At 53.3% G+C, this 46,935-nt stretch carries 37 protein-coding genes, 2 pseudogenes and 1 riboswitch; of the genes and pseudogenes, 25 read left to right on the top strand and 14 right to left on the bottom strand.

The window, feature by feature from the left end; translation table 11 throughout:
- Positions 1 to 217: 217 nt before the first annotated feature.
- Genes ACXJJX_RS05065 through ACXJJX_RS05045 form a run of 5 tightly spaced genes read right to left on the bottom strand, consistent with a single transcriptional unit; the run spans position 218 to position 4,585 of the window.
- On the bottom strand, positions 218 to 985 hold the full coding sequence (locus ACXJJX_RS05065; protein ID WP_456432806.1) for an ABC transporter ATP-binding protein: 768 nt from the start codon (positions 983 to 985) through the stop codon (positions 218 to 220).
- Positions 982 to 2,049 carry a FecCD family ABC transporter permease gene (locus tag ACXJJX_RS05060; RefSeq protein ID WP_456432804.1) on the bottom strand — a complete coding sequence of 356 codons (1,068 nt, stop codon included), beginning with the start codon at positions 2,047 to 2,049 and terminating at the stop codon, positions 982 to 984. Before ACXJJX_RS05060 ends, ACXJJX_RS05065 begins: the two co-directional genes overlap by 4 nt.
- Positions 2,028 to 2,936, bottom strand: coding sequence for an ABC transporter substrate-binding protein (locus ACXJJX_RS05055; protein ID WP_456432802.1), 909 nt, complete (start codon positions 2,934 to 2,936; stop codon positions 2,028 to 2,030). The genes ACXJJX_RS05060 and ACXJJX_RS05055 overlap by 22 nt, the downstream gene beginning before the upstream one ends.
- The gene (gene cobI, locus ACXJJX_RS05050) at positions 2,933 to 3,643 is read right to left on the bottom strand and encodes a precorrin-2 C(20)-methyltransferase (protein ID WP_456432800.1); all 711 of its coding nucleotides are present in this window, start codon (positions 3,641 to 3,643) and stop codon (positions 2,933 to 2,935) included. Before cobI ends, ACXJJX_RS05055 begins: the two co-directional genes overlap by 4 nt.
- A gap of 9 nt (positions 3,644 to 3,652) precedes the next feature.
- Complete coding sequence (locus ACXJJX_RS05045) at positions 3,653 to 4,585, bottom strand: sirohydrochlorin cobaltochelatase (protein WP_456432798.1); 933 nt, start codon at positions 4,583 to 4,585, stop codon at positions 3,653 to 3,655.
- 103 nt (positions 4,586 to 4,688) lie between these two features.
- Positions 4,689 to 4,883: riboswitch (cobalamin riboswitch) on the bottom strand.
- 132 nt (positions 4,884 to 5,015) lie between these two features.
- Between ACXJJX_RS05045 and ACXJJX_RS05040 the strand changes: the two genes are divergently transcribed.
- The 3 genes from ACXJJX_RS05040 to ACXJJX_RS05030 all read left to right on the top strand — a co-directional run bounded on the left by ACXJJX_RS05040 (position 5,016) and on the right by ACXJJX_RS05030 (position 7,287).
- Entirely contained in the window at positions 5,016 to 6,053 is a 1,038-nt protein-coding gene (locus ACXJJX_RS05040) for a TPM domain-containing protein (protein WP_456432796.1), read from the top strand.
- 90 nt (positions 6,054 to 6,143) lie between these two features.
- Positions 6,144 to 6,572: an RrF2 family transcriptional regulator gene (locus tag ACXJJX_RS05035; RefSeq protein ID WP_456432794.1), complete on the top strand. Its 429-nt coding sequence runs from the start codon at positions 6,144 to 6,146 to the stop codon at positions 6,570 to 6,572.
- Between the two features lie 28 nt (positions 6,573 to 6,600).
- A complete protein-coding gene (locus tag ACXJJX_RS05030; protein WP_456432792.1) occupies positions 6,601 to 7,287 on the top strand; it encodes a ferredoxin-like domain-containing protein in 687 nt (228 codons plus the stop codon).
- 80 nt (positions 7,288 to 7,367) lie between these two features.
- Here the strand turns inward: ACXJJX_RS05030 and ACXJJX_RS05025 are convergent, their stop codons facing one another.
- The 5 genes from ACXJJX_RS05025 to ACXJJX_RS05005 all read right to left on the bottom strand — a co-directional run bounded on the left by ACXJJX_RS05025 (position 7,368) and on the right by ACXJJX_RS05005 (position 11,946).
- The gene (locus tag ACXJJX_RS05025) at positions 7,368 to 7,628 is read right to left on the bottom strand and encodes a hypothetical protein (protein WP_456432790.1); all 261 of its coding nucleotides are present in this window, start codon (positions 7,626 to 7,628) and stop codon (positions 7,368 to 7,370) included.
- A gap of 172 nt (positions 7,629 to 7,800) precedes the next feature.
- Positions 7,801 to 8,259 (bottom strand): hypothetical protein, encoded by a 459-nt coding sequence (locus ACXJJX_RS05020; RefSeq protein ID WP_456432788.1) that lies wholly within the window; start codon positions 8,257 to 8,259, stop codon positions 7,801 to 7,803.
- A gap of 44 nt (positions 8,260 to 8,303) precedes the next feature.
- A complete protein-coding gene (locus tag ACXJJX_RS05015; protein ID WP_456432786.1) occupies positions 8,304 to 9,095 on the bottom strand; it encodes a DUF4198 domain-containing protein in 792 nt (263 codons plus the stop codon).
- Positions 9,096 to 9,146: 51 nt separating this feature from the next.
- The gene (locus tag ACXJJX_RS05010) at positions 9,147 to 10,976 is read right to left on the bottom strand and encodes a TonB-dependent receptor plug domain-containing protein (protein WP_456432784.1); all 1,830 of its coding nucleotides are present in this window, start codon (positions 10,974 to 10,976) and stop codon (positions 9,147 to 9,149) included.
- 124 nt (positions 10,977 to 11,100) lie between these two features.
- Entirely contained in the window at positions 11,101 to 11,946 is an 846-nt protein-coding gene (locus ACXJJX_RS05005; RefSeq protein WP_456432782.1) for a class I SAM-dependent methyltransferase, read from the bottom strand.
- 149 nt (positions 11,947 to 12,095) lie between these two features.
- Between ACXJJX_RS05005 and ACXJJX_RS05000 the strand changes: the two genes are divergently transcribed.
- The 5 genes from ACXJJX_RS05000 to sfsA all read left to right on the top strand — a co-directional run bounded on the left by ACXJJX_RS05000 (position 12,096) and on the right by sfsA (position 18,405).
- Positions 12,096 to 15,638: a 4Fe-4S dicluster domain-containing protein gene (locus tag ACXJJX_RS05000; protein WP_456432780.1), complete on the top strand. Its 3,543-nt coding sequence runs from the start codon at positions 12,096 to 12,098 to the stop codon at positions 15,636 to 15,638.
- Positions 15,635 to 16,633: a transglutaminase-like domain-containing protein gene (locus tag ACXJJX_RS04995; RefSeq protein ID WP_456432778.1), complete on the top strand. Its 999-nt coding sequence runs from the start codon at positions 15,635 to 15,637 to the stop codon at positions 16,631 to 16,633. Before ACXJJX_RS05000 ends, ACXJJX_RS04995 begins: the two co-directional genes overlap by 4 nt.
- 41 nt (positions 16,634 to 16,674) lie before the next feature.
- The gene (locus ACXJJX_RS04990; protein ID WP_456432776.1) at positions 16,675 to 17,217 is read left to right on the top strand and encodes a PepSY-associated TM helix domain-containing protein; all 543 of its coding nucleotides are present in this window, start codon (positions 16,675 to 16,677) and stop codon (positions 17,215 to 17,217) included.
- 77 nt (positions 17,218 to 17,294) lie between these two features.
- On the top strand, positions 17,295 to 17,642 hold the full coding sequence (locus ACXJJX_RS04985) for an IscA/HesB family protein (protein WP_456432774.1): 348 nt from the start codon (positions 17,295 to 17,297) through the stop codon (positions 17,640 to 17,642).
- A 22-nt stretch (positions 17,643 to 17,664) separates the two neighbouring features.
- Positions 17,665 to 18,405 (top strand): DNA/RNA nuclease SfsA, encoded by a 741-nt coding sequence (sfsA, locus tag ACXJJX_RS04980; protein WP_456432772.1) that lies wholly within the window; start codon positions 17,665 to 17,667, stop codon positions 18,403 to 18,405.
- Positions 18,406 to 18,410: 5 nt separating this feature from the next.
- On the opposite strand, the gene ACXJJX_RS04975 is transcribed toward sfsA, so the two are convergent.
- The 3 genes from ACXJJX_RS04975 to ACXJJX_RS04965 all read right to left on the bottom strand — a co-directional run bounded on the left by ACXJJX_RS04975 (position 18,411) and on the right by ACXJJX_RS04965 (position 21,109).
- Complete coding sequence (locus ACXJJX_RS04975; protein WP_456432770.1) at positions 18,411 to 19,160, bottom strand: DUF169 domain-containing protein; 750 nt, start codon at positions 19,158 to 19,160, stop codon at positions 18,411 to 18,413.
- A 265-nt stretch (positions 19,161 to 19,425) separates the two neighbouring features.
- Positions 19,426 to 20,595, bottom strand: a complete 1,170-nt coding sequence (locus ACXJJX_RS04970; protein ID WP_456432768.1) for an ABC transporter substrate-binding protein — start codon at positions 20,593 to 20,595, stop codon at positions 19,426 to 19,428.
- Positions 20,596 to 20,719: 124 nt separating this feature from the next.
- Positions 20,720 to 21,109, bottom strand: a complete 390-nt coding sequence (locus ACXJJX_RS04965) for a cytochrome c3 family protein (protein ID WP_456432766.1) — start codon at positions 21,107 to 21,109, stop codon at positions 20,720 to 20,722.
- Positions 21,110 to 21,349: 240 nt separating this feature from the next.
- On the opposite strand from ACXJJX_RS04965, the gene ACXJJX_RS04960 reads away from it, so the two are divergent.
- The 16 genes and pseudogenes from ACXJJX_RS04960 (at position 21,350) to ACXJJX_RS04885 (ending at position 44,861) form a co-directional block, all read left to right on the top strand.
- A complete protein-coding gene (locus ACXJJX_RS04960; RefSeq protein ID WP_456432765.1) occupies positions 21,350 to 23,113 on the top strand; it encodes a formate--tetrahydrofolate ligase in 1,764 nt (587 codons plus the stop codon).
- Positions 23,114 to 23,296: 183 nt separating this feature from the next.
- Entirely contained in the window at positions 23,297 to 24,199 is a 903-nt protein-coding gene (folD, locus tag ACXJJX_RS04955) for a bifunctional methylenetetrahydrofolate dehydrogenase/methenyltetrahydrofolate cyclohydrolase FolD (protein WP_456432763.1), read from the top strand.
- Between the two features lie 66 nt (positions 24,200 to 24,265).
- A complete protein-coding gene (gene cooS, locus ACXJJX_RS04950) occupies positions 24,266 to 26,257 on the top strand; it encodes an anaerobic carbon-monoxide dehydrogenase catalytic subunit (protein WP_456432762.1) in 1,992 nt (663 codons plus the stop codon).
- A gap of 78 nt (positions 26,258 to 26,335) precedes the next feature.
- Positions 26,336 to 29,398: an FAD-dependent oxidoreductase gene (locus ACXJJX_RS04945; RefSeq protein WP_456432761.1), complete on the top strand. Its 3,063-nt coding sequence runs from the start codon at positions 26,336 to 26,338 to the stop codon at positions 29,396 to 29,398.
- A 21-nt stretch (positions 29,399 to 29,419) separates the two neighbouring features.
- The gene (locus ACXJJX_RS04940) at positions 29,420 to 30,184 is read left to right on the top strand and encodes a hydrogenase iron-sulfur subunit (RefSeq protein WP_456432760.1); all 765 of its coding nucleotides are present in this window, start codon (positions 29,420 to 29,422) and stop codon (positions 30,182 to 30,184) included.
- An 86-nt stretch (positions 30,185 to 30,270) separates the two neighbouring features.
- Positions 30,271 to 30,747, top strand: a pseudogene (locus tag ACXJJX_RS04935) (4Fe-4S dicluster domain-containing protein); the annotation flags it as partial.
- 11 nt (positions 30,748 to 30,758) lie between these two features.
- Complete coding sequence (locus ACXJJX_RS04930; protein WP_456432759.1) at positions 30,759 to 31,190, top strand: hydrogenase iron-sulfur subunit; 432 nt, start codon at positions 30,759 to 30,761, stop codon at positions 31,188 to 31,190.
- A 49-nt stretch (positions 31,191 to 31,239) separates the two neighbouring features.
- A complete protein-coding gene (locus tag ACXJJX_RS04925) occupies positions 31,240 to 31,914 on the top strand; it encodes a methylenetetrahydrofolate reductase C-terminal domain-containing protein (RefSeq protein ID WP_456432758.1) in 675 nt (224 codons plus the stop codon).
- A gap of 24 nt (positions 31,915 to 31,938) precedes the next feature.
- A complete protein-coding gene (locus ACXJJX_RS04920; protein WP_456432757.1) occupies positions 31,939 to 34,578 on the top strand; it encodes an acetyl-CoA decarbonylase/synthase complex subunit delta in 2,640 nt (879 codons plus the stop codon).
- 41 nt (positions 34,579 to 34,619) lie between these two features.
- Positions 34,620 to 36,824: an acetyl-CoA decarbonylase/synthase complex subunit alpha/beta gene (acsB, locus tag ACXJJX_RS04915; RefSeq protein ID WP_456432756.1), complete on the top strand. Its 2,205-nt coding sequence runs from the start codon at positions 34,620 to 34,622 to the stop codon at positions 36,822 to 36,824.
- A 37-nt stretch (positions 36,825 to 36,861) separates the two neighbouring features.
- Entirely contained in the window at positions 36,862 to 38,211 is a 1,350-nt protein-coding gene (acsC, locus tag ACXJJX_RS04910) for an acetyl-CoA decarbonylase/synthase complex subunit gamma (protein WP_456432755.1), read from the top strand.
- A gap of 19 nt (positions 38,212 to 38,230) precedes the next feature.
- On the top strand, positions 38,231 to 39,121 hold the full coding sequence (locus ACXJJX_RS04905) for a dihydropteroate synthase (RefSeq protein WP_456432754.1): 891 nt from the start codon (positions 38,231 to 38,233) through the stop codon (positions 39,119 to 39,121).
- A gap of 98 nt (positions 39,122 to 39,219) precedes the next feature.
- Positions 39,220 to 40,680: pseudogene (locus tag ACXJJX_RS04900) on the top strand (FAD-dependent oxidoreductase); the annotation flags it as partial.
- A 162-nt stretch (positions 40,681 to 40,842) separates the two neighbouring features.
- On the top strand, positions 40,843 to 43,314 hold the full coding sequence (gene fdhF, locus ACXJJX_RS04895) for a formate dehydrogenase subunit alpha (RefSeq protein ID WP_456432808.1): 2,472 nt from the start codon (positions 40,843 to 40,845) through the stop codon (positions 43,312 to 43,314).
- A gap of 162 nt (positions 43,315 to 43,476) precedes the next feature.
- Positions 43,477 to 44,262: a sulfide-dependent adenosine diphosphate thiazole synthase gene (locus tag ACXJJX_RS04890; protein ID WP_456432753.1), complete on the top strand. Its 786-nt coding sequence runs from the start codon at positions 43,477 to 43,479 to the stop codon at positions 44,260 to 44,262.
- Positions 44,259 to 44,861 (top strand): RNA ligase partner protein, encoded by a 603-nt coding sequence (locus ACXJJX_RS04885; protein WP_456432752.1) that lies wholly within the window; start codon positions 44,259 to 44,261, stop codon positions 44,859 to 44,861. The genes ACXJJX_RS04890 and ACXJJX_RS04885 overlap by 4 nt, the downstream gene beginning before the upstream one ends.
- On the opposite strand, the gene ACXJJX_RS04880 is transcribed toward ACXJJX_RS04885, so the two are convergent.
- The gene (locus tag ACXJJX_RS04880; RefSeq protein WP_456432751.1) at positions 44,838 to 45,989 is read right to left on the bottom strand and encodes an RNA ligase; all 1,152 of its coding nucleotides are present in this window, start codon (positions 45,987 to 45,989) and stop codon (positions 44,838 to 44,840) included. The two genes, ACXJJX_RS04885 and ACXJJX_RS04880, sit on opposite strands and share 24 nt — an antisense overlap.
- 308 nt (positions 45,990 to 46,297) lie before the next feature.
- Here ACXJJX_RS04880 and ACXJJX_RS04875 point away from each other — a divergent pair.
- Positions 46,298 to 46,935 (top strand): flagellar assembly protein A (locus tag ACXJJX_RS04875; RefSeq protein ID WP_456432750.1); only part of this gene is annotated, 638 nt, incomplete at its 3' end.

Here is a 46,935-nt window from a genome sequence, read left to right as displayed (position 1 = left end):
CCAGGTGAGGCCGGTGGCCTGATCGAGGACGAGGCCTTCCTTGGTAATAAAGCGTGGTTTGGGCCATGGGGCTCCGGAGCGGACCTCGCCGTCTTGGCCGGATCCGTGACAGGGTATCTGGCGGCCCATTTCGTCGTAGCAGTGGATCTGTCCAGTCTGTAGGAAAACCATGACTCTTAACAAGAGAGCTTAGATGACTGCTCCCAGAAATCAATCCCTAACTGGGAAGAGGGATAATCAGAGGCCGCTTTGATCCAGGAAGACAGAGGACTTTAAAGTCTATTTCAAAGGTAAGCTTGAGGGTTTTGGCATTCAGAACTTCCTCTGGGGGGCCCTGGGCAATGATCTTTCCTCTTTTCAGAAGAACGACCTGATCACTGTAGACAGAGGCGGCATTTAAATCATGGAGAGCGCAGACGATAGTCTTCCCCTCTTCCCGGATGCGTCGGAGATGGGTAAAAAGGGCCTGGGTCTGGGAAGGATCGAGATGGGCGGCTGGTTCATCAAGAAGGATGATCTCGGCCTCTTGGGCCAGGGCCCGGGCCACGAAGACCCGCTGTCTTTCTCCCCCAGAGACTGCGGTAATGGGGCGGGAAGCTAGGTGAAGGACATTGGTTGTGGCCAGGGCCTGAAGGGCGACCTCCAGATCTTTCTGATAGCTACTTTTGTGTGGATAGCGGCCGAAGATGACCATCTCCAGACAAGAGAAAGGGTAGAGGACCTCTTGACCTTGGCGGACAAGGGCAATATGGCGGGCCCGCTGTCTGGGAGAAAACTCGGAGATGTCCCGCCCGCTGAGCCGGATCCTTCCGTTCAGGGGTGGTAGAAGACCAGCGGCAGACTGAATAATGGTTGTCTTTCCGGCCCCATTGGGGCCGATGAGGCTTGTCCACTGCCCAGGGGCAAAAGAGAGGTCAAGGTCCTCAATCACCTTTTCTCCCCGGTAGCCTAAGGTCGCTTTTTCAAATGTCAGGGTCGCCCTCATGACCAGGACTCAAGTTCCTTGCGTCTTCGATAAAGTAGCCAAGCAAAAAATGGCCCTCCAAGCAGAGAGGTGATCACTCCCACAGGGAGTTCTTCCCCGGTAGGAAGGATAATCCTAGCTAAGACGTCGGCCAGAATCATCAATCCGGCCCCCAGGACAAGGCAGATAACCAGAAGGCTGCGGTGGCTCGGCCCTATAGCCAAACGAACGAGGTGGGGGACGACCAGGCCTACAAAACCGATGACCCCGGAGACGGCCACGGTGGCCGCAGCCGCCAGACAGCAGACAAGGAGCAACCAAAAACGAACCACCTTTACGTGGACACCGAGGTGTTCGGCCTCTGTGTCTCCCAGACTCAAAAGATCAAGCTCTCGATGCCAAAAGAATGATAGAAAAAGGGCCGGTAACACATAGGGGATGAGGAAGAGAAGGTGGCCTTCTCCCCGGCCGGAAAAGCTCCCCAAGAGCCAGAAGACGATGGAAGACAGGGTCTCATCAGCCAGGCTTTTAAGAAGGCTGATGAGGGCCGAGAGAAAGGAGGAGACAACCATCCCGGCGAGGATAAGGACTGCAGGTCTGAAGGTGCCCATCTCTCCCCGGGCCAGACCCATAACTAAGACCAGGGTCAGGGAGGCCCCAGCCATGGCCGACAGGGGCACGAAGGTCAGCCCTAGGAAGGTGGGGAGCGAAAGACCAGCGTAAAGGGTCAAGGTGGCTCCAAAGGCTGCCCCCGTGGAGATACCCAGGGTAAATGGTTCGGCAAGGGGGTTTCGCAAAAGGGCTTGGAAAACGGCCCCGCTGACAGCCAGGGTAGCCCCTACCAGACCAGAAAGCCCCAAACGGACAAGCCTTATCTCCAGAATATCCCGAAGAAGAGGATCTGAAGAGGGGTGAAAAAAGAGGCTTGAGAGGAGCTCTGCTGGGGGGGCTGGATATCGTCCCCAGAATAATGAGGCCAAGACTGCGGCCAGTAAAAAGAGATTGGCCGCCAAAAAAAATATCAGAAAATGAAACCTTTTTTGCTTGAGTTCCTCTAAGGGGATCATGGAGTTGGAGAGAAGCATTCTGGATGGAGGATCCGAGCGAGTTCCTCCAGGGCCTCTACGATCCTTGGCCCGGGGCGGGAGAAGATAAATTCATCAACTCTATAGACTCGCCCCTCCCTTACCGCCCGTAGGCGGGAAAAATAGGGCCTTTTTTCTATCTGGCCAGGATTACGATTCATTGGGCCCTTTTGAACTATATAGATATCGGGATCAAGGGCCAGGATGAGTTCGATATCTGTTCGGAGAAACTTCTTAGGGGCTTTGATAACGTTTTCTCCTCCGGCTCGGCGAATGAGGTCACTGACAATGTGTTTGCCTCCGGCAGCCAGAAGAGTAGGGTAGGAGACCTCAAAGAAGACCCGCGGTCGGCTTTTGGTTTTGGAGACCCGGGTCTCTAAGGCCTCGATTCTTCCCTTCATCTCAGAGATGAGCTTTAAGGCCTCTTTGTGGCGACCAAGAAGTTGGCCGACCCTCTCAATTGTGTTCAAGACACCGGGGATATCACGGGGATTAAAGACGGCCACGGCAATGCCTCTTCTCTCCAGGGCAGCCACTGCCCGCTGTCCTCCCCTGGCTATAGAGGCCTGGAGGACGAGGTCTGGTTTTAAGGCCAGGATGAGCTCTATGTTAGGGTTTAGGTGGGTGCCGATGCGGGTCTTGGACTTGACCTCTGGAGGCCAGTTTTCGTGGGCGGTTACCCCTAAAAGGCGCTCTCCAGCCTTGAGAGCAAAGACGATCTCGGTCATGGCCCCGTAGAGGGAGACGATTCGCTGGGCCGGGGACTTAAGAACGATCATCTTTCCCCGGTCATCCACTACGCTGATCTCTGGCCAGGCCTCGGCAAAAGGGCCAAGGACCATTGCTAAAAAAATTAGACTGAACCAAATATGTCCCAGGGGACTCATCTTTTGCCTCCCACAAGGATAAGGGTAAAGTAGGGAGGGTGTTTCCCTCGCAGTTCTTCGGCCTTTTCATAGATTTTTTCTTCTGGCAATCCGCAGGCCGTAATGGCTACGGCCTCACAGAGGCGACCTATCTCTTCCAGGGCCTCAAGGATATCTTCAGTTTTCCGGTACACTTTATAAAGTACTAGGGAGTTAGCCAGCTTTCCCATCTCCCTTATGGTCTGGCCACCGGTGGCCCCTGAGGCGAGGAGTAGGGACTGGTCGGCCTCGACCAAGGTCAGGCGAAGTCTGGCGGCGGCTGCCTGGAAGGCCGAGATCCCGGGGATAAATTCGCAATCAATTTGGGGAAGCAGTTGCCTTATCCGCCGGTAGAGATAACCGAAGGTGGAATAAAGGCTTGGATCTCCTAGGGTCAGGAAGGCTGTGTCCTGGCCTTGACGGAGATAATAGGCCACTTTCTGGGCGTTTTTTCTCCAGGCCTCTTCAAGAAGCTTTGGGTCTTTGGTCATGGGAAAATCCAGTCTTTCGACTATAGTTTTTTCAGGTATATGGGCCCTGACGATGTTTAAGGCCGCCGAATAAGAGTTACGGGTGGAGGCGGCCACAAAGATATGGTCCACCGCCTTTAAGACCTCAACGGCTCTTAAGGTCAGGAGCTTGGGGTCTCCCGGGCCAACCCCCACCCCGTAGAGTTTTCCTAGTTTCACTAGGCCTCCCTAGTAAAGGTCCATTATTTTGAGGGCCCGTTTGAGATTCTTGATGAAAAGGTCGTTGATTTCATCGTAGAATCCCAGGCCCCGATAATATTTTTTACCTTGGTAGGAGACAGTCACACAATCGGCCTTCTTGCCAGCGGCTTCAACTATCTCACGCCAAGAGAGCTCCCCTTCCTCAAGCTCCTCTCCCATGATGTCGTTCATGATGTGGTCTCCGGCCACATACATAAAAGGAATAAACCGAACCCGGCCGGCTGGATACCTCTTGGCCCGTTCAAGGATGCTGGCGGCATCAGGGACCCCTTCTACGGTACCGACGGCTACATTAGGATATTTTTCTTCTAGCATCCACTGAAGCCCCAGATAGACGATATTAGCCGGATCGGCTGCTGTAGGGGTACCGTGGGCCACCAAAATATTAAATCCCTCCTTTGGGGGAAGGAATTCTTTCTTCAGGGCCTCCAGGACCTCATGGATATACTCCCAGCGATAAAGAAGGGGTTCACCGACGACGATCCTTAAGCCCGGAAAACGGGCACAGATCTCCACTACATCGCGATACTCATATCCGGGAAAGATATGGAGGGGCTGAACGACCACCTTCCGGTATCCTTCGGCCTCAAGTCTGGCCAGGGCCTCCTGAAGGCTCGGCAGATAGCGCTCTATGCCCTTTTGGGCGTAGATCCGATTCATCTTCTCTCGGATAATCTCCGAGGTGAAGGCCCAGCGGATCTCATATCCGGGCAAGGCCTCTTTGAGCTTTTGGCTGAAATGGTCAAAGGTCACCTGGGCTCGGGTAGAGGTCCCAAAGGCAGCAATGACGATGGCCGGGCGCTTCTTGAGGTGTTGGGTCTTAAGTTGATAGCCATTTACCTGGACGGCTAAAAAACCTCCCAACAGTAAACAAAACAAAAATAAGATGATCATGCGCATAGGGCTCCTCCCTTTGTTTTGATTTTTGGGGAGAAGCTTCGAGGCGGGTCAGAAGAGGCCTAGCGACCGGTCTTCTAGGACGGGACAGGAAGCCTCGAAGCCCCGTTCCCTGTGGGCCCTGGTCGGTCTCCCGGCTTCCGGATCAATCTACTGACTGCGCCTTCCCGGGGGCCCTCGGCGCCCCAGTGGCCTGTCGCCTGGAGGACTCCAGGCCTAGCAGCGTTCGTCCCCGGTCACGGTTGCGGGCCAGCGCCGGTCTTCCACCGGACTTCCCGTAACCAGGGCCCAGGATTTCTGGACAATTAGCACGTCGCTTTGGTCCTGTCCAGGCTAGAGGAAGGTCTTTTAAGATTCAAAAACCTTGTTAAATGGCCGACCTAGAAAATCTAAGGGGTAAATATTTGGGCAACCAGCCTAAAGGAAGGTGGAGATGGGTAAGGTTCGGATCTTGGTTTTGATTTTCTCCTTAGCTTGGGTCTTTGGAAGCTGTGGGCAGAAAGAGCCTTCCTGGGATCCGGTGGCTGATCAGGCTGGTATCTTGGACCCGGACCAGAGAAAGAAAATTGCTACCCTGACGGCAGCCCTTTTAAAGGATCTTGATATTGAGCTCAAGACGGTCATCCTTGGAAAGCGGGCCCAGGATATCGATCTTCTGGCCAATGAGATCTTTGAACAAGAGGCCTTGGGGAGGAAGACAAAAGGGGCCCGGGGGATCCTCCTCTTGGTGGATCCAGAGGGGGGAGAGGTCAGGCTGGAGATCGGCTACGATCTTGAGCCCTTTCTCACCGATATTTTTATTGGCTATATAGAAAGGAAACAGATGGCTCCCTTTTTCGCCGCTGGCCGGATAGGGGCTGGTATAGAGGCCACGGTGGAGCTTATCGCTGGAGAGCTTCTGCGGGCCATGGAAAAAGCAAACTATGAGCCCCTAAAAGGACCTGGGAGGGAACTTACTTATCTTTCTGGGGGGGCCGGGGCCAAGGCCAAGGTCAAAATCGGTTCTTTTGGTCCACAAAAAGAGACTCTCGCTTTCAGGTCAGAATTTGGTCCCCAACCTAACCCGCTTGCGGCCCTAGAGAAGTACAAGCAGGTGCTTCGCCTCCACATAAAAGATCCGGACCTTGGCCTCTATACCGAGGACAGCCGTCGATTTTTCCGAAGTTGGGTGGTCACAGATGCCCAGCAGGACAACTCCTTGAGATCTCTCCTTAAGGCCCCGAGGCCAGAGGTCTTTGTCCGGGGAGACCGGGCTGTAATCCGCTTTCCAGTGTCCAGAAGGGACCTTCCGCCCTACTTCCTTCGCCGGGGCGATGGAGGGTGGATGCTTGACTTTGCCAGCATGAACCGTTTCATCCGCTTCAACCATCTCAATCAGTGGTACTTCCAAAGCCTTGACCATCCCTATATTTTTGCCTTTAAAGATCTTATCTTTGATGAAAACGGTTTTCCTCATCCTGCTCGTCATTAAGTAAAAATTTTTTTAAAACGAAAAAAACTCTTGACAAGAAAAAAATAAAAAGGTATTTAAGTTCCTAAATTCTCACAGTGAGGCCCTGAGATGAACAGTATCTTCAAGATTTCCGAAGCGGCTTCCTTGGCCCTCCATGCTATGGCCTATCTAGCAGCCCGGGAGGGTCAGGCCTTCAGAGTCAAGGAGATTGCCTCCTGTCTTGGGGTCTCAGAGTCCCACTTGGCCAAGGTGCTTCAGCGTTTGGGGCGCCGGGCCCTGGTGAGATCGACCCGAGGGCCTAAAGGGGGTTTTACGCTTGGCCGCCCCTCAGAGGAGATCAGTCTCCTTGAGATCTATGAGGCCATAGAAGGGCCCCTTGAGCCTAGTGATTGCCTTTTTGAGACCCCGATCTGTGATGGTCTCGAATGCATATGGGGCGGGCTAATCAAAGAAATAACCCAGGTGGCCAGGGATCACTTGGCCCGAACTAGACTTTCAGAGGTCAAGAAGGTCTTTAGAAAAAAGGCTTCTCAATAAAAAAAACAAAGAGAGAAGGAGGTTCATTATGCTTAAAGACGGAGAGAAGGGAGCTGTGCTTCAAAGAGACAAGACCACTTACGCCATCGTTCCCCATGTTCCCTTGGGAGTGGTGACCCCTGAGTTCCTGCGTCGGATCGCCGATATTGCCGAAAAATACGGTGCTAAGGCCCTTAAACTCACCAGTGCCGATCGAATTGCCATTGTCGGCATCAAAGAGGAAGACATCGATCGTATCTGGGAAGAGCTCGGGGTTGACCCTGGGGCAGCGGTAGGGGCCTGTGTGCGCAGTGTTAAAGTCTGCCCGGGGACAACCTTTTGCCGTCTAGGGCAACAGGATGCCATCGGTCTGGGGGCCGAACTTGACAAGCGCTATCATGGCTATCAGCTTCCGGCCAAGTTCAAAATTGGAGTCGCCGGTTGCCCCAACCAGTGTAGCGAGACCTGTATTAAGGATCTCGGTTTTATCGGCAAGGGTCGGGGCTGGACGATCACTGTCGGCGGAAACGGTGGGGCCCGGCCAAGGCTGGCCCAGACTTTGATTGAAAACGTCTCCACCGAAGAGGCCCTGGAGATTGCCGACCGGATTATCAAGTATTATGAAAAAAACGCCAAAAAGATGGATCGTCTGGGAAGACTCATTGACCGGATAGGCTTTGAGGAGTTTAAAAAGGCCATCCTTGGTGAGTCCACTGAGGCTAAAAAGGTGGCCTAAAGATTGACCGGGGATCCTTAGAAAAAGACAAGGGGCCCAATCATTGGGCCCCTTGATGTGGTTTTAAGGCCTTCTGGGACTTACTGGCGCCCAGATAGGAATTCGACGATCTTCTCCCTCTCCTCAGAAGTTAACTCCGCCCCATGGCGGATCATCCGATCAACGGTCTTCTCCCATTCCTCCCGAGAAAACTTGGCCTTATAGATGCGCTCCGTGGTATGACAGAGGCTGCAGCGCTTCTTGATTATGGCCTCTACCTCCCTGTTTTCTCCCGGGCCACGATCACAAGAGGCAAGGAAGAAAGGTAAAACCAGAGTCAACCACCAGATCTTTCTTTTCACCAGGGACCTCCTTAAAGAGTAAAATTGATCCAATTTAATCTTAAATTCTAAGCAGTATCTGTTTTAGGATCAATGCCTTCAGCCATGGATCCGCTAAAGGGGCCCGCTTACAATCTCTGGGCGTTTCTTCTCATCCATGGATATGGCCTGGGGCCCATCCAGCAAGGACATTTTAGGAACTGAGCCTTCTCAAGGCCCAGTAAAAGAGGAATATCAACCCCAGGCCCCCTAGGGCCCTGACTGTGATCTGGCCAGATGGCCCGTCTTCTCTGGCTAAAGGGGGGGCCTTGATGAGTGGTTGCAGGTCCTGGGTGTTTATCTTTAGCTCCAGTTTGTGCCCTAGGCCGTCAGAGACGATGATCAAGTAGGTGCCAGGTGGGTCTGGATAGAAGAGAAACCGGCCCTGGGCATCTGTGGCCCCGGCCTGAAAGGGAAGTTTCCCCCCTTCACGGTAAACCTTCACCGGACAGTAGGCCATGGGGGAGCCATCGTCATAATAGGCCTCAATTCCCAGGCCACCTTTGATTATCCGGCTTCCCACCCGGTGGGCTTGGCCAGGAGAGGAAATGACTAGCAGGAGAAACAGTACCACCAAAGGAAGAGCCAGCCAGGGGCGATCCCTAGGGGGCATCTGGCTGGCCCTTCCTCTACATCTCTGTCTAGAAGACCAATCCATCATCTGACTTCAAAGGTAAAGGTGGCCACCATCTTATAGATATCGCACTTATTAGTCTCTGGATATGGTTTGGTGTAGCGGACCATTATCAGCCAGGTCCCTCGCTGATCTACCCGTATGAAGGCCTTCCCTTGGGCATTGGTTTCAGTGGTATAGGCAAAATTGGTCTCTCCAGTGGGGGAGAAGCCGGCATAGGTGGCATAGATGAAATGTTTAGATAGTGGGCGCCCTTCGAGGAGGACCTTGACCGGGAGATATTCGCCTGGTCTAAGCTGGGCCGGGTCCTTCATAGGGACAATCTCCAGTCTTTGGCCGACGATCTTTTGGTAGGCCTCGCCGGAGGCCTGACCTACGGCAATGACGGCCTTGGCAAAGCCTTCGGAATATTTGCACTCGATAACGTCCTTTAGGCCTTCTTTAGAGCGGCGCTGGTATCCGGAGACTGTTTTGGTAAAGAATCCAGGCTTTCTTTGGGCTACCAGGAGCCAGGTCCCTGAACTCTCAAGGGGCCTTTGGGTCTTGAAGATGATAGGGAGATCTTCTGCCCCAACAGAGATCTTTTCCCCTTGAGGCCCCAGTAGATATATCTCTTCGACCCGATCTTGGGCCAGAAAATCACCCCCCTGACCAGGAAAGGAATGCCCCCAGCCGAGGGTCATGAGAAGGCTCTCTCCAGGCATCAGAGTATAGGTCCGTGGATTGAGCCACATAAAGTGGGCCGAAGCCGTTCCTTCAGCCAAGATCCAAAAAATGATGGCAACCAAAACAATCAATTTTTTTCCCTTAGTCATCCTTATAAAACCTCCCTTAATCTGTATTTTTGATTATGCCCCCCAAGGCGCCTAGAACTTGAGTCTGGTTCCTAAAAAGAGGCTTCTTCCCGCCCAATCCCTGCTGGGCTCGCCGTAGTTGGTCTCAAAGAGATTGTCTATCTCCATGAAGACTTCCATCTGGGAGTTAATTTCCTGGGTTATCTTGATCTCGGTCAGCCAGTAGGAATCGAGTTCCTTGGTATTGCTGGTGTTGGTATAGACCCTGTCGACGAATTGAGTTCCCAGACGGGCCTTAAACCCACGGAGACCTCGATATTCAAGGCCCAGGGCCAAGGTGTGGCGGGGGGAGTAGGGAAGATCCTTGCCGGTGTCCTTGTTTTCCGTCTCAAGGTAGGTATAGCTAAGGTTCAAGTTTATTCTGGCCCCAAGCCTTCCCTTTAAGGCCAACTCGACCCCCTCGGTATAGGCCTCCTGGACATTTTCATAAGTTCTGACCGGGATCCCGCCGATGGTTTCGTTGGTTTCGACCCGAACGACCATGTCTTCAAGATCGTGGCGAAAGAGACTGATCGAGGTCCAGAGTCCTCTTCCAAAGACCTTCTCAAGCCCGAGGCTAACTCCCCAAGAGGTTTCAGGATCGAGCCTGGGATTTGATTTTATGTAGTAGCTCCCGTGGAGGAAGGGTTCTTTGTAGTAGAGCTGTCTGATGGTGGGAGATTTAAAGGATCTCCCCAGAGAGGCCCTGATCTTGGTACTCTCGTCAAAGGCCACCATGGCCGCTATCCGGGGGCTGAACTGGCTGCCGAAGACAGAATGGTCGTCATACCTTCCTCCGACCACCAGAGATAGCCTCTCTCCCCAGGCCCTGATCTCGTCCTGAAGGAAGAGGCTCCTGGTGTCAATGGTCTTGGTGGCCAAGTTGTAGTCAAGCTCTTCTTCCAGAAATTCTCCGCCTAGGGTCAACTGGTGCCCCGGGAAAATGGCCCTGGTCAGTTGGATTTCGGCCTGACGGTAGGCCATGTTTCCCTTGCGTTCGGTATAGCCTGGGGTGAAGTGATGAAAGTCCCAGTTGTAAAGGTAGCCGCTTATCCTCACTTGGTCTCCGTTTCTTAGGGTCCAATTCAGGCTGGGAGCCAGGCGGAGCTTTTCTTCTTCAGCATAGTCCCGGTCGCGTTCTTCCCACTTAAAGGTAAGTCCCAAGGAGAGATCCCGCCCCAGGCGCTGGCTGGCCCGAGCCCAGAAATGATCCCGGCGATAGTGATCTCCTGGTCCTCCGTATTTGCGGCGGTCAGCCTCTTCCCGGTCAAGACTAAGGAGGATTCCCGATCCTTTGGCTCCCAGGGGCCCCCCTCCGGTAAGGTTAACCATCTTGGTTTTGTAGCTTCCGTAGAGGGCCGAGCCATTGAAAAAGGTCCTTGTGGGGGCTGGTCGAGTGATAATATTGACTACTCCGACCACGGCATCACTTCCGTAAAGCACAGAGCCCGGTCCCTTGACCACCTCTATCCGATCTATTAACTCCAGGGGGATCTGATTGAGGCCGTAGCCATACTCACCCATGCCTCCCCCTTTGACCCTCTGGCCATCAATAAGGACCAGACCGTAGCCATTGTTGAGATCAAGGCCTCTTATTCTGGTACGCCAAGCAGAAATACCTGGGAGATCCTCGGCCCTGACGAAGATTCCCGGGCTGTAGCGCAGGAGGTCGCTTACAGTAAGGGCGCTTGAATCCTCGATCTCCTGGCGGTCTATAACCAGTGTCTCTACCGGGACGTCCTTTAGACTGTGGGGGGTTTTAGTGGCCGTGACTACAATTTCTGGCAGTTCCTTGACTTCTTCCGGCTCTGAAGCCCGTACAGGAGTAGCCAGACACAAAAGGGCAACCAGCAGAAAAAACATCGCCAACCTCCTTGCCATGTTTTTTGAGAAAATAACACTTAACAAAAAAATTAAAAAAGTGCCACTATCTTTATTATCAAAGTCGATCTTCCTGAGAATCCTGAGAAAAGGAAGGCGGATAGGGTTAGCAGAGTTTTTTGTCGAGGAAGATAAAGGCCAGCTTTGTTCTGGTAACGTCTTTAAAGTATCCGGCCCGAAGTCTTTCTCTTACTAGTTCTCGGGCGATGAGGGCGTCGGTTTCTGTTGGTTCCTTATAAAAGCTTAGAGACCACAGGAGATAAGAGATTCCTTCTTCTTCGGAGAGCTTAAGCTCCCAGGTCTCATTAAAAAAAGTTATCTCTGGTAAATAGCCGAGACCGTAGAGATAGTTGAAAAGGGTAACCGCATTGGAAGAGAACCATCTTAAGTCTTCTCCTGTGGCCCGGCGGTAAAGCCTTAAGAAAAGCTCATTCTCATAGGGGCCAGCCCAATAGACCAGAGATACGTAGCGGCGCGAGGATCTGAGCATCTTGTCGAGTCCTCCCAGCTCATCAAGGACAGGACTCATGGAGCAGAAGACAAGATCAAATGCCTGTTCAGGCTCAAAGGAGAACCAATCTTCACAGATAGCCCGAATATTTCTAAGCCCTTGGGCTGCGGCCCGATTTCTGAGCTCCTCGATCATGGCCGCCGAGATATCAAGACAGGTGACCTCTTTTACCTTTGGGGCCATAAGAAGGCCAAAGGTTCCGGGACCAGAGCCTATATCCAAAACGGTTTTCTCCAATCCCAGAGCCCCTTTCCGCTCAAGGCCTGAGACCACCTTCCTGACCATTTGGCCATAAGTGGTTGAACTTACAAACTCCTGGTAACTTCGAGCAATAAAATCCCAGCGCTTGGCCTCAAACCCCCGCCTGATCAATGACCAGTCGGTTTTCCGGCCAAAATAATCTCTCCAAAAACCAGCACTCAAGGGATCCAGATGAACCATACCTTAATACTATCAATTTTTATTTAATGACACAATATTTATTTTTTTAAAAAAAGAATGCCAATGATTGTTTTTTTCTATTCTATTTATCGAGACAATTAATGATTTCTATTGGACTGTTTTGGCTTCCTTGGCTTATAAAGGCGGGCATGATTAACAGGCGCACTTTTTTAAAGGTCTCGGGGCTTCTTTTTTTCTTCGGCCCCCAGTTTCTGGCTTCTGGCCAAGCTGTCTCTAAGGGGAAGTTGTTTCGTCCTGTCCTGGTTATAGACCAGAGACGATGCCTGGGATGTCGGGCCTGTGTGATTGTCTGCAAGGAGGCCAAGGGGGCGGGAGAGCTTTTCCCCCTGACTCTTGAGCTCAAAGAGAAGGGAACATATCCTGGGGTGAGGCCGTATTTTGAGCACCTTGTCTGCCGGCAGTGTCAGAGACCTCTTTGTATTGCCGCCTGCCCCAGCCGGGCCCTTAGGCAGGATCAGGGAGTGGTTAGGGTCGATACTGATCGATGTCAGGGCCTTGGGTCTTGTCTAAAGGTCTGTCCATATCCAGGGGGGATCGGTCTTGATCCGCTTGATCAGAAGGCCAAGAAATGCGACTTCTGCCTGGAAATCCTAAATAAGGGAGGTCTTCCTCGCTGTGTGGAAATCTGTCCCTCTGGGGCCCGGATATTCGGAGACCTTATGAATCCTACCGGTCCGTTAGCCGTCCTTGTGGCCCAGAGATCACTTCGGGAGATTTTAAATCGTACCCTTCAGATAGAGATCCCCCGGGGATCCTCTTCCCCAAAAAGGACGCCTTGGCCGCGTCGCCTTTGCTCCTCTCTGCCCCTGGGAGGCGGGAGGCGTCTGGTTCATACGGTTTGTCTGGCCTGCAATGCCCGCTGTGGTTTAAGGATCTGGACCAAGGGGGAAGAGATTATCAGGGTCGAAGGCAATCCCTATCATCCCTACAACCGCCGTGGACAGCCCATTCCTTATGAGACCCCAGTGACCGAAAGTCTCAAAGAGACAGCCAGTACCTGTGCCAAACCTCAATGTGATAGAGACTATCTGGAAAATCCCTACCGGGTTCTCCAGCCCCTTAAGCGTCATGGTCCCCGAGGATCAGGGCATTTTGTTCCCATCTCTTGGGAAAAGCTCATCAGGGAGATAGCCGAAGGGGGAAAGCTGTTTGCCCACCTAGGCGACAATCGCCAATATCCAGGCCTTCGGGAGATTTTAAGCGATGATCCCATTGACCCGGCGGCTCCAGAGCTTGGGCCCCGTCGCAATCAGCTTCTCTGGCTCACCGGCCGTTCCCAGGCCGGACGCAAACACTTCATCAAGCGCTTTGTCTCCCAGGCCGTGGGTTCCAAAAACTATATAGGCCACACCGACATCTGCGGGCTGGGCTTTAGGATGGGTAACTGGGCCTTGACTGGAGGGCAACAGGTGGAACTCAAGGCCGATCTCTGGGACTGTCGTTACATGCTCATCTTTGGGGCCAATATCTATGCGGCCCTTCAGCCCGGTTTAAACACCGCCGGGGCCATCTTGGCCGACCGAGCTGCCGCTGGGGAGCTCAAGTTTGTGATTATTGATCCCCGGGCCCACGAGGCTGTGGCCCAGGCCTACGACTGGTTGCCGGTGCGCCCCGGAAAGGACGGGGCCTTGGCCTTAGGTATCCTGAGGGTCCTTTTGGAAGAAGGCCTTTATGATCAGGATTTTCTTAGCTTAGCCACTAGCGAGGGGGCTAGAGAGATAGGGCGTAATGTCTTTAGCAACGCCACCCATTTAGTAGTTTCCGATCCAGAACATCCTCGATGGGGCCACCTTTTGAGGGTGGCCGACCTAGGGATTAGCGGTCCTCTGGAGGATCCGGTAGCTATTTCCCCAGATGGGAGCCACTTTTTGCCAGCCTCCAAGCTAAAAAGAGGCCTTCTTGACTGGCAAGGAAAGATTGAGCTTAAAGATGGTAGTCGCCCATTGGTCAAAACAGCCTTTAGACTCCTTAAAGAAAGTGTCCTGGCCCACGATCTCTCCTTCTATGCCCGGGAAGCAGGTATCCCTGAGGACAAGATCCGTCAAACGGCCCGTGATTTTGCCGCCCATGCCCCCAAAAGCGCCGCATTTGCCTACCATGGTGGAGGAAACTACCTGGGTGGAACTTATGCCAGCTATGCCATAGCCCTTCTTAATGTCATGGTGGGGAACATCAATCTCAAGGGAGGCTATCTTCCCCCAGGAGGTGGTGCCGGGAATTGGCAAAAGGGAATCTATAATCTTAAGTCCTTCCCAGGGGCCCGTCGCCCCCAAGGGATCAAAATCTCCCGGGAAAAGGCCGCCTACGAGAAGACGACCGAGTATCGACAAAAGGGCTATCCCTCTAAGCTCCCCTGGTTTCCTTTTACCAAAGGGGGGCTTTCGGTCTCAGCCCTCTGTGGGGTTGACCAGGGTTATCCCTATCCCATAAAGATTCTCTTTACTTATTTTTTTAATCCCATCTACAGCGTGCCTGGAGGGGAGCGCTTCCGGGAGACGTTTGCCTCGGTAGAAAAGATTCCCCTTCATGTCTCCATCGATATCACCATCAACGAAACCAACATTTACGCCGATTACATAGTTCCGGATGTTACCTATCTCGAAGGTCACTACGGTTTTCTAACCCCGCATGCTCCGGCCCAGAGGTTTACGGCTGTAAGGACTCCGGTTGTCTCCCCCCGGACAGGCCGCACTAAAGACGGTCGGCCCTATTCTCTGGAGACCTTTCTCATCGACCTCGCGGAGCATCTGGGCCTAGCGGGCTTTGGTAAAGGTGCCATTATGGATGCTAGGGGCGGCCTTTATGACCTTCATCGGGCAGAAGACTACTACCTGAGAGGACTGGCCAATCTGGCCTACTCAACTGGTCTCCCCCCGGCGGATCCGGAAGAACAGGCCTATGTTGAGGCCAACTATCCGGTGGCTGCTTATCGTCAGATCCTCAGTCCTGAAGAATGGGCTAGGTGTTGTCGGATCCTGGCCCGGGGCGGGGTCTTCTGGCCTCCGGAATCGGCCTTTGATCCCCAAGGGAACCTCAAGGGTGGTCTACCCCAAGTCTTCATCTGGAACGAAGATCTAGCCACCTCCAGACACAGCCTTACCGGGGATAGATTCTGGGGCACTGTGCGCTACGAGAGGCCCAGGGATGCCCGGGGGCGCCTGATAGACGAGGATCCTGAATACCCCTTTGTTCTCATCACCCACAAGATGGCCCTTCACACCCAATCACGAACCATCTGCTACCGGGATGCCCTTCTTCTGGAGTCAGAGCCGCCGGTGCTTCTTAATCCGAAAGACGCCTCTTCCCTTGGGCTTAAAGATGGAGAAACGATAAAGATCATCTCCCGTTCCCATCCCAGGGGTCTTAAGGGGCGTCTTCGGCTCTCCCACCGGGTTCGCCCCGGCTGTCTGGTAATCCCTCATCATTATGGCCACTGGCAACATGGGGCCTCCGAACTCTTTGTCCCCGGGGGCCAGAGGGTCTTTTTAGGCGGGGAGAGGGTCGTCAAGGGCAATCGTCTCCTGGCTGATCCGACCCGGGCCCAGGGCCTGAGCCCTAATCTTTTGAGCCTTCTAGATGAAGGCCTCATGTCTCTGCCTCTGGTCGATGTCCTGGGGGGAATTCCGGATTTTAGTAGCACCAGGGTCAAGGTTGTAAGGGGGGGACAATGAAGAGACCTCTAGCACTGGTTTTTTGCTTTCTTTGGTTGGCCTCTTCCCTGGCCGCTGCCGAGTTAGAAAAAGGTCTTCTTATCTGGGACTTCAAGCTCCTTGTCCCTCAGGGGGCCAAGAAGGCCCGGCTCTGGGTACCTTACCCGCCGACAACTGAATATCAAAAAATAGAGGCCCCGGAGATCTTCGGTAATTATTCCTATCAGGCCGTACTTACCGATTCTTTGGGGAATCTGATTATCTACGCCGAATGGGATCTTTCCCGAAGAAGCTCTCCGGAGATGAAGATTCGCTACCGGGTGGCCAGGAGGGAGCTCGTCAGGAAGGATTTCCCCTCAGGACAGGAGCCCTGGAATCCAAAACATCTTGCCTCTTACCTTAGGCTGGACTTTCCGGCTGAAGAGATCACTGACCTGGCGGCAGGGATTACCCGGGGCAAAAAGACCGTCCATCAAAAGGCCCAGGCCATCTACGATTGGGTGGTGGAGAACATGCGTCGGGACCCAAAGGTCAAAGGCTGTGGCCGGGGCGACGTCTGCCGCCTTTTGAGCAGGCGAGCCGGCAAGTGTGCCGACATAAGCTCTGTCTTTGTGGCCCTGTGTCGGGCGGCGGGAGTTCCAGCTCGGGAGGTCTTTGGCATTCGCCTGGGGCGAGGAGAAGATGTTGAGGTTACCAGATGGCAACATTGCTGGGCCGAGTATTTTGAGCCCGGCTATGGCTGGGTTCCGGTAGATCCGGCCGATGTTCTCAAGGCCATCCTCGTCCGGGGCAAGGATCTCAAAGATCCAGAGATTGTCCGTCTTAGGGAGTATTTCTTTGGGGCCATTGATCCCTATCGCCTCAGACTGACCTTGGGACGAGGGTTAGATCTTAATCCCCAGGTCAGCACTCCCCTCAACTACTTCATGTATCCCCACCTGGAGATAGATGGTCAATCAATAGATCCCCTTAAGCCCGATGAGTTTGCCTACGAGATCTATTTTGAGCCCCTCTAGGGCTTGCCTTTCGGGATCAGATCTATAAGTTAGAGATCCTCATGAGAATATGGCTCCGAAGGCTACATCGGTGGCTGGGAGGGGTTCTCTTGATGCCTCTCATATTTTACTGTCTTACCGGAATCCTTCTCAATCACCGGCGTCAATTTGGCTACTTCGTCCACAAGGTCCGCCAAGAAAGGGATATTCCTCCGGCAGACACCTCTGCCCTTAAAGACTTTCTTGAGGGCTACAAGGCCAGAATCGGTTGTCCTGATGATCCAAGGGTAATCAGGATTCATTCCGATGGACGGATCGAGTTTCTTTACGGCCCCCACGGCCAGACTACCTATATAATTGATCCTCAGGGTGGCAGGATGGAGATCGTTCAAAAAAAGCCCAGACAGCCCTTTTTCAAGCTTAATGCCCTTCATCAAGTGGCCCCTGGGGTGGCTCACTGGTGGGCCTGGGGAGCCGATGTCTTGGCCTTGCTGATCTTGGTCCTTTCCTTAAGCGGGCTTTTAATCACCAAGCTCTCTTTCCTGGACTATATACTGCTTGTCTCCGGGGGGCTTGTCCTTTTGGCCTTAATTGTCTGGATCTAGATATGGACATTTGGGGAACAGAAAGTATAATAACGGCTCTAATTTTTAGAACCCTTAAAGTTTAGGAGGTTTTTTCAATGCTTCAGGTCACTCCGACAGCCGTAAACAAGATCAAAGAATTCGTCTCAACCAACAACGTTACCGGTTGTATCCGAGTCACCCTTATGGGGGGCGGTTGTATAGGGCCTTCCTTAGGGCTAGTTCTGGATGAGGCCCGTCCTGGAGACAAAGAATTCGAGATAGAAGGTCTTACCTTTGTGGTCAATGATTCTCTTCTGAATCATACTGGAGGGATCAAGGTTGATTTTGTAGAGCCCGAGGATTCTTGTGGCTGTGGTTGTGGTGGCGGTGGTTTTACCATCACCTCCGAAAAACCCCTGGCCCCCAGTTGCGGAAGCTCTTGTGGGGCTGGATCCTGCTGTTAAGCCATCGCTGTTAAAGGGGGCATTGAAGGTTCGCCTGCCCCTTTTTGTCCCCCAGGCCTTGGCCCTCTTCCGGGAGAGACCCAATCGCTTTCTGGCCATTGTGGACATAATCTCTCCCGGGAGAGAAGACTCAGTCAAGGTCCATGTCCACGATCCCGGAAGGCTTCCGGATCTTCTTCTTCCTGAAAATGAGGTCCTCTTGCGGCGGGCAAGAAGGCTTAGAGGAAGAAAGACCTCCTGGGATCTCATTGCCGCCAAGGCCAAAGGACACTGGGTTCTTAGCCACTCTGGTCTCCATCGGGGCATCGTCGAAAAGATCCTCGCCACCCCGGAGATAAGCCCCTTTGGGCCAGTAAGTTTTCGGCCCGAACCAAAGAGGGGAAGACGGAGGCTGGATTTTCTCCTTACTGATTCAAGGGGGCAACGCATCTGGCTCGAGGTCAAAGGCTGTACCTTGGCTAAGGGATCCTTGGCCATTTTCCCTGACGCCCCGACAAGCCGGGGAGCCAGCCATCTTGAGGAGCTCATCTCTATAAGGGAGGCTGGGGAGCGAGCGGCAATCCTGATCCTTGTCTTCCGGCCCGAGGCCCGGGCCTTTGCCCCCTGCGGAGAGGTTGACCCCCGTTTTGCCGCCCTTTTCTTTAAGGCCTTGTCTGCTGGTGTTGAGGCCTATCCTCTGCTTCTTGAATACTTGCCAGAAGAAGGGGCCCTTGATTACCGGGGAATCATCCCCGTAGTAAACTCCAATCACCGGTCCCCTTAGGAGCTTTACTTAAAGATCACCAAAGGACAGTTGCCGCAGACATCAAGCCCAACATAGTCTCGACTTCCGGGAAGAAGAGAGGCTCCTTGCTTGTTGACCCTTTCTTCAAGTCGTTCCATTGTCTTTTCAAAGATCGACCAGGGAAAGTAGAGGATGATCTCTCCTCGCTCCATCTTCCCCGAGGTATAGGCCCCGGGGCAGGCCAAAGAGAGCTCAATCCCTCCGCTCTGATAGGCTGAAACGGCCGTGGCACAAAAGGCCCCGTTTACCTTGTGGGTGAGGGAGAGAGTCGGCTGATTGAGACCGGCAATGGTGTCATCGAGAAGATGGCCAGCCTGGAGGGTATCGCAGACAATAAGGACCACATCGGCAGGAAAGGGAAGCTTCTCGAGGGGATAGAGGCTGATTCCCTTGAGTTCTCGGGGAGCAAGGCGGGGTCTGGTGGCGTAGAAGCTTTCCGCAGTTCCGGTTTCGGGGAAAAACTTCTTTAAGGCCTTGAGACATTTTTCCCGCTCCTGGCGAAAACCAAAGACATCAGCGGCGGTAACACAAGAGATCGATTCTCGGCTAACTTTTGTAGAATATCCGCTCATTCTCACAAAGGCCACAAACTGGCAGAAGGTCAGGCGATGCTTGCAGGTTTTATCTACCCTGAGGCCGGAAAAATCCTCTTCTTCAAAGTGAAATTTGATCCCTACCGGATAGTGATAGAGTTTGAGATTCTTAAAGAGCATCTCCTGCCACTGAGCAAACATTTGTGTCCCCCCTTGAGAAAACTGTTCTGGCCGGACCTACAGAACGACAAACCTTTTCTTTCATTCTTTAGTCTCTTAAGAGATCTGATAACCTGAGGCAGAGAAGATAGCCGTTCTGGGAAAGGAGTCAAATTGTTATTTAAAATCAGGCCACATTGAATGATAGACAGAATCTATTGTGATTCGTTTAGAGATTTTAAGTGAGTAAAAGTTGGGGGATACTGGTCCGGTCCGAACCTTACGGACCAGACCAGACTAAGGGGTGTCAGTAGTCAACCAGCTTCCAACGTCCATTCTCCACCTTGACGATGATCATGGAATCTACATCCAAACCGCAGTGATCCTTGGGAGAAAGACGATAGATGCCGGAGATCCCTACATAGCCGTTTATCTGTTCGATGGCCTTCCGCAGGGCCTCACGGTCGTCTCCGGCGACCTTAAGGGCCTGGGCGAGGATGTTCACTGCATCCCAAGCATAACCGGAATGGGTGTTTAGAGGGAATTTTTCTCCTAGATGGTAGACTTGATTGTAGAGGTGAACAAAGTGGGCAATGACTGGCTTCTGGGGATCACTCTCTGGAAGTTCTCTCCAGGCCATGAGTTTGGTGGCGGGCATCAGATTTCCCTCGGCCGCAGGACCTGCCAGTTCGATATACTTCGGGCCGGGGAGACCATGACACTGGAAAAGAGGCACCGAGACCTTTAACTGGCGAATGTTTTTGGCCACAATGGATCCGGCCGGGCCTATGGTCCAACAGACGATGGCCTGGGGTTTGGTGGTCATGATCTTAACGATCTGGCTGGTCATGTCCGTATCTCTAGGGTTAAATGATTCGGAGGCAAGGATTTTTATCCCGTATTCGGGAGCCAGTTTTTTCAACCAGCGCCGACCGTCCTGACCAAATCCGTCTGAGGCCGTAAGAAGGGCGATTTCCTTAATGTGCATTTTTTGCATGTAGGCGTAGATCTTGCGTACTGCGATAGAGGACCTTTGGGGGGTCTTAAAGATATAGCGGGCTGTGCCCAGACGTCCTCCTTCCATGATGACCGGGTCCCCCCCTACAGTCATGATTATCGGGACCCGGGCCTGTTCAAAGAGCCTCTTTACGGCCATACCGGTATCCGTCCTGGTGGGTCCAATAACGGCGACGACTTTATCCACATTGATAAACCGTTTGGCTACCATGACCGCTTTGGTCGGATCTCCCTCTGTGTCGGCGGTGATGAGCTTAATCGGCCGGCCATTGATCCCCCCGGCCTTATTGATCTCAGCCACTGCCATCTCGGCCACCAGTTTGGTAGGAGTTCCAATAAAGGCCGCTGGCCCTGAGAGGGCAAAGAAGGCCCCAATCTTAATGGGAGCCTCATCCTGGGGCCAAACCGATATTGGCAGACAAAGGACGAGCAGAAGGACAATCCCCAGCCGTCTTAACATCTTAGACCTCCCAAATAATTTTATGTCCTTATTAACAGCCCACCTTTTTCCTGGTCAAACCAAAATAAAAAGGGAGGGCTAAGCCCTCCCTTTTTATTTCCACAGCAGATCCTTAACTTAAAGGCTACTTCTTATGGCAACCGTTACACTTGGTTGGGGCCTTCGGGTGGTTGGCGGCCATCTTCTTGTGGCAACCCTTACAGGTCTTGTGGAAGACGCTCATGGGTTTGCGATATTTGGCCGGCATATTGGTATTGCCCTTGTTGTGGCAGGTCTCACACCTTTCATTCTTCTGTCCTTCTTTGTAAGGGACCTTCTTGCCGCCTTCTACTCCATGATGGCAGTCACCACACTTAAGGCCCTTGGCCTGATGGGCATGGTGGTTAAAGGTCACGGTTCCTTTTCTGTTCTCCAGCTTAAAGACCGCCGGGCCTTCTCCGGCAATGGCCAAGCCCGCCAAGGTCAAACCCAGGCTACAGACCAGAGCCACAATCCATACATGTAACCTGCTCATAATAAAACCCTCCTTCCTCATTATATTTTTTAAGTTCCTAGTACCTTTTATTGCCAAAGCCAAAAATTCCAACTGAATAGGTATTCATTCCTTGCTGTTCTATATTTTTAAGGCCTTTGTTGTCAAGCAGGAAAAACGACCTTCCAGGTACGGTTATGTTTGACAAAGGCCTAGAAATGATTGTAGGTAAACGCCCAATGAAGTTTTTCATCAGCCAAAGTTTTATGCAGGAGGTATGCCATGAAGCTTGATCCGACCAAGATGAAAGACTGGGAGATCGCCGCCGAGTGCGAAAAACACATGAAGACCGTCTATCAGCTGGCCGACGAACTGGGCCTCACTAAGGAAGAGCTTCTTCCTTATGGCCATTATGTGGCCAAACTGGACTACAAGCTCATCCTGGAGCGTCTCAAAGATCGTCCTAATGGGAAGTATATTGATGTGACCGCCATCACCCCCACTCCCCTTGGTGAAGGGAAATCCACGACATCTATTGGTCTCATCGAGGGTCTTGGCAAAAGGGGCAAAAAGGTCATCGGTGCCTTAAGGCAGCCTTCTGGAGGCCCGACCATGAACATCAAGGGGAGTGCCGCCGGAGGAGGTCTGGCCCAGATCATCCCCCTTGATAAGTTTTCCTTGGGGCTGACCGGAGATATCAACGCCGTTATGAACGCCCACAACCTGGCCCTGGTGGCCCTTACGGCCAGAATGCAGCACGAGGCCAATTATGACGACGAGATCCTAGCCAAAAAGAACCTGCGTCGCCTGAATATTGATCCTAAACGGGTTGAGCTTGGGTGGGTGATTGATTTCTGCGCCCAGGCCCTGCGGCACATTGTCATTGGCTTAGGGGGCAAGATGGACGGCTATCCCATGGAGAGCAAATTCTGGATCGCCGTGGCCAGCGAGGTTATGGCTATCTTGGCCGTAGCTCGGGATCTTAAAGACTTTCGGGAGCGGATTGGGAAAATCGTCGTCGCCTTCGATAAATATGGCAATCCCATTACCACCGAGGATCTAGAGGTAGCCGGGGCTATGTGTGCTTGGATGGTCGATGCCATCAACCCCAACATGATTCAGACCCTTGAGGGCCAGCCAGTACTTATTCATGCCGGTCCATTCGCCAATATCGCTATTGGTCAGAGCTCTATCATCGCCGACTACGTGGGGCTGAAACTGGCCGATTACCACGTAACTGAAAGTGGATTTGCCGCCGATATCGGCTTCGAGAAGTTCTGGAACCTTAAGTGTCGTTTTTCTGGCTTGGTGCCTAACTGCGTGGTCATTGTGGCTACTATCAGGGCCCTGAAGTGCCACGGCGGGGCTCCTATTCCGCGTCCTGGCCAGCCCATGCCTAAGGAATATCTGGAGGAGAATGTCGAGTGGGTCGAGAAAGGGTGTGCCAACCTGCTTCATCATATCGAGACAGTGAAAAAGAGCGGCACCAACCCTGTGGTCTGCATCAATGCCTTTTACACCGATACCAAGGCTGAAATAGAGGCCGTGCGTCGTATTTGCGAAGAGGCTGGAGCTCGGGTGGCTGTCTCCGAACACTGGCTCAAAGGCGGCGAAGGAGCCCTTGAACTGGCCGATGCCGTGGTTGATGCCTGTGAAGAGCCGGTCAACTTCCGTTTTCTCTACGATCTGGATATGCCCCTTAAGCAACGGATTGAGCTTATTGCCAAAGAGGTTTATGGGGCCGATGGAGTCTCTTATTCACCTGAGGCGGAGAAGAAGATTCAGCTCATCGATGCTGATCCTGAGCTCCGGAAGCTCGGGACTTGCATGGTTAAGACCCATCTTTCCCTCTCCCACGATCCCAACCTTAAAGGAGTTCCCAAAGGCTGGACCCTTCCGGTCCGTGATATTCTCATTTACCGGGGAGCTGGCTTTGTCGTTCCCGTGGCTGGAGCCATCAGCCTCATGCCAGGAACGGCCTCTGATCCGGCCTACCGCCGCATCGATGTCGATGTAGAAACCGGCAAAGTGACCGGCCTCTTCTAGATGGGGCAAAAGCCCCCGCCTCCCGGGGTTATCTACCCCAGGAGGCGGGGGCTTAAAAGAGACTCCTAATCTCTAAGTACTTATTCTAGCGATCTTTTGGGATGTGTTCCTTTTGGCACATATTTGGCTAGTAATTAACAGGCCTCTTGAGGCCAAAAGCTGACAGAGATGGGGAGGTAAGACGTGGCGGCAAAGATTATCAGTGGTAAGGATATAGCGAAGGAGATCCGTGAGGGGCTTAAGGCCGAGGTAGCTGAGCTTAAGGAAAAGCATGGGGTGGTCCCCGGTCTGGTAACTATTCTTGTCGGGGAGAATCCGGCCTCGGTCTCCTATGTTACTGCCAAACAGCGGACGGCCCACGATCTGGGCTTCCATTCTATTCAAGACAATCAACCTGAAGACATTACGGAAGAGGCCCTTCTTTCCTTGATTAAAAAGTATAATGAAGATCCGGCCATCCATGGCATTCTGGTTCAGCTTCCCTTGCCGCGCCATATTGATGAGCGCAAGGTCATCTATGCCATTGATCCCCGTAAGGATGTCGATGGTTTTCATCCGGTAAATGTAGGCAAGATGGTCATCGGAGAGCCTTGTTTCCTGCCCTGTACCCCCTATGGCATCCTGATTCTCCTTGAGAGGGCCGGGGTGGATGTCTCTGGGGCCGAGGCCGTGGTGGTCGGCCGGAGCAACATTGTTGGCAAACCCATTGCCAACCTCTTGATCCAGAAAAGAAAACCGGTAGGCAATGCCACGGTAACGGTCTGTCATACGGGGACCAAGGATCTCACTTTCCACACCAAGCGGGCCGACATCCTCATTGTCGCTGCTGGCAGGCCCAAGGTTATCACCGGAGATATGGTCAAGGAGGGAGTGGTCGTCATTGATGTCGGGGTCAATCGGATTGGGACTACTCCAGAGGGCAAGGCCATTCTCTGTGGCGATGTCGATTTTGACTCTGTCAAGGAGAAGGCCGCGGCCATTACCCCTGTGCCCGGCGGGGTAGGTCCGATGACCATCACTATGCTCATGAAGAACACCCTAGAGTCTGCCAAAATGTGGGCCGGTCTTCCCAGTGAGGTGGCCTGAAATGTTGACTAATTCTTAGAATCATTTTAAATTGTCGCTCCAATCCTGTAAAAGGGGGCAAATCTAATGGATACGAGCAAAAGATTTAAGGGCAACGGCAGCTGTCCCAGCATTCAGTGCCTGGTTAACCAGGAGGTTCTCTGTCAGGAGCCGGCCCAGGGGGTAATTACTGCCGCCCACCGGGTGGCCAACCGAGGGGCTACCCCCTGTCTCTTCGGTCAAGGGGGGACCTGTTGTCGCAACTGTAATATGGGCCCCTGTCAGATTATCGAAGGGGTCGAAGAGATGATCGGCATCTGTGGGGCTACGGCCTCAACCGTGGCTGCTCGGAATTTTGCCCGCATAGTGGCTGCAGGCTCTGCCTCCCACTCTGATCATGCCCGTGAGACCGTGTTGGCTTTTATCGCCACGGCCAAGGGCGAGACTCCGTATGAGATCAAAGACACCATTAAGTTGCGCCGGGTGGCCACTTGGTTGGGGATTGATCCCACGGACAAGGATACCCAGCAGCTGGCCCTTGAGGTAGGGGAGAAGGCCCTGGCTGAGTTCGGCAAGCAGGAAGGGGCCCTTCTTTTCACTAAAAGAGCTCCAGAGAAGCGTCAGGAGATCTGGGACAGTCTGGGGATCACCCCTCGGGGCATAGACCGTGAGGTTGTTGAGACTATGCATCGAACCCACATGGGGGTAGATCAGGATTATCGGCATATTTTTCGTCAGGCTGCCCGCTGTGCCTTGGCTGATGGCTGGGGTGGGTCAATGCTGGCTACCGAGCTTCAGGATATCATGTTTGGCACCCCTGTTCCCCTGCGGACGGTAGTCAATTTAGGGGTACTCAAAGAAGATATGGTCAATATCACTGTCCATGGTCACGAGCCGGTGGTGGCCGAGGCCTTGGCTATGGCCGCTCAGGATCCGGAGATCATTGCCGAGGCCAAGAAAGTTGGGGCTCAGGGGGTCAACTTGGCAGGAATCTGCTGTACAGGAAATGAAGTCCTCATGCGTCGGGGAATCCCCATTGCTGGCAGTTTTGTCCAGCAGGAAATCGCCCTTACAACCGGGGCCGTTGAGGCCATGGTGGTCGATGTTCAGTGTGTCATGCAGTCCCTGCCGGAGATTGCTCGCTGTTTTCACACCGAGATCATTACCACCAGTGACCGGGCTGAGATTGTTGGTGCCACCCATATCCCCTTTGACCATCACCGGGCCCTGGAGGTGGCCAAGGACATTATCAGGCGGGCCATTGCTCGGTATCCCAAACGGGGCAAGGTCTATATACCCAAGGCCAAGATGGACGTAATCGCTGGCTTCAGCCATGAGACCATCCTTTACATCCAGGGTGGCCGGTTCCGGGCCTCTTATAAGCCCCTTAATGACAACATTATTAATGGCCGCATCCTTGGAGTGGCGGCCATCGTCGGTTGCGATAACTTTCGCGTCCAGGATGAGATTCATGTGGAGCTAGCTAAGGAGCTTATTGCCAACAACGTCTTGGTGTTGACCACCGGATGCGCTGCCACAGGTCTTGGCCGGGCTGGCCTTCTGTCTCCTGAGGCTGCAGAGCTTGCCGGTGAGGGCCTGAGAGAGGTCCTTGAGGCCGTGGGTTGTCCTCCGGTGCTACATATGGGCTCCTGTGTAGATAATAGCCGGATCCTTATCGCCGCCACCGAAATGGTTCGCACCGGCGGTTTAGGAGAGGATATTAGTGATCTCCCGGCTATAGGCTGTGCTCCGCAGTGGATGAGTGAGAAGGCCATTGCCATTGGTCAGTACTTTGTGGCCAGTGGGGCCTCGGTGGTCTTTGGGGCCCCATTCCCAACGACCCAATCCAAAGAGGCTACAGACCATCTCTTCCGGGAGATGGAGGAGATCTATGGAGCTAAGTGGCTTTTGGCCAAGGAGCCTAAGGATTTTGCCTCTATCATGATTGATCAGATTCGCCAGAAGAGAAAGGCCCTCGGTCTTGATAAGAAACGGGAGCGGGTGCTGTTCGACATGGCTATGAGGCGCCAACTGGACAGCCCTCTCCATGGTGCTGGTTGTCACGGGCCGAGTGCCTAGGCCTGCATATTGATCTTGATTCTCTCTTAAGGGCCGGGTAAAACCGGCCCTTATAGCAATCAAAGACAGGAGTGAGGTATGGCCAAAAAGAAAAGAGGTGCTGTCTTGGTTTTGGGAGGGGGAGTGGCCGGAGTTCAGGCCGCCTTGGATATCTCGGAGTTGGGCTTTTATGTCTACCTAGTAGATAAGTCTGCCTCTATCGGCGGGGTAATGGCCCAACTGGATAAGACCTTCCCGACCAACGACTGTAGCCTCTGAATTCTGGCGCCTAAGCTGGTGGAGGCCGGTCGGTCTCCCAACATCGAGATTATTACCAGTGCGGAACTCAGGTCTTTGGAGGGATCGCCAGGGGCCTTTCGAGCTCGGGTCTATAAACGGCCTCGCTATGTAGATGGGGATAAATGTACAGCCTGTGGGCTTTGTACCATGTATTGTCCTCGGCCGGTGGTTGACCTTTACAATGAACGCCTGGATATCACTCGGGCCGCCCACATAGATTATGCTCAGGCGGTGCCAACAACCTATTATATAGATCCCAACGAATGTTTTTATCTTCAACATGAGACTTGTCGTATCTGTACCAATGTTTGTCCAGCCAAGGCTATAGATTTTAGCCAACAGCCTGAGGAAATAGAGCTTGAAGTGGGGGCCGTGGTGCTGGCCACTGGTTTTGGCCGGGTCTCCGAAGAGGTTCTGGCCCGTTACGGTTACGGAAAGTATCCTGACGTGGTCACCAGCCTAGAGCTCGAAAGGATTATGTGTGCCTCTGGGCCCACTGAGGGGGCCATTCTCAGACCATCGGACCTCACCCATCCCAAGAAGATCGCCTTTCTGCAGTGCATAGGTTCCCGAGATGTCTCCTGTGGGCAGGGCTACTGTTCCAGTGTCTGTTGCATGTATGCCATCAAAGAGGCCTCTGTGGTCAAGGAGCACGATCCGGATATCGACATGGCCCTCTTTTATATGGATGTTCGTACTCAAGGCAAGGGCTTTGACGAGGCTCGAAAGAGGGCCGTGGAAAAACACGGATTGAGGGTCTACTATGCCCGGGTGCCCAAAGTGGAACAGGTTGGACGTCATCTGCTTCTTCATTTTGTCACTGAAGACGGGCGCCATCAGACCGAGGTCTTTGATATGGTCGTCCTTTCAGTCGGCTTGGCTCCACCGTCAGATGCGAAGAAGATCGCCGAAATTACCGGTATAGACCTGAACAAATACAACTTTGCGGCCACCAAACTCTCGAGCCCTCTGGCCACCAATAGGCCGGGAGTCTTTGTCATCGGGGCCTTCCAGGGTCCGAAAGACATCCCGGAGAGTGTCACTCAGGCCACAGGGGCAGCGGCCTTGGCCTCAGAACTCCTCAAAGAAGCTCGAGGCCAAGAGATCATCCAGAAAGAGTATCCAGAGGAGGATGAGGCCCTTGAACGGGAAGAGCCGCGAGTAGGGGTCTTCGTCTGTCATTGTGGGATCAATATCGCTGGAGTGGTCGATGTGGCTGAGGTAATGCGCTATGCGGCTCAGCTCCCTGGGGTGGTCCACGCTGAAAATGTTGTCTACGCCTGTTCTCAGGATGCCCAGCAGGGCTTAGTGGAAAAAATTCGGGATCTCAGGCTCAATCGAGTGGTGGTAGCTGCCTGCACTCCCAGGACCCATGAACCCCTGTTCCAGGAAACTCTGCGGGATGCCGGTCTCAATCCGGCCCTTTTTGACCTAGCCAACATCAGAGATCAGTGTTCCTGGGTTCACGCCAACGAGCCTGAGGCGGCCACAGAGAAGGCTAAGGATTTGGTGCGCATGGCCGTGGCCAAGGCCTTAGAGCTTGAGCCTCTTGAGCTTCAGACCGTTCCTGTAACCCCCAAGGCCTTGGTGATTGGTGGGGGCGTTTCGGGGATGACGGCGGCCCTTTCCCTGGCCGATCAGGGCTTTGAATGCTTCCTAGTGGAAAGAGAGGCTCGGCTGGGGGGTAATGTCCGCCGCCTTACGGCCACCATTACTGGTGAGGACCCCCAAGCTCTGGTAGAGACTCTTTCCCAGAACGTCAAGAAACACAAATTAATTAAGGTCTTCACCGGGGCCACGGTAGAAAGCATCTCTGGATATGTGGGCAATTTTACCTCGACCATCGTCTCCAAGAAGGGTACTGAGGTGGTTAATCACGGGGTCATAGTGGTAGCTACCGGAGGCCGACCCTATGAGCCCACCCAGTATCTGTACGGTAAGAACAAGCGGGTCGTCACCCAGCTGGAGCTGGAAAAACTCCTTAAGTCTTCGCCTAAGACCATCGGCAAGGCTAAAGAGATCGTCATGATCCAGTGTGTAGGTTCTCGCGGTGAGGACCTCCCCTACTGCAGTAAGGTCTGCTGTCAGCAGGCGGTAAAGAACGCCTTACGCCTGAAAGAGCTGGCTCCGGAGGCCCGGATTTTCATCCTCCACCGGGACATGCGGACCTATGGCTTCTCCGAGGATCTATATCGGGAGGCCCGTTCCAGGGGGATTGTCTTTGTTCGCTATCAGAAGGATCGCAAGCCCAAAGTGGAAGAGGCTGCCCGGGGGGCCCTGAGGGTGACTTTCTACGATCCTCTCCTGGGCGAGGAGATTGTGATCCAGCCCAACTACTTGGTTCTCTCTACGGGGATTGTTCCGGCAGACAATGGGGCCTTGGCCAAAATACTCAAGGCTCCCTTGACCGGCGATGGCTTCTTCCTTGAGGCCCACGCCAAGCTTAAGCCGATCGAGGTGGCGGTAGATGGCATCTACATCTGTGGTCTGGCCCACTCTCCTAAGCCCATTGAAGAGAGCCTAGCCCAGGCTCGGGCGGCAGCTGGCAAGGCGGCCATCCCTCTGGCCAAAGGTTCGGTAAGTGTGGCTCCCTTGGTCTCCAGGGTTAATCCGGACAAGTGTATTGGCTGTGGCATCTGTGCCACTCTTTGCCCCTATAAGGCCATCGAGATGGTCAAGGTGGGCAAGAGGAGAAAGGCCCAGACTATTGCTGCCTCTTGTAAGGGGTGCGGTATCTGTGCTAGTCATTGCCCGACACTGGCCATTTCGATGGGAGGCTTTACTGACGAGAGCATCTTTGCCCAAATAGATGCCTTTGGGCAGGAGAAGGTCATAGAGAAGAAGGCCCAGGAGGCGGCCTAAAACGAGAGTGAGGTTGAGTGTATGGCCTTTGATCCGCGTGTATTAGGTTTTTTCTGCCATTGGTGCTGTTATGCCGCAGCGGATTCGGCTGGTGTGGCTCGATACCAGTATCCCCCGAATATTCGGGTCATCCGGGTGATGTGCACCGGTCGGCTTGACCCTCGTTTTATTGTTGAAGGATTTCGGGTCGGGGCCGACGGTGTCTTTGCCGGCGGCTGACATCTCGGAGAATGTCATTACCAGTCTGGTAATTACGAAGCATTGGTTATGGCTGAGGTGAGTCGAAGATTACTAGAGATTGCTGGGGTAGATCCCGAACGCTTTAGTCTTGAGTGGGCCTCAGCAGCCGAAGCTCCTCGTTTTGTCCAGCTAGTCACCGGTTTTACCAAAAAGATCAAAGAACTTGGTCCCTTGGGGGGTAAAGAAGGGATCGATCCTGAAATCTTGACTCTCCGGCTTGAGGCAGCCCGGAGGGCTATGGAGTCCACCCGTCTGCGGAGCCTTTATGGGAATCTGGCCCGGGAGCTTAAAAAGGAAGACAACTACGACCCAGCACATCTAGCGGCCAAGGTAGAGGCCAAACTTCTGAAGACCCTTCGCTCAGAGACCTTCACTGAGGCCATTAAGCTCCTTCTGGCCGAGGGCCCCAGGTCTTCTCAAGAGCTACTCCAGGCCACGGGGGCTTCGGAGGAGGAGATGACCGAACTTCTGGCCACCTTGATTAAAAGGAAGGTCGTGGTCGAAGATGACGGCCGTTATGCCTTAGTTGCCAAAGAGGGAGCATAATCATGACCATAGTACCCAAGGAGCTGGATAAAGGTTTCCTTAAGGAACTGGGAACTGTCTAAGGGGGAGAGGCTGCCGCCTATTGTTTTACCTGTGGGGCCTGCTCCGGGATCTGTCCGGTGTCTCGGGCCAGCAAAACCTTTGATCCTCGAAAGATCGTCCACATGGCCGCCTTGGGCCTTGAGGATCGTCTTCTTTCTGGAGGGCTCGTCTGGGAGTGTTCTCAGTGTGAATCTTGCGTGTCTGTTTGTCCTCAGGAGGTGGCCCCGGCCAAGGTGATTGCCGCCCTAAGGGAGATGGCCCGCCAGAGGGGGTTGGTGACCAAAGAGAGGCTCTTTGAGTGGGGGAAGCTGGCTGTCGTCGATCCGGAACACTGTGTGGCCTGTCTGACCTGCGTTCGGGTTTGTCCTTTTTCTGCCCCCAGGGTGGTCAAGGAAGGCTATGCAGTGATTGATGAGACACTCTGCCGGGCCTGCGGTATCTGTGTCGTTGAGTGTCCGGCCCAGACCATAAAGCTCAAGAAAGCCCCTGAGGAAATGACCGGGGCTTTCAGCGATGCTTAGGAGATAAAGCCATGGGAGAGATCTGGCCCAGGATTGTCGCCTTTTGTTGTCGTTACAGTGTCCCTGAAGGGACTGAAGAGATTCGTCTTATTCCGGATGCTCCCAGGGGCCTCGAGATTAGGCCCTTGGCCTGTTCAGGCCGTCTTGAGCCCTCAGAGGTCCTTAAGGCCTTCAATGAGGGGGCCGAAGCCGTTCTGGTGGTGGGTTGTCAAGAGGGCACCTGTCATAATAGTGCCGGAAGCAAACGGGCCTCAATGAGGGTGATTCAACTTAAGAAGATCCTTGAGGAATTGAGCATATCTTCTGATCGAATCGAATTTATTTTTTCTCCTAGACTTGATGCTGGTCCTCTTATAGAAGCGGCCCGGGCCTTGGAGGTCAGGCTTTTGGCCATGGGGCCTCTTTGGGAGGGGGGGCAAGGTGGCCGAGGCCTAGGGGGCTAGGTTTTTGGGGCCATGATCAAGATTCCAAGATATTTTAAGGAGTAAGCCTATGATTATTGCCGAAAGAAAGCCTCTTGAAGAGATTTATTCTATGGTCTCTTCTTTTAAGAAGATTCTGGTTTTGGGGTGTCGGGGCTGTGTGGCGGTCTGTAATGCAGGGGGGGAAAAGGAGGTTGCCACATTGTCTGAGGCCCTCAAGCTGGCGGCCAAAAAGGCCGGTCAGGGCCTTGAGATTCAGGAGGAGACTTTTGTTCGGCAGTGTGATCCAGAGTATCTGGAGCCCCTTAAAGAACTTAAGGAGAAGGTAGATGCCGTGGTCTCTATGGCCTGTGGGGTAGGGGTTAATCTGGTTGCCGATCTTTATCCCGGGCTTTTGGTCTTCCCTGCCCTTAATACAACTTTCTATGGGGCCAATCTGGCTGCTGGAAAATGGGAGGAGAAGTGTCGGGGCTGTGGTGACTGTATTCTCCATCTCACTGGTGGCCTCTGTCCTATTGCCCGGTGTGCCAAAAATCTTCTCAATGGCCCCTGTGGTGGTTCTCAGGGGGGGCGGTGTGAGATTCGGCCCGATGTTCCCTGTGTCTGGCACGAGATTTACGATCGTCTCAAGGCCTTAGGTCGCCTTGAGGATATGAAACAGATCATGCCGGCCAAAGACTGGACTCCTGCCGGCCATGGAGGCCTGAGAAGAAGGCAAAGGGAAGATCTTCTGGCCCAGCAGTAAAATATCTCAAGGAGGTTTGTCTAAGTGAAGTCAGGAAGCCATCTGGAAAAAGTTTTAACCTCCGGTCAATTTGCTGTTACCGCCGAGATTGGTCCCCCAAAGAATGCTGATCCTGAGGTGGTTCTGGAGAAGGCCCGCCTGATTAAGGGCTACGTGGATGCGGCCAATATTACCGATTGTCAGACGGCCATTGTCCGGATGTCCTCTATTGCTTCGGCTGTTCTCATTATGCAGGAGGGGATAGAGCCGGTCATCCAGATGACCTGTCGGGACCGCAACCGGATTGCCATGCAATCTGATCTTTTGGGGGCCTCGGCCCTAGGGATTAAGAATCTCCTCTGTCTCACCGGTGACCATCACAAGTTTGGTAACCACCCCCAGGCCAAAGGGGTCTTTGATATGGACTCGATCCAGATGCTGGCTATGGTCCGGGGGATGAGAGATGAGCGGTGCTTTCAATGTGGCGAAGAAATAAAGGGCAAAGAGCCCCGATTCTTTCTTGGGGCAGCGGCCAACCCCTTTGCTGATCCTTTTGAATTTCGGGTCCTGCGTTTGGCCAAAAAAGTAGAGGCCGGAGCAGACTTCATCCAGACCCAGATCGTCTATAATGTTGATCGCTTTGCTAAGTTTATGGAAATGGTCAGGGATCTGGGCCTAGATGAGAAGGTTTACATCTTGGCCGGGGTCACACCTTTTAAGTCTGCTGGAATGGCCAATTACATGAAGAAGTTCGTCCCCGGTCTTGATGTTCCTGATGAACTAATCACCCGGATGAAAGAGGCTCAAGATCCCCGAGAAGAGGGAATTAAAATTGCCGTAGAGATTATCGGCCAACTTAAGGAGATCCCTGGGGTGGCCGGGGTCCATATTATGGCCATTGAGTGGGAGGCAGCAGTCCCGGAGATTGTCAAGGCTGCCGGCCTTTATCCGCGGCCGGAGATGGAGGCTCCAGAGCCGGTTGTTCGCTTGGCTCCCAAGCCAGAGGCCCTTGAGGTCAGGCCACCGGCGGAAGAGGTGCTCCCCGAGGCCCCACCGGCTGAAGTGCCGCCTAAGGCTCCTTCTCTGCCGACAGAGGCTTTAAGGGAGATCTTCTCTGTCCTTAAAGCCGGGATCGGAGATCTCATGAAGGGGGCCGAGGCCCTGACTAAAGGGATTGCTGGTCTTGAAAAAACTCTGCTGGGGCATGCCGAAGAGGCTCCGTCTCCTGAGGCCCCGCCAGCCAGGGAGCCAGAGCTCCCTCCGGCTCCGCCCAAGCGGGAGGAAGAGGAGCGGGCAGCCAAGGTGGCCAGTCTCATTACTGCGGCCAAGGCGGCCCTTGATGCCGGTGAGATAGATAAGGCCGAAGGTCACTTTAAGGAAGTCTTGGCCCTTGAGCCCGATAATGTTCCAGCCAAAGAAGGGTTGGCTCAGATAGAGAAGATCCGCAAGGTCACAGATGTTCTTTCAAAGGCCAAAGCGGCCCTTGAGACCGGGGATCTTGATGTGGCCCAACGGGGATTTGAGGCCGTCTTGGAATTAGATCCCGGGAACAAAGAAGCCAAAGTCGGTCTTGATCAGGTCAAGGAAAAGGCCGCTGAGCTCAAGGCGGCTCAGGAGGCGGCCAAAAAGGAGGTATCCAAGGAGGTATCTGAGAAAGAAGAAGTCCCCGAAGTGGCTGTCCCTTCAGAGCTCCCGGTTTTTGAGCTTCCAGGGGAGGAAAAGAGTCTTTTTGATCGTCTGCGTTCCATCCCCAAAGAGGTCGTCCTTGAGTCGAGCAGTGGTGAGATCAAGGAGGTGGTTGTTGGCCTGGAAGACAAGGCCATCGCCACCGGGGGCACCAATGTCCTTCCTTTTCATCTCTTTGAAGGGGAGATGAAGAATCCTCCTCGCATTGCCATGGAAGTTCTTGATATTAAGCCTGAGGAGTGGCCGGAGCCCCTGGTCCGCTACTTTGGTGAGGTGATGGATGATCCGGCAGCTTGGGCCCGGAAGTGTGTGGAGGCCTATCAGGCCGAGGCTATCTGTCTTTACACCGTGGGGGCCGATCCCAATGCTCAGGATCGGCCGGCCGAAGAGGTGGCCCAAGTGGCCAAGGCTGTCTCAGAGGCCGTGGATGTGCCTTTGATTATTTGGGGCTGTGGCAATGCTGAAAAAGATACCGAGGTCATGCGTCAGGTCGCCGAGGCCGTAGGGGCTAAGAATATCCTTATCGGTCCGGTGGTAGATCAGAACTACCGCCAGCTAGGAGCCACGGCCTTGGCCTACCAATATCCAGTGGTGGCCTCAAGTCCCATTGACGTCAACCTGGCCAAACAGCTCAACATTCTTCTGGAAAATCTGGGGGTACCTCTGGAGCGGATCCTGATGGATCCATCCATTGGGGCCTTGGGCTATGGTCTGGAGTATACCTACTCGGTCATGGAGCGTATCCGTTTGGCCGCCCTTTATCAGCAAGACGATAAGCTCCAGGTCCCCTTCATCTGTAATTTGGGTCGAGAGGTCTGGAAGGCCAAGGAGGCTGGTCTTCCCAGCGATGATCTTCTAGGGGATCAGGAGCGACGGGCTGTGCTCATGGAGGCTATTACTGCCGTCTGCATGATGCTTGCCGGCGGTGATTTCTTGATAATGCGTCATCCGAAGGCCATTGCCCTGACCAGGGCCATGATCAAGGCCATGATGGCTTAAGATTTTAACAAAGAAAACGCAATAGGGGGTTTAAAGAGACTATGTCCAAGATCATTGCCAGCGCTGCTATTCGCGGGGCCCACAAGATCGTTGGGAGGGCCTGGGCCAAATACGAAGAGGCGGTGAAGAAGTTTGGGCCTGACCAGGAGGTGGCCTTTCCAAATACGGCCTATTATTTGCCCATTATTTACTCCATCTTGGGGCTCCCGGTCAAAAAGCTTGGTGACTGTAAAGAGGCCCTTGAAGAGGCTAAAAAGCTCCTTCCCCCTGTGCCTGAAGAACACCTTTGGCTTCCGTATCTGGGGCCGGCCCTGGATGCCGGTATGGCTACCTTCTTTGCCGAGGAGGTCATCGAAGCCATCAGGTATCTGGAGGATCCGGATTTTTATACCAAGACCGAGGATCCCGTGGGGGACCGGATCTGGTTGGGGGCGGCTGATGACGTCATCTTCCGGAAAAGGGGGGTAGAATTTGTCGATGGGACGGCCCCCGGATTTGCGGCCATCCTCGGTGCTCCTCCTTCTGAGGAAACAGCGGTCAAGATCGCCCGCGAACTTCAGGAGAAGAACCTCTATGTCTTCATGCACTCGGATACTGACGGGCGTCGGATGGCCGAGCAACTCGTCCGCCAGGATGTTCAGATTGGCTGGAGCACCCGTCTAGTTCCCTTCGGCCCCGGTACCTCTTCAGCCATCTTTTCCATAGGGTTTGCCTGCCGGGTGGCCTTGGCTTTTGGAGGGATCAAGCCTGGGGATTATCTGGGCAATCTCCTCTACAACAAGGATCGAACCTTTGCCTTTGTTATTGCCTTTGGTCCGGTCTCTGATGAATGGTATGCCAACGCCGCTGGGGCTATAAACTGGGGGTTCCCGACCATTTCTGACTGGGATATCCCCCAGATCTTGCCTACGGGGATCTGCACCTACGAGCATGTAGTCAGCAGGGTTCCCCATGAAGAAATCGTCCAGAAGGCCATCGAAGTTCGGGGCCTTAAGGTTACAGTTACCAAGATCGACATCCCCGTCTCTTATGGTCCAGCCTTTGAGGGTGAACGGGTCCGCAAGGACGACCTTTATCTTGAATGCGGTGGTGGTAAGACCATGGCCGTAGAACTTCTGCTGTCCCGAGAGATGGACGAGGTTCAAGACGGCAAGGTTATGGTGGTCGGCCCTGAGATGGATGATGTCACTGAAGGGAGTCGTCTGCCGCTGGCCATTCTGGTAGAGGTCGCTGGTCGGAACATGCAGGAGGACTTTGAACCCATCATTGAACGTCAGTTCCACCACCTTATTAACTATGCCCAGGGGATTATGCACGTCGGTCAGCGGAACATTATGTGGCTTCGGGTGAGCAAACAGGCTAGGGAGAAAGGTTTTAAGTTTGAGCACATCGGCAAGATCCTTCATGCCAAGCTTCATCAGGACTTTGGCTCCATTATCGATAAGGTTCAGGTGACCATCTTTACTGAGGAAGAAAAGGTCAAGGAGATCATGGATTTGGCCAAGGAGGTCTATACCCGTCGGGATGCCCGGATCGAAGGTATGACCGACGAGACCGAGGAGATTTTCTACTCCTGTACCCTTTGCCAGTCCTTTGCTCCCAACCATGTCTGCATCATAACCCCCGAGCGGGTGGGGATGTGCGGGGCTTACAACTGGCTTGATGGTAAGGCCTCCTATGAGATTAATCCCACGGGGCCGAATCAGCCGGTGCCCAAAGGGGAGTGTATTGATCCGGTACTCGGTCAGTTTAAAGGGATCAATGAGTACGTCTATAAGAATAGCCGGAACAAGGTGGAAAGGGTCTCACTTTACAGCCTTATGGTTGATCCCATGACGGCCTGTGGTTGTTTTGAGTGTATCGCCACCATGCTTCCGGCCTGCAACGGTATCATGATTGTTAACCGTGACTATCTAGGTATGACCCCTACAGGGATGAAGTTCACCACCATGGCTGGTATGGTCGGCGGTGGTCAAGTGACACCTGGTTTCCTTGGGGTCTCCAAACACTACATTACCAGCCGGAAGTTCCTTAAGGCCGAAGGTGGTCTTAAGCGGGTGGTCTGGATGCCCAAGATGCTCAAAGAAGAGCTTCGGGACAAACTCCTTAAGCGCTGCGAAGAAGAGGGCATGCCGGACCTTTTGGACAAGATCGCCGATGAGACTGTGGGGACTACCGAGGAGGAAGTCCTGGAGTTTCTGAAGAAGGTCGGTCATCCGGCCCTGGAGATGCCGCCTTTGGTCTAAAGACACCAAAAGAAAAATAAAGGTTCGAGGAGTAGCGATGGGACTGACAGGGATACAGATCCTACAGATGCTGCCTAAGAAGAACTGTGGTGAGTGCAAATTCCCCACCTGTCTGGCCTTTGCCATGAAGGTAGCTGCCGGCCAGGCGGACATTGCCGCTTGCCCCTATGTCTCCGAAGAGGCCAAGGCCAAGATTTCCGAGGCCTCGGCCCCTCCCATCCGGACGGTAAAACTTGGTGGTGGGGATCATGTCTTTGCTTGCGGGGGGGAGACGGTCCTTTTCCGCCACGAGAAGCGTTTTGAACATCCTACCGGAATCGCCGTCTTGGTGGCTACTGATATGGCTGAAGAAGAGATTTCCGGTCGGCTAGAGCGTTTCAAGAAGCTGGAGTACGAGCGGGTGGGGATCATGCTTAAGGCTGATCTGGTGGCTGTCAAAGATTCCGGGGACAAAGCGGCCTTCTTAAATCTCGTCAAGAGGGTCCGTGAGGAGGTCTCCGAGGCGCCCTTGATTCTTATGAGCGAAGATACTGAGGCCTTGAAGGAAGGAGCTGATATCTGCGGAGATTTTAAGCCCCTTCTCTATGCAGCCACTATCGACAACTATCAGGCCATGGCCGAGGTGGCCAAAGAGACTGGAGCTCCTTTGGCCGTCAAGGGCGTTGACATTGGAGAGACTGCCTTTTTGGCAGAGGAGCTGGCCAAGGTCGGCCTTAAGGATCTCATCCTCGATACCGGGGCCAGGACCCTTCGGGCCGTTTATGAGGATCAGGTAGCTATGCGGCGGGCGGCCATCAAACACAAGTACCGTCCCTTAGGTTATCCGAGTATTACCTTTCCTTGTGAGATGACCGGGGATGATCTTCTGGAGGGTCTTATCGCCTCGGTCCTTATCCCCAAATATGCTGGGATTGTTGTCCTTTCAGATCTCAAGGGAGATATTCTCTTTCCCCTCTTGGTTGAGCGCCTTAATATCTTTACCGATCCTCAGAAACCTTTAGTCGTTCAGGAGGGGATCTATCCTATCAATGGTCCTGACGAGGAAAGTCCGGTCTTGGTGACCTGTAATTTTGCCCTAACTTACTTCATTGTTTCCGGAGAGATCGAGACCAGCCGGGTTCCTTCCTGGCTGCTCATCAAGGACACTGAGGGGCTGTCGGTGCTTACGGCTTGGGCGGCTGGTAAGTTCGGGGCTGACTCTATTGCCGATTTTGTCAAGAAGTCAGGGATAGCCGAGAAGGTAAAACACCGGAAATTGATCATCCCTGGCTACCTTGCCTCTATCAAGGGAGAGCTCGAAGAAGAGCTTCCTGATTGGGAGATCCTCATTGGTCCCCGAGAGGCCAGTCATTTGCCGTCCTATCTCAAAGAGTGGAAGGCGGCTTAACACTAAAGGGGGGTTAGTTATGAGCACAGTGGTTTGCATTGCCGAAAGTATCAACATTATGTCTCAGACCATTGGTTCGGCCATGAAGGAGAGGAATCCGGCTCCCATTCAGAAGATGGCCAAAGAGGAGGCGGATTTGGGAGCCGACTATCTGGATCTGAACATTGGCCCGGCTAAAAAGGACGGTCCGGAGTTGGCGGCTTGGATCGTTCAGGTGGTTGAAGAAGTGGTCGATACTCCCATTTCCCTTGACACGACCAACCCTGAGGCCATGGTGGCCGGGATCAAGGCCTCCAAGCATAAAAATATCCTTATGAACTCCATCTCTGCCCAGCCAGAGAGGATGGAAAAACTTATTCCAGTGGCGGCGGAGACAGGGGTTGATGTGGTGGCCCTTCTCTGGGGGCCAGAAGGTATGCCTCGAGATGCCAATGAACGGGCGGCTATGGCTGTGGACCTGATGATGAAGCTAAACGAGGCCGGGATCCCTAATGAGAAGATCTGGTTTGACCCCATCGCTACCCCTATCACTTTAGGGGCGGAGCAGATCGCCTCGGGACTCGAGTTTCTGGCTATGCTTCAGGACATTGCCCCCGGGGCCAAAAGCACCGTGGGGCTTTCTAATGTCTCCAACGGGGTGGCCAAACATCTTCGTCCTTATCTTGATCGAGTCTATCTGATGATGCTGATGAAATATGGTCTTTATTCGGCCATCCTGAACGTCTATGATCAGGAATTGGTAGAGATTGCCAAAGGCAAACATCCTGAATGGGTTAAGCTGGTCCACGATATGATGGACGGCGACGAGCCTGACCCCAAGAGCCTCTCTCCTAAAGAACTTGAAATCTACAAGACCGTCCGGGTCCTGACCGGAAAGACCATCTTTTCAGAATCCTGGCTCGAACTCTAAAGAAGGGCAGGGGAGTTAAATCCCCTGCCACCTTTCGCTGAGATACCCGAGAGCCACCTTTAGTCTAATTTCTTAATCAAAGAAACCGGGGGCTTGGCATGATTACACTGATTATCGACGGCAAAGAGGTCAAGGCTAAGGAAGGGCAGACCATTCTCCAAGCGGCCAAAGAGGCTGGTATCCATATCCCTACCCTCTGCCACCTTGAAGGCCGGCGGCCTTCAGAGCGTCCTTGCGGCCTGTGTTTGGTAGAGGTGGAGGGGGAGGGGGTTCCCGTTCGGGCCTGCGCTACCCAGGTTAGGGAGACCATGGTGGTCACCACTCAGGGTCCGGGGCTGGCCAAGTTGCGTAAGGAGCGTCTGGAGGCCCTGGCGGCCCATCATTATGGAGATTGTAAAGCCCCTTGTACGATGGCCTGTCCGGGGGGAATTAATGTTCAGGGATATGTTAACCTTATCGCTCAGGGGCAATATGCAGCGGCCCTCCGCCTGATAAAGGAGCGGAACCCCCTTCCGCTTTCTGTAGGCCGGGTCTGTCCTAGATTCTGTGAACCCCGGTGCCGACGGGTTCTAGTGGACGAACCGATAGCAATCAACCATCTCAAACGTTTCTTGGCCGACTGGGCCATGCAACACGGGGAACCCAAGGAGGAGGTGGCTCCTCCGACGGGGCACCGGGTAGCGGTAATCGGTGGGGGTCCGGCCGGTCTCTCGGCAGCCTACTATCTGACCAAAGCTGGTCATCAGGTAACCATCTTTGAGGCCATGGAGGAGCTAGGGGGAATGCTCCGCTACGGGATTCCTGAATACAAGCTTCCCAAAAAGGTCCTTGACCGGGAGATCCAGAACATCCTTTCTCTGGGGGTCGAGGTCCACACCGGCAGACGCTGGGGGAGGGATTTTACCCTCAAAAGCCTAAAAGAGGAGGGCTATGAGGCCATTTTCATCGCCACTGGGGCCTGGAAGGAAAAACACCTTGAAGTTCCTGGGGCTGAGCATGCCCTCAGCGGCTTGGCCTTTTTAAGGCAGATTAACCAAGGCCAGCGGCCGGAGATCCGCCAGCCAGTGGTTATCTTTGGCGGAGGAGATGTGGCTATAGACTGTGCCCGGGCTGCCCGAAGACTGGGGGCCGACGAGGTGACGGTGGTTTATCCCCGCTCCCGCATGGAGATGCCAGCTCATCAACGGGACATCAAAGAGGCCGAAAAAGAAGGGGTGCGTTTCTTTCTTATGGCCACTCCGATGCGGATTGAGCCTACTGGCAATGGTCTTTTTACTATAGAGCTGGCCCGGACGGTGCTCGGAGAGCCAGATAAGAAGGGTATCCGACATCCGGTGCCGGTTCCCGGATCTCGAGTAATTATGGAGGCCGGGACGGTGATTTCTGCTCAGGGCCAGGTCCCGGACACCTCTTTTTTGGCCTTTGATGACCTGGAGGCTCAACTGACTGTTTCCCCTAAGGGGACGGTCAAGGCCAATCCTTCGACCATGAAGACCAACCTGGAAGGTATTTTTGCCGGGGGAGATTTAGTTTCTGGCCCGCGGACGGTCATCCAGGCCGTGGCCGCCGGAAGGAGGGCGGCTGAGGCTATAGATGCCTATCTTCGGGGGGTCAAGAGTACCTTGGTCTCCACGGCCCGCTTCAACTTTACCAAAGGCCGTCGTTTTGAAGACGTCGATCTGCGCAACTATCAGGAATATACCATTAAACTTCAGGAGCGGATGCCGGAGCGTTCTGCGGAGGTTCGGGTTGGGGATTTTGAAGAGGTGGAACTGGGCTTCAATGAGGCCATGGCCCGCCGGGAGGCTAGCAGATGTCTTTCCTGCGGTTGTTTGGGGATCTCCAAGTGTGAGTTCCGGGATCAGATAATCAATCACCAAGCCAAGATCCCTCAGGGGACTTCTCGCCTGAGGTTTCCGGTGGATACCAGTCATCCTTTTATCATTGTGGATCCCAACCGATGTATCGCCTGCACTCGGTGTGAAAGGGCCTGTCCTTACGGGGCCCTTGAACTTTCCATAACCGAGGCCTCAGAGCCGGATATCAAGATAAGGCTTAAAGAAAATTGTCTTTCCTGTGGGGCCTGCGTTGATGCCTGCCCTACAGGGGCCCTCACCAAAAAGACGGTCGTCCTACCGATTACCGCCTCCGAGGTTACCAAGGTCCCCGGGGTTTGCACCTTCTGCGGTACAGGGTGCAATTTGGAAATCCATACCAAATGTGGGACGATTGTGGAGATCAAGGCCAATGCCGATCTCCCTCCTAACTTTGCCAATCTATGTGTCAAGGGTCGTTTTGCCTATACTTTCTATCGCCATAAAGATCGCCTAACCAGGCCTCTTATCCGAACAAGCATTGATGCTCCCTTTCGGGAGGTTTCTTGGGAGGAGGCCCTGGAATTTGCCGCCTTGGGACTTAAGGAGATCAAAGACAGTCTTGGTCCTCAGGCCATAGGCGTTCTGGCCTCGGCTCGCTGTAGCAATGAGGAGAACTTTCTCTATCAGAAATTTGCCCGCGCAGTTATCGGTACAAATAGTGTCGATAACTGCGCCCGGGTCTGACATGCTCCTTCGGTCGCGGGTCTCGCGGCCACCCTTGGATCCGGTGCAGCTACCAATCCGTTTTCTGATATCTACAAGGCTCAGGTTCTGATGGTCTTTGGGGCTAACACCACTGAGGCCCATCCCATCGTTGCCCTTAAAATCATGGAGGCGGCTTCCCGTGGGGCCAAACTGATCGTTGTTGACCCCCGTCAGACGGACTTGGCTCGCCGGGCTGATCTCTGGTTGAGAGTAAAACCCGGTGGAAATATTCCTCTTGTAAATGGAATGTTACACGTCATTCTTAAAGATGGTCTTTATGATGAAGAATTTATCTCCCAGAGGACTGAGGGTTTTGATGGCCTCAAAAAATATATTCTTGAAGAGTTTCCTCTGGATCGGGTAGAGACCATCACTCAGGTGCCCAGGGAGAAGATCATCGAGGCGGCCCGTCTTTTTGCCACAGCCGAGAGATCGATGATCCTCTATGGCCTGGGGGTGGCTGAACATAAGGGGGGTACCGAAGGAGTGATTGCCTTGGCCGACTTGGTCTTGGCTACAGGCCAGGTTGGACGCGAGGGCGCCGGGATTAATCCCCTTCGGGGGCAGCACAATGTTCAGGGGGCCTGTGATATGGGCTGTCTGCCCTATGTGCTCCCCGGATATCAGAGTCCGGATGATCCCGTGGCCCGTAAGGCCTTTGAGCAGGTCTGGGGGGTGGCCCCTCCCCAGGAAAAGGGGCTTACGGAGCCTCAGATGTATCAGGCAGCTTTAAGAGGTGAGCTCAAGGGGCTTTACGTCATCGGCTATGATCCTGCTCAGACCGGGGCCAATGCCGGTTGTATCAGGGAGGCCCTCAAATCCCTTAAGCTTCTCATTGTTCAAGATATCTTCCTCTCCGAGACGGCTAAACTGGCCCACGTGGTCCTCCCGGGGGCCTGTGTCTTTGAGAAAGACGGCACCTATACCAGTGGTGAGCGGAGGGTACGCCGTTTCTTTAAAGCCGTTGATCCTCCAGGGGAGGCCATGCCGGATTGGCAGATTGTCTGCCGACTGGCCCAGGCCATGGGTTTTTCTATGAGCTATAATCATCCAGGAGAGATTATGGATGAGATCTCCCGCCTGGCCCCACCGTTTAGAGGTATTTCCTACAAGACCTTGGGGCCCTCGGGGCTATGTTGGCCCTGCCCCGAGCCTGGTCATCCGGGCATTGCCCGCATGCATACTGAGAAGTTTCCTCGGGGTCGGGCCAAGTTCGTTCCGGCCAATTATGTTCCTCCAGAGGAGCTTCCAGATAAGGATTATCCCCTCATCCTCATCACTGGGCGCAGACTGGTTCATTTCAATAATGGCTCCATGACCAGACGAGCCCAAGGCTTTGAGGTCATTGGCCCGGAGGAGCTTCTGGAGATCCATCCCGAGGATGCTAAGGCCTTGGGGATTGCAAATGGCCAGATTGTCTGGGTCTCTTCAAGAAGGGGGCGGATCAAGGTCAGGGCCCGGATCACTGACAAAAGCCAACCTGGCTGGGTGTTTATGGCTTTTCATCACCCTGAGACTCCGGTCAACTTGCTGACCAGCCCTGGTGTAGATACCAAGGCCATGACGCCAGAGTACAAGGTCTGTGCCGTCCGGATTGAACCTCTGGCTTGACAATGACCTGAGGCCGGGTAAGTAGGAAGCACCTTGGACTCTCCTCCAGGGGGCCTTCACCCTTCCTTAAGGGGAGAGGAGTTCAGTGTTGGGGTCGATGGCCACCCCAAAAACTCTGCCTTAGCCCGGGGCAGAGAAAACCAAAAGAAAGGAGGAGATCTTATGTCTTTAGACGAGATCAAAATCTCACGGGCCATTCTTGACCGTTATTTTCAGAAGCTCTCCGACTGCCTGGATGTAGATGTAGCGGTGGTCGGAGGTGGGCCTGCAGGCCTTATGTCCGCCCTTAAGCTTGCCGAATCTGGCTACAAAGTGGCCCTTTTTGAGCGCAAGCTTTCTATTGGTGGCGGCATGTGGGGTGGAGGGATGATGTTTAACGAGATCGTCGTCCAGGAGGAAGGGGCCCGGATTCTGAAAGAACTCGGAGTCCCGGCGGAGCCTTACGATAACGGCTATTACACGGCGGATGCCGTCTGCTGTATGGCCACCCTTACCTCAAAGGCCTGTCTAGCTGGGGCCACGATCTTTAATCTCATCAGTGTTGAAGATGTCATGGTGAGAGAGAACCGGGTTACCGGTTTGGTAATCAACTGGACAGCGGTGGAGATGGCCTCGCTTCATGTGGATCCTCTGGCCGTGCGGGCCAAATATGTGGTTGAGGCCACTGGTCATGATTGTGAAGTCTTGAGGGTTATCGAGCGTAAGTTGGGTGGGGGGCTCTTCACTGAGACCGGTAAAATCATGGGCGAGAAGTCTCTTTGGGCCGAGATGGCCGAAACCACCACCTTGGAAAACACTAAAGAGGCCTTTCCTGGGGTCTTTGTGGCTGGTATGGCCGCTAACGCCACCTTTGGTTCCTTCCGGATGGGCCCCATCTTTGGGGGGATGCTCCTCTCGGGGGAGAAGGTGGCTGCTTTGATCGAGGAGCGTCTTAAACAGGGCAAGTGAAGGCTAAGGATCTAGAGGGTGAAAGGCTGGTCGTTGACACCAGCGTTTTCACCAATCCTGAGATCTATCGACAGTTTGGGCTTGAGCCCACGGTTGCCTTTCTTAATTTTCTTGAGCTCGTGGGCCAGGCCCCATCTCTTCGCGTCTATATGCCTGCCTCTGTCTATGCGGAATTAAAAAAATCTCTCAAAGCCCACGAACTCTCTAAGGCCGCCAGAGCCATCTTTCGCATCAAGTCCCCTAAAAAATACGAGCTCAAGATTCCGGCCTTTCTCCTTTACGAACTCATTGATGATATCCGCCAGCGAATAAACAAGGGGCTGAGGGTGGCTGAGGAGGCGGTTCGTTCAACCGGTCTCCGCCAGGAATCCGAGATCATCAACTCCTTAAGGCGTAAGTATCGGGAGGCCTTAAGAGAAGGAATTGTTGATAGTAAGGAGGACATCGAACTTGTCCTTCTGACCATGGAGCTGGACGGTCTTCTTCTTTCGGCTGACCAAGGAGTTCTTGATCTGGCCGATAAATTAGGTCTTCGCTGGATATGTCCAGAGGAGATTCGAGAGACAGTGGAGTCTTTAGTCCACCTCCGGTGCCCCTGAAAGTTTACTCCTCCAAAAATCGGTAGATTTGAGATACTCCTTGGAGAAGCGGACCACTAGGTAGCCTTCTTTCCAACCCTTCTCGAGGATATTGATCTTGACCCTGGTCTTTTCAAAGTGCCGAAGGAGGGCCCTGAAGGATTCCTCTGTCTTGAGCCTCACCTTGAAGGTTTCCTCGATCCTCTGGCCTTGAGAGATCTTCTCTAAGGCCTCGATAAGGGGAAGAATTAGAGCCTGACCGAGATCTTTTGTCAGTTTTTCCTCTAGGGGGCGCCCTTCTTCAAAACAGGCTAAGGCTAGACGGATGACTCGGTGGAGATAGTAGGCCGGATGAAGGTCGCCAGCTAAGGCTATGGAGACTCTAAGATCATTAAGGTTTGATCTTGGGGTGACGAACTTAAAGGCCTTTTGGCCACTGACTTCCTTGAACACCAAGCCTTCTCGGCCTTCTTGATCATATTTTTTGATGATCTTGGTAATCCTTTTCCAGTCAGAGGGGGCAAAGGGGCCGTGGATCTCCGGGGAGGGGAAACAGAAGTTTCTGATCAGCTGGTACTTTTCTTCCGGGGGAAGAAGACGCCCGGTGTCAAGCTCTAAAAAGTCAAAGACAAAGAAGCGGACATCTTCTCTGATGTAAGGAGGCCACTCTGTAAGGAAAGGGGTCTCTGGTCCAGCTACCTCACAACAGAGGACAAGCCGGGGGTGCTTGGCGAAGAAGGCTTCAAGATCTAGAAAATCAGACCACCGGTCGCTAGCGAAGGGGCAGATGTATCCCCGCCTAGTAAAACCTACAATCTGGCTGCCCGCCTTAGCAAAACGGACGTTATAGCCTTCGATTTTTTCTTCTGCGTAAAAATTTCCCTTGAAGTTGCGGGCCAAGCCCTTCTCTAAAACAAAGATCCGGGGGATTCGAGGATAGGCGGAGATGAGGCCCTGCCTAGTGAGCACAGTTCCTACTTCCAGACCCCAAAGGCCCTTTTTGATCCGGAAGCCACCGTCTCTAAGGCCAGAACAGAACTCAATTCGGCCTTCTTCAAGGGCCTTTTGAAGATCTTCCGTCCTCCTTGGCTGAGGAAGGCAGTCTCTTAAGAGTTTAAGAAGCCCTTCTTGATCCTTTTGGGTATCCATTAAGGTACCCTTACAGATAAGATGTTTTTTAAAAAGATAAGTAAATTGAGATCTTTTGTCTGCCTTTCAAGGAACCCCAACAGGAAAATAGCTATCTCCTCCAATTTTAACAAAGCCTTTTTTAAAGAGATTGATCTGACATTAATCTATTTCGTTAGTCTCTTTTTTCTTTATCCTTAAATAATATAGGTTATTGAGCTTAATCTGATTGATTATGTTCAGTAATCAATTCTTTATTTTAAAGTTTTTCGATTGTTGTATTCGATGAGTTTGTTATAGAAAGAATCTGTTACTCTTGTTGGTCTATTATGTCTGATTCTGTTTTAAGAAAAAAGCTTCTTAGTGAAGGAATTGTTATCCTAAATGGGCGCTATCGTCTTTTTGTCTCTTCTGATGCCCTTGAGGCCTATCTGATCAAAGAAGGTCCGGGGCCTGAGCTTCTCTGGCAAGATGTTCCTTCTGTGGTTCAGGATCTTAAAAATCTGGGGATCACTTATGGTCTCCTTCAAGAACCAGAGGAAGAAAGGGGAGGTAAGCTCGTAGTTGCTCTGTGCAAAGGGCCTCAGCGGGGCCAGGACGCTCGGGTGGAGTTTATAATAGACCTTTCTCGAGGTCCCCTCAAAGAAGAAGGGCCAGATAGAGTCATTTATCGCGAACTCAATACCATCGTCTGCGTCAAGGCCGGTCAGCCAGTGGCCCGAAAGATTCCCCCCGGATCAGGTAGCCCTGGCATGAATGTCTTTGGTGAACCCTTAGCGCCTTTTCCTGGAAAAGACGTTCATTTTGTTTATGGTCCTGGTCTGGAAGCAGATGAACTCTTACTCAAGGCCAAACATGATGGTGTTTTTCTTTTAGAAGGTGAGAAACCGGTTGTTTCTCCTGTTTATGTTCTTGATTCTGATCTCGACTGGTCAGTTGGAAATATTCATTTCTTTGGAGAGAAGTT

This window comes from Thermosulfuriphilus sp., from assembly GCF_054026695.1.
Note: the sequence above shows the minus strand (reverse complement) of the source record. Positions and strands in the feature narration are given on the sequence as shown.

Bases quoted from the DNA above. Each gene is read 5' to 3' on its own strand.
- ACXJJX_RS05005 (WP_456432782.1), bottom strand. From the start codon at position 11,946: ATGGTTCATCTGGATCCCTTGAGTGCTGGTTTTTGGAGAGATTATTTT.
- ACXJJX_RS04880 (WP_456432751.1), bottom strand. From the start codon at position 45,989: ATGGATACCCAAAAGGATCAAGAAGGGCTTCTTAAACTCTTAAGAGAC.
- ACXJJX_RS05035 (WP_456432794.1), top strand. From the start codon at position 6,144: ATGAACAGTATCTTCAAGATTTCCGAAGCGGCTTCCTTGGCCCTCCAT.
- ACXJJX_RS05055 (WP_456432802.1), bottom strand. From the start codon at position 2,936: ATGAGTCCCCTGGGACATATTTGGTTCAGTCTAATTTTTTTAGCAATG.
- ACXJJX_RS05040 (WP_456432796.1), top strand. From the start codon at position 5,016: ATGGGTAAGGTTCGGATCTTGGTTTTGATTTTCTCCTTAGCTTGGGTC.
- ACXJJX_RS05065 (WP_456432806.1), bottom strand. From the start codon at position 985: ATGAGGGCGACCCTGACATTTGAAAAAGCGACCTTAGGCTACCGGGGA.
- ACXJJX_RS04930 (WP_456432759.1), top strand. From the start codon at position 30,759: ATGGGAGAGATCTGGCCCAGGATTGTCGCCTTTTGTTGTCGTTACAGT.
- ACXJJX_RS05010 (WP_456432784.1), bottom strand. From the start codon at position 10,976: ATGTTTTTTCTGCTGGTTGCCCTTTTGTGTCTGGCTACTCCTGTACGG.
- ACXJJX_RS05020 (WP_456432788.1), bottom strand. From the start codon at position 8,259: ATGCCCCCTAGGGATCGCCCCTGGCTGGCTCTTCCTTTGGTGGTACTG.
- ACXJJX_RS04985 (WP_456432774.1), top strand. From the start codon at position 17,295: ATGCTTCAGGTCACTCCGACAGCCGTAAACAAGATCAAAGAATTCGTC.
- ACXJJX_RS04890 (WP_456432753.1), top strand. From the start codon at position 43,477: ATGTCTTTAGACGAGATCAAAATCTCACGGGCCATTCTTGACCGTTAT.
- acsB (WP_456432756.1), top strand. From the start codon at position 34,620: ATGTCCAAGATCATTGCCAGCGCTGCTATTCGCGGGGCCCACAAGATC.
- acsC (WP_456432755.1), top strand. From the start codon at position 36,862: ATGGGACTGACAGGGATACAGATCCTACAGATGCTGCCTAAGAAGAAC.
- ACXJJX_RS05030 (WP_456432792.1), top strand. From the start codon at position 6,601: ATGCTTAAAGACGGAGAGAAGGGAGCTGTGCTTCAAAGAGACAAGACC.
- ACXJJX_RS05015 (WP_456432786.1), bottom strand. From the start codon at position 9,095: ATGACTAAGGGAAAAAAATTGATTGTTTTGGTTGCCATCATTTTTTGG.
- ACXJJX_RS04970 (WP_456432768.1), bottom strand. From the start codon at position 20,595: ATGTTAAGACGGCTGGGGATTGTCCTTCTGCTCGTCCTTTGTCTGCCA.
- ACXJJX_RS04925 (WP_456432758.1), top strand. From the start codon at position 31,240: ATGATTATTGCCGAAAGAAAGCCTCTTGAAGAGATTTATTCTATGGTC.
- ACXJJX_RS04995 (WP_456432778.1), top strand. From the start codon at position 15,635: ATGAAGAGACCTCTAGCACTGGTTTTTTGCTTTCTTTGGTTGGCCTCT.
- ACXJJX_RS05060 (WP_456432804.1), bottom strand. From the start codon at position 2,049: ATGCTTCTCTCCAACTCCATGATCCCCTTAGAGGAACTCAAGCAAAAA.
- ACXJJX_RS04975 (WP_456432770.1), bottom strand. From the start codon at position 19,160: ATGTTTGCTCAGTGGCAGGAGATGCTCTTTAAGAATCTCAAACTCTAT.
- ACXJJX_RS04960 (WP_456432765.1), top strand. From the start codon at position 21,350: ATGAAGCTTGATCCGACCAAGATGAAAGACTGGGAGATCGCCGCCGAG.
- cooS (WP_456432762.1), top strand. From the start codon at position 24,266: ATGGATACGAGCAAAAGATTTAAGGGCAACGGCAGCTGTCCCAGCATT.
- ACXJJX_RS04990 (WP_456432776.1), top strand. From the start codon at position 16,675: ATGAGAATATGGCTCCGAAGGCTACATCGGTGGCTGGGAGGGGTTCTC.
- ACXJJX_RS05000 (WP_456432780.1), top strand. From the start codon at position 12,096: ATGATTAACAGGCGCACTTTTTTAAAGGTCTCGGGGCTTCTTTTTTTC.
- ACXJJX_RS04965 (WP_456432766.1), bottom strand. From the start codon at position 21,109: ATGAGCAGGTTACATGTATGGATTGTGGCTCTGGTCTGTAGCCTGGGT.
- ACXJJX_RS04905 (WP_456432754.1), top strand. From the start codon at position 38,231: ATGAGCACAGTGGTTTGCATTGCCGAAAGTATCAACATTATGTCTCAG.
- ACXJJX_RS05045 (WP_456432798.1), bottom strand. From the start codon at position 4,585: ATGCGCATGATCATCTTATTTTTGTTTTGTTTACTGTTGGGAGGTTTT.